The sequence below is a fragment of the Myceligenerans pegani genome (assembly GCF_014892515.1).
In the GTDB taxonomy this organism is placed as follows: domain Bacteria; phylum Actinomycetota; class Actinomycetes; order Actinomycetales; family Cellulomonadaceae; genus Myceligenerans; species Myceligenerans pegani.
Window position 1 is genome coordinate 1 of the sequence record NZ_JADBGR010000066.1, and the last position, 57,265, is coordinate 57,265.

At 72.3% G+C, this 57,265-nt stretch carries 50 protein-coding genes (1 of these 50 cut by a window edge); 25 read left to right on the forward strand and 25 right to left on the reverse strand.

All coding sequences use genetic code 11. The features are described 5' to 3' along the window. Positions 1–33 precede the first annotated feature (33 nt). Entirely contained in the window at positions 34–2,256 is a 2,223-nt protein-coding gene (locus tag IIE03_RS07935; protein WP_192862212.1) for a discoidin domain-containing protein, read from the reverse strand. A gap of 251 nt (positions 2,257–2,507) precedes the next feature. Here IIE03_RS07935 and IIE03_RS07940 point away from each other — a divergent pair, with 251 nt between their 5' ends. From IIE03_RS07940 to rhaS, 4 genes are read left to right on the forward strand one after another with little or no spacing between them, the layout of a single operon-like run. Further along, positions 2,508–4,025, forward strand: a complete 1,518-nt coding sequence (locus IIE03_RS07940) for a sugar ABC transporter ATP-binding protein (RefSeq protein WP_192862213.1) — start codon at positions 2,508–2,510, stop codon at positions 4,023–4,025. Further along, the gene (locus IIE03_RS07945; RefSeq protein WP_192862214.1) at positions 4,022–5,092 is read left to right on the forward strand and encodes an ABC transporter permease; all 1,071 of its coding nucleotides are present in this window, start codon (positions 4,022–4,024) and stop codon (positions 5,090–5,092) included. The genes IIE03_RS07940 and IIE03_RS07945 overlap by 4 nt, the downstream gene beginning before the upstream one ends. Next, on the forward strand, positions 5,089–6,216 hold the full coding sequence (locus tag IIE03_RS07950) for an ABC transporter permease (RefSeq protein WP_192862215.1): 1,128 nt from the start codon (positions 5,089–5,091) through the stop codon (positions 6,214–6,216). Before IIE03_RS07945 ends, IIE03_RS07950 begins: the two co-directional genes overlap by 4 nt. A 55-nt stretch (positions 6,217–6,271) precedes the next feature. Continuing rightward, positions 6,272–7,291, forward strand: a complete 1,020-nt coding sequence (rhaS, locus tag IIE03_RS07955; protein WP_192862216.1) for a rhamnose ABC transporter substrate-binding protein — start codon at positions 6,272–6,274, stop codon at positions 7,289–7,291. Positions 7,292–7,376: 85 nt separating this feature from the next. Here the strand turns inward: rhaS and IIE03_RS07960 are convergent, their stop codons facing one another. Then, positions 7,377–8,093, reverse strand: a complete 717-nt coding sequence (locus IIE03_RS07960) for a DUF4386 domain-containing protein (protein ID WP_192862217.1) — start codon at positions 8,091–8,093, stop codon at positions 7,377–7,379. 130 nt (positions 8,094–8,223) lie between these two features. On the opposite strand from IIE03_RS07960, the gene IIE03_RS07965 reads away from it, so the two are divergent. Beyond that, on the forward strand, positions 8,224–8,898 hold the full coding sequence (locus tag IIE03_RS07965) for a TetR/AcrR family transcriptional regulator (protein ID WP_192862218.1): 675 nt from the start codon (positions 8,224–8,226) through the stop codon (positions 8,896–8,898). Positions 8,899–8,977: 79 nt separating this feature from the next. Here the strand turns inward: IIE03_RS07965 and IIE03_RS07970 are convergent, their stop codons facing one another. Next, positions 8,978–9,679 (reverse strand): TetR/AcrR family transcriptional regulator C-terminal domain-containing protein, encoded by a 702-nt coding sequence (locus IIE03_RS07970; protein WP_318842869.1) that lies wholly within the window; start codon positions 9,677–9,679, stop codon positions 8,978–8,980. 106 nt (positions 9,680–9,785) lie between these two features. On the opposite strand from IIE03_RS07970, the gene IIE03_RS07975 reads away from it, so the two are divergent. From IIE03_RS07975 to IIE03_RS07990, 4 genes are all read left to right on the forward strand, one after another. Further along, positions 9,786–10,472, forward strand: coding sequence for a DUF4386 domain-containing protein (locus IIE03_RS07975; protein WP_192862220.1), 687 nt, complete (start codon positions 9,786–9,788; stop codon positions 10,470–10,472). Further along, positions 10,469–10,960, forward strand: a complete 492-nt coding sequence (locus IIE03_RS07980; RefSeq protein WP_192862221.1) for a PNPOx family protein — start codon at positions 10,469–10,471, stop codon at positions 10,958–10,960. The genes IIE03_RS07975 and IIE03_RS07980 overlap by 4 nt, the downstream gene beginning before the upstream one ends. A gap of 66 nt (positions 10,961–11,026) precedes the next feature. Then, on the forward strand, positions 11,027–12,241 hold the full coding sequence (locus IIE03_RS07985) for a cation:proton antiporter (RefSeq protein ID WP_225997449.1): 1,215 nt from the start codon (positions 11,027–11,029) through the stop codon (positions 12,239–12,241). A gap of 29 nt (positions 12,242–12,270) precedes the next feature. Further along, entirely contained in the window at positions 12,271–14,817 is a 2,547-nt protein-coding gene (locus IIE03_RS07990) for a bifunctional FO biosynthesis protein CofGH (RefSeq protein ID WP_192862223.1), read from the forward strand. Positions 14,818–14,914: 97 nt separating this feature from the next. Here the strand turns inward: IIE03_RS07990 and IIE03_RS07995 are convergent, their stop codons facing one another. Together IIE03_RS07995 and IIE03_RS08000 are read right to left on the reverse strand one after the other, a co-directional pair. After that, positions 14,915–15,679, reverse strand: coding sequence for a DUF427 domain-containing protein (locus tag IIE03_RS07995; protein WP_192862224.1), 765 nt, complete (start codon positions 15,677–15,679; stop codon positions 14,915–14,917). 137 nt (positions 15,680–15,816) lie between these two features. Next, the gene (locus tag IIE03_RS08000) at positions 15,817–16,284 is read right to left on the reverse strand and encodes a MarR family winged helix-turn-helix transcriptional regulator (protein WP_192862225.1); all 468 of its coding nucleotides are present in this window, start codon (positions 16,282–16,284) and stop codon (positions 15,817–15,819) included. A gap of 132 nt (positions 16,285–16,416) precedes the next feature. On the opposite strand from IIE03_RS08000, the gene IIE03_RS08005 reads away from it, so the two are divergent. Next, positions 16,417–17,367: an NmrA/HSCARG family protein gene (locus IIE03_RS08005; RefSeq protein WP_192862226.1), complete on the forward strand. Its 951-nt coding sequence runs from the start codon at positions 16,417–16,419 to the stop codon at positions 17,365–17,367. Between the two features lie 99 nt (positions 17,368–17,466). On the opposite strand, the gene IIE03_RS08010 is transcribed toward IIE03_RS08005, so the two are convergent. From IIE03_RS08010 to IIE03_RS08020, 3 genes are read right to left on the reverse strand one after another with little or no spacing between them, the layout of a single operon-like run. Continuing rightward, complete coding sequence (locus IIE03_RS08010) at positions 17,467–18,318, reverse strand: MBL fold metallo-hydrolase (RefSeq protein WP_192862227.1); 852 nt, start codon at positions 18,316–18,318, stop codon at positions 17,467–17,469. Positions 18,319–18,358: 40 nt separating this feature from the next. Then, positions 18,359–19,936, reverse strand: a complete 1,578-nt coding sequence (locus tag IIE03_RS08015; RefSeq protein ID WP_192862228.1) for an ABC transporter permease — start codon at positions 19,934–19,936, stop codon at positions 18,359–18,361. Further along, positions 19,929–20,624, reverse strand: coding sequence for a TetR/AcrR family transcriptional regulator (locus IIE03_RS08020; RefSeq protein ID WP_192862229.1), 696 nt, complete (start codon positions 20,622–20,624; stop codon positions 19,929–19,931). The genes IIE03_RS08015 and IIE03_RS08020 overlap by 8 nt, the downstream gene beginning before the upstream one ends. Positions 20,625–20,700: 76 nt before the next feature. Between IIE03_RS08020 and IIE03_RS08025 the strand changes: the two genes are divergently transcribed. From IIE03_RS08025 to IIE03_RS08045, 5 genes are all read left to right on the forward strand, one after another. Then, on the forward strand, positions 20,701–21,600 hold the full coding sequence (locus IIE03_RS08025; RefSeq protein WP_192862230.1) for a ketopantoate reductase family protein: 900 nt from the start codon (positions 20,701–20,703) through the stop codon (positions 21,598–21,600). 98 nt (positions 21,601–21,698) lie between these two features. Then, a complete protein-coding gene (locus tag IIE03_RS08030; protein ID WP_192862231.1) occupies positions 21,699–22,235 on the forward strand; it encodes a hypothetical protein in 537 nt (178 codons plus the stop codon). A gap of 115 nt (positions 22,236–22,350) precedes the next feature. Continuing rightward, positions 22,351–23,094, forward strand: a complete 744-nt coding sequence (locus tag IIE03_RS08035; protein WP_192862232.1) for a YcnI family copper-binding membrane protein — start codon at positions 22,351–22,353, stop codon at positions 23,092–23,094. A 7-nt stretch (positions 23,095–23,101) separates the two neighbouring features. Then, positions 23,102–24,811 carry a copper resistance CopC/CopD family protein gene (locus IIE03_RS08040; RefSeq protein ID WP_192862233.1) on the forward strand — a complete coding sequence of 570 codons (1,710 nt, stop codon included), beginning with the start codon at positions 23,102–23,104 and terminating at the stop codon, positions 24,809–24,811. Next, positions 24,808–25,452, forward strand: a complete 645-nt coding sequence (locus IIE03_RS08045) for a DUF1775 domain-containing protein (RefSeq protein ID WP_192862234.1) — start codon at positions 24,808–24,810, stop codon at positions 25,450–25,452. Before IIE03_RS08040 ends, IIE03_RS08045 begins: the two co-directional genes overlap by 4 nt. Positions 25,453–25,477: 25 nt before the next feature. On the opposite strand, the gene IIE03_RS08050 is transcribed toward IIE03_RS08045, so the two are convergent. Continuing rightward, entirely contained in the window at positions 25,478–25,960 is a 483-nt protein-coding gene (locus tag IIE03_RS08050) for a CGNR zinc finger domain-containing protein (protein WP_318842870.1), read from the reverse strand. A gap of 84 nt (positions 25,961–26,044) precedes the next feature. Here IIE03_RS08050 and IIE03_RS08055 point away from each other — a divergent pair, with 84 nt between their 5' ends. From IIE03_RS08055 to IIE03_RS08065, 3 genes are all read left to right on the forward strand, one after another. Next, on the forward strand, positions 26,045–26,953 hold the full coding sequence (locus IIE03_RS08055) for an alpha/beta fold hydrolase (RefSeq protein WP_192862235.1): 909 nt from the start codon (positions 26,045–26,047) through the stop codon (positions 26,951–26,953). 125 nt (positions 26,954–27,078) lie between these two features. Continuing rightward, positions 27,079–27,774 (forward strand): ABC transporter ATP-binding protein, encoded by a 696-nt coding sequence (locus IIE03_RS08060; protein WP_318842871.1) that lies wholly within the window; start codon positions 27,079–27,081, stop codon positions 27,772–27,774. Then, entirely contained in the window at positions 27,771–29,054 is a 1,284-nt protein-coding gene (locus IIE03_RS08065) for an ABC transporter permease (RefSeq protein ID WP_192862236.1), read from the forward strand. Before IIE03_RS08060 ends, IIE03_RS08065 begins: the two co-directional genes overlap by 4 nt. Before the next feature lie 42 nt (positions 29,055–29,096). Here the strand turns inward: IIE03_RS08065 and IIE03_RS08070 are convergent, their stop codons facing one another. Continuing rightward, entirely contained in the window at positions 29,097–30,581 is a 1,485-nt protein-coding gene (locus IIE03_RS08070) for a GntP family permease (RefSeq protein WP_192862237.1), read from the reverse strand. Between the two features lie 339 nt (positions 30,582–30,920). Here IIE03_RS08070 and IIE03_RS08075 point away from each other — a divergent pair, with 339 nt between their 5' ends. Together IIE03_RS08075 and IIE03_RS08080 are read left to right on the forward strand one after the other, a co-directional pair. Further along, a complete protein-coding gene (locus IIE03_RS08075) occupies positions 30,921–32,477 on the forward strand; it encodes a SulP family inorganic anion transporter (RefSeq protein WP_408632837.1) in 1,557 nt (518 codons plus the stop codon). A 116-nt stretch (positions 32,478–32,593) separates the two neighbouring features. Further along, positions 32,594–32,800, forward strand: a complete 207-nt coding sequence (locus IIE03_RS08080; protein WP_192862239.1) for a hypothetical protein — start codon at positions 32,594–32,596, stop codon at positions 32,798–32,800. Positions 32,801–32,849: 49 nt separating this feature from the next. Here the strand turns inward: IIE03_RS08080 and dgoD are convergent, their stop codons facing one another. From dgoD to IIE03_RS26355, 11 genes are all read right to left on the reverse strand, one after another. Then, complete coding sequence (dgoD, locus tag IIE03_RS08085) at positions 32,850–33,998, reverse strand: galactonate dehydratase (RefSeq protein WP_192862240.1); 1,149 nt, start codon at positions 33,996–33,998, stop codon at positions 32,850–32,852. Positions 33,999–34,016: 18 nt separating this feature from the next. Further along, complete coding sequence (locus IIE03_RS08090) at positions 34,017–34,631, reverse strand: 2-dehydro-3-deoxy-6-phosphogalactonate aldolase (RefSeq protein ID WP_192862241.1); 615 nt, start codon at positions 34,629–34,631, stop codon at positions 34,017–34,019. Continuing rightward, on the reverse strand, positions 34,628–35,623 hold the full coding sequence (locus IIE03_RS08095) for a 2-dehydro-3-deoxygalactonokinase (RefSeq protein ID WP_192862242.1): 996 nt from the start codon (positions 35,621–35,623) through the stop codon (positions 34,628–34,630). The genes IIE03_RS08090 and IIE03_RS08095 overlap by 4 nt, the downstream gene beginning before the upstream one ends. Before the next feature lie 34 nt (positions 35,624–35,657). After that, positions 35,658–36,926 (reverse strand): glucuronoarabinoxylan endo-1,4-beta-xylanase XynC, encoded by a 1,269-nt coding sequence (gene xynC, locus IIE03_RS08100; protein ID WP_192862243.1) that lies wholly within the window; start codon positions 36,924–36,926, stop codon positions 35,658–35,660. A 95-nt stretch (positions 36,927–37,021) separates the two neighbouring features. Beyond that, complete coding sequence (locus IIE03_RS08105) at positions 37,022–37,702, reverse strand: response regulator (protein WP_192862260.1); 681 nt, start codon at positions 37,700–37,702, stop codon at positions 37,022–37,024. Between the two features lie 77 nt (positions 37,703–37,779). Beyond that, entirely contained in the window at positions 37,780–40,455 is a 2,676-nt protein-coding gene (locus IIE03_RS08110; RefSeq protein WP_192862244.1) for a DUF4118 domain-containing protein, read from the reverse strand. 4 nt (positions 40,456–40,459) lie between these two features. After that, complete coding sequence (gene kdpC / locus IIE03_RS08115; protein ID WP_192862245.1) at positions 40,460–41,227, reverse strand: potassium-transporting ATPase subunit KdpC; 768 nt, start codon at positions 41,225–41,227, stop codon at positions 40,460–40,462. 29 nt (positions 41,228–41,256) lie between these two features. Then, positions 41,257–43,512, reverse strand: a complete 2,256-nt coding sequence (gene kdpB / locus IIE03_RS08120; RefSeq protein WP_192862246.1) for a potassium-transporting ATPase subunit KdpB — start codon at positions 43,510–43,512, stop codon at positions 41,257–41,259. Then, on the reverse strand, positions 43,509–45,182 hold the full coding sequence (kdpA, locus tag IIE03_RS08125) for a potassium-transporting ATPase subunit KdpA (protein ID WP_192862247.1): 1,674 nt from the start codon (positions 45,180–45,182) through the stop codon (positions 43,509–43,511). The genes kdpB and kdpA overlap by 4 nt, the downstream gene beginning before the upstream one ends. A gap of 7 nt (positions 45,183–45,189) precedes the next feature. Further along, on the reverse strand, positions 45,190–45,282 hold the full coding sequence (locus tag IIE03_RS08130) for a potassium-transporting ATPase subunit F (RefSeq protein WP_192862248.1): 93 nt from the start codon (positions 45,280–45,282) through the stop codon (positions 45,190–45,192). Next, positions 45,279–45,401 (reverse strand): hypothetical protein, encoded by a 123-nt coding sequence (locus tag IIE03_RS26355; protein WP_264158574.1) that lies wholly within the window; start codon positions 45,399–45,401, stop codon positions 45,279–45,281. The genes IIE03_RS08130 and IIE03_RS26355 overlap by 4 nt, the downstream gene beginning before the upstream one ends. A gap of 217 nt (positions 45,402–45,618) precedes the next feature. Between IIE03_RS26355 and IIE03_RS08135 the strand changes: the two genes are divergently transcribed. Further along, positions 45,619–47,025, forward strand: a complete 1,407-nt coding sequence (locus IIE03_RS08135; protein WP_318842872.1) for a TrkH family potassium uptake protein — start codon at positions 45,619–45,621, stop codon at positions 47,023–47,025. Here the strand turns inward: IIE03_RS08135 and IIE03_RS08140 are convergent. Continuing rightward, on the reverse strand, positions 47,015–47,479 hold the full coding sequence (locus IIE03_RS08140) for a hypothetical protein (RefSeq protein WP_192862249.1): 465 nt from the start codon (positions 47,477–47,479) through the stop codon (positions 47,015–47,017). The two genes, IIE03_RS08135 and IIE03_RS08140, sit on opposite strands and share 11 nt — an antisense overlap. A 274-nt stretch (positions 47,480–47,753) precedes the next feature. Here IIE03_RS08140 and IIE03_RS08145 point away from each other — a divergent pair, with 274 nt between their 5' ends. Together IIE03_RS08145 and IIE03_RS25725 are read left to right on the forward strand one after the other, a co-directional pair. Then, positions 47,754–51,539, forward strand: coding sequence for an nSTAND1 domain-containing NTPase (locus IIE03_RS08145; protein WP_192862250.1), 3,786 nt, complete (start codon positions 47,754–47,756; stop codon positions 51,537–51,539). A 70-nt stretch (positions 51,540–51,609) separates the two neighbouring features. After that, on the forward strand, positions 51,610–53,058 hold the full coding sequence (locus IIE03_RS25725) for a polysaccharide deacetylase family protein (protein ID WP_225997450.1): 1,449 nt from the start codon (positions 51,610–51,612) through the stop codon (positions 53,056–53,058). Positions 53,059–53,204: 146 nt separating this feature from the next. Here IIE03_RS25725 and IIE03_RS08155 read toward each other — a convergent pair whose 3' ends face one another. After that, on the reverse strand, positions 53,205–54,047 hold the full coding sequence (locus tag IIE03_RS08155) for an alpha/beta fold hydrolase (protein WP_192862251.1): 843 nt from the start codon (positions 54,045–54,047) through the stop codon (positions 53,205–53,207). Between the two features lie 134 nt (positions 54,048–54,181). Here IIE03_RS08155 and IIE03_RS08160 point away from each other — a divergent pair, with 134 nt between their 5' ends. Next, positions 54,182–54,742, forward strand: coding sequence for a TetR/AcrR family transcriptional regulator (locus tag IIE03_RS08160; RefSeq protein WP_192862252.1), 561 nt, complete (start codon positions 54,182–54,184; stop codon positions 54,740–54,742). A 151-nt stretch (positions 54,743–54,893) separates the two neighbouring features. Here the strand turns inward: IIE03_RS08160 and IIE03_RS08165 are convergent, their stop codons facing one another. Next, positions 54,894–55,775 carry an LLM class flavin-dependent oxidoreductase gene (locus IIE03_RS08165; protein ID WP_192862253.1) on the reverse strand — a complete coding sequence of 294 codons (882 nt, stop codon included), beginning with the start codon at positions 55,773–55,775 and terminating at the stop codon, positions 54,894–54,896. A 201-nt stretch (positions 55,776–55,976) separates the two neighbouring features. Here IIE03_RS08165 and IIE03_RS08170 point away from each other — a divergent pair, with 201 nt between their 5' ends. Beyond that, positions 55,977–56,324, forward strand: coding sequence for a hypothetical protein (locus IIE03_RS08170; protein ID WP_192862254.1), 348 nt, complete (start codon positions 55,977–55,979; stop codon positions 56,322–56,324). A gap of 144 nt (positions 56,325–56,468) precedes the next feature. Here the strand turns inward: IIE03_RS08170 and IIE03_RS08175 are convergent, their stop codons facing one another. Beyond that, on the reverse strand, positions 56,469–57,265 hold the 3' portion of the coding sequence (locus IIE03_RS08175) for a hypothetical protein (RefSeq protein ID WP_192862255.1). It continues 352 nt past the right edge of the window; 797 of the gene's 1,149 nt are visible here — the last part of the coding sequence; its start codon lies beyond the right edge, outside the window; it ends in the stop codon at positions 56,469–56,471.

Below are 57,265 nucleotides of genomic sequence, written 5' to 3' on the forward strand. Positions count from 1 at the left end.
ACAGGCGCCCGGCACCGGGCGTTCAGCGTTCGGTCACGGGAACTCGACCACCTTCGAGGGGATCGTGTCCGTGCCCGACGTCGGGGCGCCGGTGTCGTTGATGACGTGCGCGTACTGCCCCATGCCGCCGAGCGAGATCACCTGGACGTGGTGGAACCTCACGTCCGGGTGCACGGGCGTCTGGAACCCGTGGTCCTGCACGATCGTCGGGTCGGACGTGTAGTTGCAGTAGGAGCCCAGCGCCCATGCCTCGTGCGAGGTGACGTGGTCGGCGACCTTGTAGGCCGCGTAGCCGACGATCCCGTCGTGGGTGATCGCCTCCTCGTTCGGGGCGTCGTACGCCTTCTCGTTCTGCAGGAAGATCGTCCGGCCGCCGTTCCCGTTCCAGAGCACGTCGTACTTGTTGAAGTGCTCGACGAACAGGCCGGTCGCCAGGACGTCGTCGCCGTTCACGACGAAGCCGTAGTCGGACCGGTTGGTCTCCCAGCCGACGCCGGCGCCGTGGTCCGCGCGCCAGATCCAGGTGTGGTCCACGAGCACGTCGTCGCTGTTCACGACGACGGCGTGGGTGGCCAGCCCGGGGCCGGCCCCGCCGACGCGGGCGAACACGTCCTGCACCGTGGTGCGGTCGTCGCTGTGGTCCGCGGACGCCCCCGGCTCGCCGATACGCAGCAGGTTCTCGGAGTTCTGCGGCCCGGCGTCGATGAGGAAGCTCGCCAGCCGCACGCCGTCGACGTCGGCCACGTGCATCGCGTCGACCCCGCCCACGGGGATGATCGTCGCGTAGCCGAGGCCGAGCACGATCGTTCCCGGTCTGGTCACCTCGATGGTCTGGTCGACGTGGTGGATGCCGGGCGTGAGCAGCAGGTGCAGACCCTGGTCGAGGGCGGTGTTGATGTCCGCGGCCGTGTGTTCCTCCCGCACCACGAAGAACTCGCTGAGCGGGATCGACTCGCCCCCGGCGTTCGCGGGCCAGCTCACGCCCCGGCTGTTCGTGCGCTCCGCGGGGTTCCACACGGCGTACTCGTCGCCGTCCAGGTAGAGGAACGGCTTCTCCCGTGAGATCGGCGTGGTGTCGAGCGTGGTGTACGGCCCGTCGGCGAAGTTGGTCGCCGGGGCGCCCTCGACGCCGGTGAACGTCATGTTCCAGACGCCGTTGACCCAGCCGCCGACGGCAGAGTCCCGCGTGAACCACTGCTGCTGCGAGTACGGCCCGACGGCGCCGTCGACCCTGCTGTCCGCGATGTAGCCGCCGGACGCCCAGCCGTAGCCGTTGGGTGCCAGGTTCAGGCCGCCGAGCACGTGGATGCGCCGGAACGGCGCCGCCTGGGCGACGGCCCAGCGGTTCGTGCCGCTCACCGGGTTGATCGAGAGGTTCTCGGCCGAGCGCCAGAAGTTCTGGGTCGCGTTGCCGTCGAACCAGCCGGCGTCGACGGTGAGGTCGCCGTTGATCCGCACGTCGTCCGGGTTCAGGCCGAGCCCGGACACCGACGTGTAGAACCCGAGCTGGGCGTTGATGCCGTGGTAGGTGCCCGGCTCGAGCAGGAACTGGTACCGCCCGGTGCCGAACTGGTCGGACTCCATCTCCGCGAACGCCTCGTCGAACTGGGCCTGGATGTCCCCCATGGACGGGTCGAGGACGTGGACGTTCGGCCCGAGGTCGCCGCCGCCCTGCACCGGCGGATCCTCGCCGTCGTCGGTGACGTGCACGGCGACCTCCCAGAGGGACACGCCCCACACGGTGGCGCGCTGCTCACCCACGACGCGCACGTAGCGGCCCGCGCCCGACACGGCGTGCGAGACGTCACCGCCCGTGGAATCCTCGACGCGTTCGAGGGTGCGCCACGCGGCGCCGTCGTCGGACACCTGGACCTCGTAGACGCTCGCGTACGCGGCCTCCCAGCGCAGGTCGACGCCGCAGAGTTCCCGGACCGACCCGAGGTCCACCTGGATCCACTGCCCGTCCGCGAAGGACGACGACCAGCGGGTGCCGGGATCGCCGTCGACGGCGGCGGACGCCGGGAACGCGGCGCCTTCCACGGACGACGCCTCGGCGGGCCGTCCCTCCGCCGCGTTCGTCGTGGCGCAGGCCGCCGTCGCGCCGACGGCGGCGGCGTCCCGGGAGTCGAGCGGTGCCGTGCCCGGCGCCGGCCCGGCGGCCGGAGGGCCGGCGGCGGCCACCGGGGTCAGGAGAGCGGGTGCGGAGACGAGCGCGGCCGCCAGGGCCAGCGCGATCCCCCGTGATCTGTACCTCATGGCAACTCCTCAGGCCCGCGACACTGCGAGCCAATAGGTTACTTACCTGTCAGTTTGTTAACTGTAGCGGACCCTTTCCGCGGACAACACCCCTGGTCGGCACAGCCGTGTCGGACCCGGCCGCGCGACGATCCGACAACAGTCCGGCGGCGACTATTGACCGTGGGCCCACGGGTTCCTAGAGTTACCTCGTTCTTGAAACGATTCACGGGTCGTTCCCGGCCCGCTCACCTCGACGAGGAGGTACCCGCGTGCAGACGGACGACCCGTCGGCGCCTCCGGCGCTGGAGCTGTCAGGGGTCACGAAATCGTTCGGTCCCGTCACCGCCCTGCGGTCCGCGAACCTGCGCGTCGAGACCGGCTCGATCCACGCGCTCGTCGGCGAGAACGGCGCGGGCAAGTCGACCCTCGTGAAGATCGTCGCGGGCCTCTACCGCCGCGACGGCGGCGCGCTCGCACTCGACGGCGCGCCCGTCGACTTCCACAGCACCGCGGAGTCCAAGGCCGCCGGGATCGCGGTCATCTACCAGGAGCCCACCCTCTTCCCCGACCTGTCGGTCACCGAGAACATCTTCATGGGCCGTCAGCCCACCGGACGGTTCGGGCGCATCGACCGGCGGGCGATGCGCCAGGAGGCGCAGGCCATCTTCGCCCGGCTCGGTGTACGGCTCGACCCCGACCGGCCCACCGACGGCCTCTCGATCGCGGACCAGCAGATCATCGAGATCGCCAAGGCGATCTCCCTGGACGCCCGAGTCCTCGTCATGGACGAGCCGACGGCGGCGCTCAGCGGCATCGAGGTGGACCGCCTCTTCGCCGTCGCCCGCGGCCTGCGCGACGAGGGCCGGGCGCTCGTGTTCATCTCGCACCGGTTCGACGAGGTCTTCGACCTGTGCGACACGGTCACCGTCATGCGCGACGGCGCGTACGTCGACACCCTGCCCGTCGCCGGCACGACGGTCGACGAGCTGGTGCGGATGATGGTCGGCCGCGACGTCGCCGAGCTCTTCCCCAAGCTCCCCGCCGAGGTCGGCGACGACGTGCTGGTCGTCGAGGGGCTCACCCAGCCGGGAGTGTTCCACGACGTGTCGTTCACGGTCCGGGCCGGGGAGATCGTGGGCCTCGCCGGCCTCGTCGGTGCGGGACGCAGCGAGGTCGCCCGCGCGGTGTTCGGCGTCGACCCCTACGAGTCCGGTTCGGTCCGGGTCGACGGCGAGCCGCTGCCCCGGGGCAACCCGCGCGCCTCGATCGCCCGCGGGCTCGCCCTCGTCCCCGAGGACCGGCGCCGGCAGGGCCTCGTGCTCGACCAGACCGTCGCGCGCAACGTCACCCTCGCGATCCGCGAGCGCCTGGCCCGCTGGGGACTGGTGTGGGACGGCCTGGAGAACGCGGCGGCGCGCACGTGGGCGAGCCGGCTCGAGGTGAAGACGGCCGCGCTGGACGCCGAGACCGGGACCCTCAGCGGCGGCAACCAGCAGAAGGTCGTTCTCGGCAAGTGGCTGGCGTCCGATCCCCGGGTGCTGATCGTGGACGAGCCCACCCGCGGTATCGACGTGGGAACGAAGGCCGAGGTGCACCGGCTGCTGTCGCGGCTCGCGCAGCAGGGGGTGGCGATCCTCATGATCTCGTCGGAGCTGCCCGAGGTGCTGGGCATGGCCGACCGGGTGCTCGTCATGCGCGAGGGCCGCCTGACGGGCGAGCTGGACCGCGCGGACGCCACGCCGGAGGCCGTCATGCGTGCCGCGACCACCGAGGAGGCCGTCCGATGACCGCGATCACCACTGCCCCTGCGCTCCTGGCCGGCGCCGGGCGGCTGCTCCGGGCGCGCGAGACGGGGATCGGGATCGCGCTGGTGCTCGTCGTCGTGGCGGCGACGGCGCTCAATCCGGCCTTCGTGTTCTCGGCCGATGGTTTCCGGGACCTGCTGCTCACGCCGTCGATCCTCATGGTGGTCGCCGTGGGGCAGGCGGTCGTGATCGTCACCCGGAACGTCGACCTGTCGGTCGGGTCCGTGGTCGGGCTGGTCGCCTACCTCACGGGAACGCTGCTGCGTGACGTACCGGGGATCCCGATCGTCGTCGTGGTCCTGGCGGGCGTCGGGTTCGGGGCGGCGCTCGGGCTGGTCAACGGGGCACTCGTGGCCTACGCCAGGGTGCCGGCGCTCGTCATCACGCTCGGCACGATGTACGTCTACCGGGGCGTCAACGTCGCCTGGACGGGCTCGGACCGGATCAACGCCTCGGACCTTCCAAGTGCCTTCCGGGCGCTCGGCACGGGAAAGCTGCTCGGCATACCGATCCTGACGCTGCTCGCCGTCGTGGTGCTGGTCGCGGCCGCGTGGTACCTGCGCAACCTGCGCAGCGGACGTGAGCTGTACGCGATCGGCTCGGATCCCGCGGCCGCGCAGCTGTACGGCCTGCGGGTGACGCGGCGGGTGCTCGCGGCGTTCGTCGCGTGCGGCGCGCTCGCCGGGCTGGCGGGCGTGCTGTTCGCGGCGCGGTACGGGACGGTCAGCTCGAACGCCGGGTTCGGGTGGGAGCTGCAGGCGATCGGCGCCGCGGTCATCGGCGGGGTCGCGATCTCGGGCGGTGTGGGCACCGTGTGGGGCGCGGCGCTGGGGGCGTACCTGCTGCTGACGATCAACCGCGCGCTGCCGATCATCGGCGTGGACGACTTCTGGCAGCGCGCCGTGGTGGGCGTGCTGATCATCGGCGCCATCGTGCTGGACCGCGTCCTGGCGGTGCGGCAGCACCGCCGGCTCGTCGGGCAGCGCGAGGAGCAACGTGAGGAGCAGCGCGGGGAACAACGGGAGGACCAGCGGGAGGGGACGCCATGAGCGAGGTCTCGACGGGGTCGGCCGACGGGGTCGGGACGGTCCCGTCCGGCGGGGCGGACTCGGCGGCCGGCCGTGCCGTCGCCGCGGGCCCGAACGGCGGGCGGGTGTACGCGGCGCACGCCCGGCCGCTGTGGCGCCGGGTTCTGGTGACCCGGGAGGCGTCGATCATCGGGCTGCTGCTCGCGGTCGTCGCGGTCGCGACGGTCGCCGTGCCCAACTTCGACAGCCCGCTGACGACGACGTTCCTGCTGCGGGAGATCACGCCGATCCTGCTGGTCGCCCTCCCGATGACGCTGATCATCGTCACGGAGGAGATCGACCTCTCCGTCGCGAGCGTCATCGGCCTGTCCAGCGTGGTGGTCGGCCTGGGGGTGCAGGCGGGGTGGCCGTTCCCGGTCGCGGTGGGGCTCGCCGTCGTCGTCGGGGCGGTCGCGGGGGCGGTCAACGGCGCGCTGGTGACGTTCGTCGGGCTCCCCTCGCTCGCGGTCACGATCGGCACGCTCGCCCTGTTCCGCGGCGTCGCGGTGGGGCTGCTGGGGACGACGGCGATCAGCGACCTGCCCGAGTTCTGGACGGGCCTGACCCGCGAGAACATCCCCGGGACGCCGATCCCGCTCGTCATGATCGTGTTCGCGGCGCTGGCGCTCGTGTTCGCGGTGGTGCTGCACTTCACGCCGGTGGGGCGGTCGCTGTACGCGATCGGGCTCAACAAGGAGGCGGCGGCCTTCTCGGGGATCGACGTCGGGCTGACGAAGTTCTGGCTCTTCGTCACCTCGGGGGCGGTCGCGGGGTTCGCGGGCGTCTACTTCACCCTGCTCTACAGCAACGCCCGGGGCGACAACGCCATCGGGATGGAGTTGCAGGTGATCGCGGCCGTCCTGCTCGGCGGCGTGTCCATCTTCGGCGGGCGCGGCGCCCTGCACGGCGTGATCGCGGGCGTGCTGCTCATCGGCGTGCTGGGCAGCGCCCTACGGCTGTCGGGCGTGACGAGCGACATCATCACGGTCGTGACCGGCCTGCTGCTCATCGGCTCGGTCACCTCCGCGCGGGTCCTGGCCCTGGCACATCAACGGCGGGCGCGGCCGGGACGACGCGGCGGGATCGCGCAGGTCCCGCCGGGCTGACCGCCGTCGTCGGCCGAATCCCCTGGGAACGGAAGCACTACGAGAGGAAACGACGATGTTCTCCACGAGAAGGAACACCCTCGGCGCGGTGGCGACGGCGGCGGCCGCCGTCCTGCTCCTGGCCGCCTGCGGTGGTGGCGACGGCGGCGGCACGGCCGACGACGGCGACGTGTCGGTCACCTTCCTGCCCAAGAACCTGGGCAACCCGTACTTCGACACGTCGAACGCGGGCGGGGCCGCGGCGGTCGAGGAGTTCGGCGGCACGTTCGCCGAGGTCGGGCCGACGGAGGCGAGCCCGACGTCGCAGGTCAGCTTCATCGAGACGGCCGCCCAGCAGGCCGTCGACGCGCTCGTCGTCTCCGCCAACGACCCGGAGGCGATCTGCGACGCGCTGGACGAGGCCTCCGGCGTCGGCGTCAAGATCGTCACGTTCGACTCCGACACCAACCCCGACTGCCGCGACGTGTTCGTCAACCAGGCCACGGCCGAGGGCATCGCCTCCGCGCAGGTCGACCTCATCACCGAGCAGATCGGCGACGAGGGGCAGATCGCCATCCTGTCGGCGTCGGCCAACGCGACCAACCAGAACGCCTGGATCGAGCTCATGGAAGCCGACCTCGAGGCGAACCACCCGGACGTCGAACTGGTCGAGATCGCGTACGGGGACGACGACGACCAGACGTCGTTCGACAAGACCGCCGCGCTGCTGCAGACGTACCCCGACCTCAAGGGGATCGTCTCGCCGACCACCGTCGGCATCGCGGCGGCGGCCCGCTACCTCTCGACCTCGGAGTACCAGGGCGAGGTGGCGCTCACGGGCCTGGGCACCCCCAACCAGATGCGCGAGTACGTCAAGGACGGCACCGTCGAGGCGTTCGCGCTGTGGAACCCGGAGGACCTCGGCTACCTCGCCGCCCACACCGCCAACGCACTGGTGACCGGAGAGGCGTCGGGCCCCGGCGACTCGTTCGAGGCCGGCGAGCTGGGCACCTTCGAGATCGACGACGACGGCGTGGTCCTGCTGGGCGACCCGTTCGTGTTCGACGCCGACAACATCGACGACTTCGACTTCTGACGTCGCCGATGAGGTCGAGCCGGGCCCCGCAAGGAGCGATCCTCGCGGGGCCCGGCCATTTCGGCCACTCGGCACACGACCGACGTCAGGCCGCCGCCCGCGAGCGCGGCCCCTCGTACGCCTCGGGGTCGAACCCCCTGACGAGCAGCCAGACCGCCAGGCCGATCTCGAAGAGGGCCCCCGGGATCAGCAGCACGAGGCTGATGTGGACGCCGAAGAGCTCCGCCGCGGACCCGGCCGCGTGGAGGACGTAGCCCGCCAGGCCGAGACCGGCCAGCCAGCGCGGCACCAGGCGTGTCCGGTACAGCAGCACGACCAGGACGAAGGCGCCCACCGACAACGCCAGCTGCCCCGCCTGGTAGCCGAGTTCGTTGGCGTCGAGGGCCAGGTTCGCGAGAGGGGTAGCCCAGCCGCCGGCCTCTGGCCCGGCCTCCGCGCTCTCGCGCGCCAAGGGGACGAGCATCAGCACGGCGAGCGCTCCGGTGGCCATGAGGACGACCTGAAGGATCATCGCCGCGAGGTAGGTCAGCGCCGTCTTCCTGCCGTACTGGTCCACCACCGGGAAGAACAGGACCGCCTTGCCGATGTCCGCCGCGGTGTTGGTCAGCATGAGGAAGGCGCCGAGGGCGAGCAGCGTCGCATGCGCGGGGACCGAGGCGAGGAGGTCCTGGCCGTCGGCGACGGAGGTCACCAGGGCGTTGCCCGTTCCGTACAGGAGGAACCCGGCGAGGAACAGGATCCCGATCAGCCGGGAGGTGAGCATGCGCGCGTCCAGGCGCGAGGGCGTGGTCAGGGTGGTCATGGATGAGTTCCTTCTCTGGGGTGAACGGACGCGCGCGCCGTCGTCGTACCGACCGCGCGGCGGTTCGTACTTAGTACGACTGCTACCGTACACAGTACGAAGCCCTGCGTGAAGCCCTGAGAGCGGCCAGATGACCGACACCCCGAAACCCACGACGGCGGCGCCCGCCCGGCAGCGGCTGAGCCGCGAACGCGTCCTGGCCGCGGCCCTGGCGATCGCCGACCGTGGCGGGCTGCCCCGGCTCACCATCCGCTCCCTCGCGAGCGAGCTGGGCGCCCGGCCGATGTCCGTGTACCACTACGTCTCCGGCAAGGAGGAACTCCTGGACGCCCTCGTCGACGCCGTCTTCGAGGCGATCGACTCGCCGGACCCGGACGGCGACTGGCGCGAGGAGATCAGCAGGAGTGCTCGCTCGGCGCGCGCCGTCCTCCGGGAGCACAGCTGGGCGATCGGCCTCCTGGAGTCCCGCACCTCTCCCGGGCCCGCGACGCTGCGGCATCATGACCGGGTCCTCGCGTGCCTGCTGCGCTCCGGCTTCTCCCCCGAGCTGACCGCGCACGCCTATGCGCTCGTCGACAGCTACGTCTACGGCTTCGCGCTGCAGGAGGCATCGCTCCCGTTCGACGGCCCGGACACCGTCGGCGGCGTCGCCGAGCCGATCATGGAGCGCATGGGCGCCGGCGAGTACCCCGCGATGGTCGAGATGGCCACCACGCACTACCTCCGGCCCGGATACGACTGGGCGGACGAGTTCGACTTCGGGCTCGAGCTCATCCTCGACGGCCTGGAACGACGGCGGAGCTGACGGACCGGCCGTCGAGTCCGGCCGGGCGGCGGGGCGGGCGGGGGCACCCGGCCCGGGCAGCCGGTCCGGGCGACCTGAGTCAGGAGTTCAGCCGCTTCTCCAGGCCGTCCAGCATGACGTCGAGCCCGAACTCGAACTCGGCCTGGTCGTCGCACCAGCCCAGCGTGGTGGACGCCTCGTGGGAGAGGTGCTGCGCCATCCGCGCGAGGAAAGGCATCTCCTCGGCCAGCGCCGCCATGTCCGCGAGCGCCGCCTGCTCGTCCAGGTCGGTCTCCGTCACCGCGGGCGCCTCGAGCTCGAAGAGTTCCGGGGCGAAGCCGAGGGCGCGCGGGCCGAAGGCGTGCAAGGCGTGGTGGATGGTGTCGAGCGAGAACCCGCCGGCGGCCAGGGTCGCGCCGAACTCGTCGAAGTAGCGCATCAGCTCGGGCCCCATCGTGCCGTGGGTGCTGATCAGGGCGGGGGCCCAGCGGTGCACGAGCAGGGTGGACCGGGCGGTGAGGATGCGGCGGCGCAGGTTGGTGCGCCAGTCGGCCGGGTCCTCGGGAGCCGGGAGGGCGTCGCAGGCGGTGTTGATCTCGCCGATGACCACCTCGACGAGGGAGTCGAGCAGGTCGTTCTTGCCGGAGACGTGCCGGTACAGCGCCATCGCCTCGACCCCGAGGAGGTCGGCGACGGACCGCATGGTGATGCCCTTCAGGCCGTCCCGGTCGGCGACCTGGACCGCGGCCGCCTGGACGCGGCCGCGGTTCAGGGGACGACGGCGGTGCTGTGTCTCGGTCACCATCGCATTCTCTCCCGGGAGTTCACCCCGCGGGGTCTTGCGTCGTCGACCCTGTTTACGTTGTAATCTTGTTTACAAGATAAACAACCTCGAAGGGATCGGTCCCGTGACCAGTACCGCTCCACCCGGCACCCTCACCCATCCGCGCGACGCGGCGGTCGCCGCGGGCGTCGCGACGCTCGGCATGGCCGTGGCGGGCCCTTTCGCCAACATGACGGTCCTGGGCCTCGCCGGCCCGGGCCCCGACGGGGCGGCCGAGCGGATCGCCGCGGGCCAGGCGCTTCTCGGCCTGGCCATCACGGCGTTCCTGCTCGTCGCGATCCTCGACGTCGTCCTCGCCTGGGCCGTCTGGCGGTTCTTCGGCAGCGGCCACCGCGAGCTACCCGCCCTGGCCGCCTGGCTCCGCGTCACCTACGCCGCGGTGCTCGCGACCGCCGTCGGGCATCTCTCCACGGCGCTCGGCATCGCCACCGGCCCCGCCCCCGACGACGCCGCGGCCCGCGCGGCGCTCGATCAGTTCACGGCGACCTGGCAGCTCGGCCTGGTCGTGTTCGCCGCCCACCTCGCCGTGCTCGGCGTGATCGTGCTCCGTGACCACGTCACCCCGTCGCTGCTGGGCGTCGTCCTGCTCGTGGCGGGCTTCGGCTACGCGGCCGACGGCGTCGCCCGCCTCTTCCTGCCCGACGACGCCGTCCTCCTGACCGTCCTCACCGGGCTCCTCGTGGCCAGCTCCCTGCTGGGCGAGGTCGCGCTCGGCATCTGGTTCCTCGTGCGCGGGGGGCGGTCGCGATGAGCACGGTCCTCACGGTGCTCGGCGTGATCGCGGGGGCGGTCGTCCTCGTGCCGGCCCTGGCACTGGTCGTCCTCCTGATCGGCTTCCGCACCCAGAACGCGCGGATCCTGGGGACGATGCGCCGCTTCAACCGGGCCGTCACCAACCGCGCCCAGCGCGCCGCGGGCACGGAGGGCAACCCGACGGGGCTGCTGCACCACCGGGGACGCACGAGCGGCCGCGAGTACGTCACGCCGATCGGGCCGAGTCCCGAAGCGGGCGGGTTCGTCGTCGCCCTCCCCTACGGGCCCGGCACGGACTGGCTGCGCAACCTCCAGGCGGCCGGGTCCGGCGTCCTCGAGTTCGACGGCAGGACGTACCGCGTGGACCACCCGGAGGTGGTGCCGATCGGGGAGACGGTTCTCGCCGAGCGGGAGGCCAGAACGATCCGCGCCTTCAACCTCGAGCACGCGCTGCGGCTCCGGGCCACCGAACAGGCGGGCCCCTGAGCCCTGCGATGGCAGCGTCGTGGCGCGGCCAGCATGCTGGGGGCAGGCGGACGGGAGGGGGAGGCGTTGGACGAGCAGAGCCTGATGATGCTGGCGCTGATCACGCTCGCCGCGGTCGTCGCGCCGTTCCTCGCCGACCGGGTCGAGCCGCGGCTGAAGGTGCCGTCGGTGGTGTTCGAGATCCTGCTGGGCGTGCTGCTCGGGCCGGCGCTGCTCGGCCTGGTGGAGAAGACCGACGTCGTCGACGCGCTGAGCGATCTCGGGCTGGCGTTCCTCATGTTCCTGGCCGGGTACGAGATCGAGGTGGGGCGCGTCGTCGGCGGGCCGCTGCGGCGGGCGACGTGGAGCTGGCTGGTCTCGCTCGTCATCGGGCTGGGCGTCGGGCTCGCCGTGGGCGGGACGGACGCGGGCCTGGTGGTGGGGCTCGCGCTGACCACCACGGCGCTCGGCGTGGTGCTCCCCCTCGTCCGGGACGCCGGCCTCAGCGGTACGCGCTTCGGCGACGGCGTGCTGGCGGTGGGGACGATCGGTGAGTTCGGGCCGATCCTGGCCATCGCGTTCGTCCTCAGCGGCCAGCGGCCTGCTCATACGCTCGCCGTGCTGGGCGTGTTCGCCGCGCTCGCCCTCACCGGGGCGTGGCTCGCCCGCAAGCCCCGTCATCCCCGGCTTGGCCGCCTCGTCGCGGCCACGCTGGGCACGAGCGCGCAGGTCGGGCTCCGGTTCTGCGTCTTCCTGGTGATCGTGCTGTTCGCGATCACCGAGTGGCTGGGCCTCGACCCGGTGCTCGGCGCGTTCACGGCGGGCCTGCTCGTGCACCTCTTCCTCGAGTCGGGCGACCCCGCCGAGGCGCGGATCGTCGGGTCGCGGCTCGAGGGCATCGGGTTCGGGTTCCTCATCCCGATCTTCTACGTCGTCACCGGGGTCGGCCTGGACGTCGGGTCGCTGTTCTCCGACCCGGCAGTGCTCCTGAGCGTGCCGGTCTTCCTCGTCCTGCTCCTGGTGGTGCGCGGCGTCCCGACCTTCCTCCTCCACCGCCGTGACCTCCCGCGGCGCGAGGCACTGGCCCTGTCCACGATGGCCTCGACCGCGCTGCCCCTCATCGTGGTGATCACGACGGCGGGCGTGTCGAGCGGTGCGCTCGACGAGGCGCAGGCCGCGGCGCTGGTCTTCTCGGGAGTGCTGTCGGTGCTGCTGTTCCCGGCCCTGGCGGAACGGATCGGCGCCATCCACGCCCCGGAGGCCCCGGACGCCCGCGCGGAGGAACGGGACGACCGCCTCTGAGCACCAACCGACCGCATAGGGTTCTCACCATGGACGACGAGACCGTGGCACAGGTCCCCGCAGCTCCCGCAGCCCCGACACCGCGACAGACCAGCCGCGCTCTCGCCCGTGCCGAGCGCGGCGCCGCGCTGGACGTCGAGGAGGCCGCCGCGCTCCTCGCCGCCACCGGCGAGGAGCTGGACCGGCTGTGCGCGGTCGCGGCGCGCGTCCGTGACGCGGGCCTGGTGGAGGCAGGACGCCCCGGCACCACGACGTACTCCCCCAAGGTCTTCATCCCCGTCACCCGCCTGTGCCGCGACCGCTGCCACTACTGCACCTTCGTCGAGACGCCCGGCCAGGCCGCGCGTGAGGGTCGCGAGCCGTACCTGTCACCGGACGAGATCCTCGCCATCGCCGCCGAGGGTGCCGAGCTGGGCTGCCTCGAGGCGCTCTTCACGCTCGGCGACCGCCCCGAGGACCGCTGGCCCGAGGCCCGGCAGTGGCTCGACGAGCGGGGGTACGACTCCACGCTCGCCTACGTGCGGGCGATGGCGATCCGCGTCCTGGAGGAGACGGGCCTCCTCCCCCACCTCAACCCGGGCGTCATGAGCTGGGAGGAGCTGAACCGGCTCAAGCCCGTGGCCCCGTCCATGGGCATGATGCTGGAGACCACGTCCCGGCGGCTGCACGAGACCAAGGGCCTGGCGCACTACGGCTCGCCCGACAAGGATCCCGAGGTGCGGCTCCGCGTGCTCGAGGACGCCGGGCGCCTCTCGATCCCGTTCACGTCCGGCCTGCTGGTCGGTATCGGCGAGACCCTCACCGAGCGCGCCGAGACGATCTTCGCCCTCCGCGCGAACCTCCGGCGCTACGGCGCGCTCCAGGAGATCATCGTCCAGAACTTCCGCGCCAAGCCCGACACCGCGATGCGCCACCGCGACGACCTCCCCCTCGACGAGTACCGCGCCGCCATCGCGGTCACCCGCGTCGTGCTCGGCCCGAAGGCACGCGTCCAGGCCCCGCCGAACCTCGTCGACCTCGCCGAGTGCACCGCCCTGCTCGACGCCGGAATCGACGACTGGGGCGGGATCTCGCCCCTCACACCGGACCACGTGAACCCGGAGCGCCCGTGGCCGGAGATCGGCCGGCTCCGCGAGACCGTCGAGGCCCGCGGCTTCACGCTGCGCCCGCGGCTCACGGTCCACCCGCGGTACGTCCTGCAGGGCGAGCCGTGGCTCGACCCGCGCGTCAGCGCCCACGTCGCCGCCCTCGCCGACGACGACGGCCTGGCGCGGCCGGGCGTCAAGCCGTCCGGCCTCCCGTGGCAGGAGCCCGACGGCGGCTTCGTCGCGGCGGGCCGCACGGACCTCCACGAGACGGTCGACACGACAGGCCGGACGGCCGACCGCCGCACGGACTTCGACGACGTCTACGGCGACTGGCAGGGCATCCGCGACGAGGTGGCCCACCGGGATCGCCTGGCCCCGGCGCCGTCGTCGGGCATCAGCTCCGAGGGGAAGGCCGCGCTGGCCGCGGCCGAACGGGATCCCGCCGGGCTCACCGACGAGCAGGCGCTCACGCTGATGACCGCCGACGGCGAGCTGCTGGACCGGGTCGCTGAACTTGCCGACCACCTGCGGCGCGACGTCGTGGGCGACGACGTCACCTACGTGGTGAACCGGAACATCAACTTCACCAACGTCTGCTACGTGGGCTGCCGGTTCTGCGCGTTCGCGCAGCGCCGCACCGACGCCGACGCCTACTCGCTGTCGCTGGACCAGGTCGCCGACCGCGCGGAGGAGGCCTGGGGGCTCGGCGCCACAGAGGTGTGCATGCAGGGCGGCATCGACCCGCAGCTTCCGGCGACCGGCTACTTCGACCTGGCGAGCGCGATCAAGAAGCGCGTGCCGGGCATGCACGTGCACGCGTTCAGCCCGATGGAGATCGTCAACGGCGCCTCGCGCACCGGGCTGAGCTTCGAGGACTTCCTTCTCCAGGCGCGCGAGTCGGGCCTCGACACCATCCCCGGCACGGCGGCCGAGATCCTGGACGACGACGTGCGCTGGATCCTCACGAAGGGAAAGCTGCCGACGAGCACGTGGATCGACGTCGTCACGACGGCACACCGGATCGGCCTCCGGTCCAGCTCTACGATGATGTACGGGCACGTCGACCACCCGCGGCACTGGGTGAAGCACCTGCGCGTGATCTCCCGCATCCAGGACGAGACCGGCGGGTTCACCGAGTTCGTGCCGCTGCCGTTCGTGCACAACAGCTCGCCGATCTACCTCGCCGGCGTCGCTCGCCCCGGGCCGACCGCGCGCGACAACCTCGCCGTCCACGCGATGGCCCGGATCATGCTGCACGGCCGCATCGACAACATCCAGACGAGCTGGGTGAAGCTCGGGGTGGACGGGACGCGCCGCATGCTGCGGGCCGGGGTGAACGACCTGGGCGGCACGCTGATGGAGGAGACGATCTCCCGGATGGCGGGCTCGGAGCACGGCTCGGCCAAGACGGTCGCGGAACTGGAGGAGATCGCGGCGGGCATCGGCCGCCCGGTCCGTCAGCGGACGACGACGTACGGGCGGGTCTGACGCCGGTGCTCGCCGGGCCGCCGGGGCCGGAAGCCTACGGAGAGACGCTTGGCGGTTCGTCGAGCGTCTCAGCGGCTCGGGCGCGGACCCGCGAGTCCTACGGCCGCCCGACCCGTTCGCCGTCCACGTAGAGCTCCAGGTCGGCGGTCTTCTCCGGCCAGAAGCAGACCAGGCCGGCGAGCCGCGTCGACTCCGGCAGCGGGGTGTCGTACCCCCAGACGACGTCGGCGAGCTGCTTGCCCCCGGCGTCGAGGGTCCAGTACGACGCCTCCCCCTTGTAGGGGCAGTGGCTCGTGGTGTCGGTCGGCGTCAGCAGATCCATCCGCACGTCGACGCGCGGCAGGTAGTAGCGGGGCTGCAGCCCGGTCTCGGTGAGGACCACGGGCCGGTGCGACTCCGCGACGACCTCCCCGCCCACCACGACACGGACGTGGCGGCTGGACGGGAGAGCGTCGATCCGGACGTACGGGTTGCGCGCGTGGGTGTGCAGGACCTCGTCCTCCTCGAGCCAGGTGTCGAAGGCCGACCAGGTCAGGGCGTACGCGCCGCGCATGGCCTCGACCGGGGCCTCGGGGTAGCGCTGCGCGACCCCGGGCAGCGTCCGGTCACCGACGACGACGTCGAACCGCTCGCCGGGACCGAGCGCCTTGGAGCGCGGGCCACGGCCGGAGGCCGGGCGCACCTCCACCTCCAGGTCCTCGGGCGCGAAGAAGTACTGCGGGAAGTACGGGTGCTCCCAGACGAGCAGCGGGGTGACGGCGTCGGCGACGAGTTCGCCCTCGCTGTAGGCGCGGATCCTGGTCCGGCCCCGCTGCACCGTTCCCGGTTCGATCACGAACGGGTTCTCGACGATCTCGGACATCTCTGTCACCTCTCGCTGCGTGCCGGTCCTGGGCGGGCGCCTCGCAGTGCGGGACGCCTCTCCTCTCGCAACCCGGTGCACCATCGGGATTGTTCCGTCGTGCGGCAGCGACTCGTCGACGTCACCTCGGCTCGGCGTCACCTCGGCTCTGCGTCGATCCGTTCGAGGACGCGACTCGAGATGCGCCCAAGGGCGGCGAGGTCCTCGGGGTCGAGGGCGTCGATGACCAGCCGGCGAACCACGACCAGATGCCTGGGCGCGGCGGCCTCGATGGCCTCGCGGCCCTGCGGGGTGATCACCACGAACGCACCACGGCCGTCCTCGGCGCACTCCTCGCGAGCCACCAGACCGCGCTTGATCATCCTGGACACCTGATGCGACAGGCGACTCCGTTCCCAGTCGATCGCCCCGGCCAGGTCCTGGAACCGCAGACGACCCTCGGGGACGTCGGTGAGCGCGACGAGGATCTGGAAATCGGCGCCGGACAGACCCGAGTGCGTCTCCAGGTCCGCGCCCAGGCGCCGGAAGAGCTTCTGGTGCAGCCGGACGAAGGCGCGCCAGGACCGATCTTCCTCCGCGTTCAGCCACGGTACGTCGTTGGTCATGGCGTCCAGTCTAGCTGTAGTTGATACATCAACTATCTATGCTACTGTCGGTGACGACCAGTTGACACGTCACCTACCTAGGTCCATTTAGATGACGCGTCACCTAAATCCGCTGGATGAACGGAAGCGACCATGACAGAGCAGAAGAAGATCATCGCCGTCGTCGGCGCCACCGGGGCTCAGGGCGGCGGGCTCGCCCACGCGATCCTCGCCGACGCCGACTCCGAGTTCGCCGTTCGCGCACTCACCCGCAACCCCGACTCCGAGAAGGCCCAGGAACTGGCCCGCCTCGGCGCCGAGGTGGTCGTCGCCGATCTCGACGACGAAGCGAGTGTCGCCCAGGCCCTCGACGGCGCCTACGGCGCGTACTTCGTCACCAACTTCTGGGAGCACTTCTCGCCCGAGCGCGAGTACGCCCAGGCCCGCAACCTCGCCCTGGCCGCCAGGACGGCGGGTGTCGAGCACGTGGTCTGGTCGACGCTGGAGGACACCCGCGATTCCGTGCCGCTCGACGACGACCGGATGCCCACCCTCATGGGCAAGTACAAGGTGCCGCACTTCGACGTCAAGGGCGAGGCCAACGCCCTGTTCATCGAGGCCGGCGTCCCGACCACGTTCCTGCAGACGACGTACTACTGGGACGGCTTCCTCACCAACTTCGCGCCCACGCGCCAGGAGGACGGCAGCCTGGTCCTCGCCCTGGCGATGGCCGACAGCAAGCTCGCCGGGATCGCCTCCGAGGACATCGGCCGCACCGCCTACGGGATCTTCCAGCGCGGCAAGGAGCTCGTCGGCGAGACGGTGAGCATCGCGGGCGAGCACCTGACGGGCGCCGAGTACGCCGCGGCCTTCGCCGAGCTCCTCGGAGAGCCCGTTCACTACTTCCCGGTCCCGTTCGAGGGCCTCCGCTCGGCCGGATTCCCCGCCGCCGAGGAGGTCGGGAACATGTTCCAGTACTACGCCGAGTTCGCGGACGAGTTCACCGGCCGCCGCGACCTCGCCACGGTCCGCGAGCTCAACCCGCGGCTCAAGACCTTCGCCGAGTGGCTCGGCGAGCGCAAGGACGCCTTCGCCGCCCTCTGAACGACACGCTGACAGGTCGCGACCTCTCGGCGTCGACCCGGCGGAACGATGCGGGTCGGGTGGCGGAAGGAGCTCCGCCGCCCGACCCGGGCACGCCCGTCAGCGAAGGGCCGGGATCGGCAGCAGAGCCGGGTCGTGGGCGCAGACGATGTCGACCGTGTCGCGGTGGTTCCGGGCGAGCGCGGCCAGCCTGGCGTGCTGGGTGCGGGCCTGGGCGGCGTCGGCCGTGATGAAGCGCTGGTGGAAGCGGAACAGCGGCGGGACGGGGCTCCCGGTGAGGTAGCCGTGGTGGTTGAAGGCGTCGCCGGCGTGCAGGACCCAGCGGTCCCCGGCGCGGGCCGCCGCACCATCCGTCACCGCACCATCCGTCGTCGCACTGCCCGTCGTCGGACCGCCCGTGACGACGCCGTCCGTCGTCGCGTCGACCGCGACGCCCGCGTGTCCGCGCGTGTGCCCCGGGAGGGGAACGAGCAGCACGCCGGGCACGATCTCGGACACACCGCGGAATCCCCGCCACTCGAGGGAGCCGGGAGCGTGCGCGACGAGGTCGGGGCCGTGCGCCCACTGCGCGGCCAGGTACCGCCGTCGTTCGATCCAGGCCGGCCGCCGCAGGGCATCCGCCTCCGCCGCGGTGACGTGCACGCGGGCGCGCGGGAAGTCGGAGATGCCGCCCGCGTGGTCGAGGTCGGCGTGGGTCAGGACCACGTGCCGGACGTCGTCGGCCGTGAAGCCGAGGGCCTCGATCTGGCGCAGCGCGGTCCGGGCCTCGTCGAGCACCGGTCGCATCACGAGCCGCACTGGTCCCAGCCGTGCCGGCTCCCGGACGTCCGCCAGCCCGAAGCCGGAGTCCACGAGGACGAGCCCGTCGTCGGACTCGCACACCAGCACGTGCGAGATGATCGGCGCCCCAGGAACACGCATCGTGCCTGCGTCGATGTGGTGGACCCGCATGACGGGACAGTACCCCTCGGCCGGTCCTCGGCCGGACTCCTCAGCTGGTCACGAGATCACGCCGTCGCAGCCCCACGAGACCCGCGGCCGTCAGCCCGGCGGCGAGCAGCATCAACGCCAGCACCGTGCCTGCCGACGGCGGGCCGTAGAACGGCATCACGTGTGAGAACGGCGAGGTGACCAGGAAGGTCCAGCGGGGCCAGCCGAGGTGCTGGCCCAGTTCTCCGGTCAGCGCCACCGCGAACACCAGCCAGGGCAGCACCGCCGCGAGGCGTGGCACGAGACCGAACGCCGCCACTGCGACGCCGACCATCACCCACACGGCCGGGACCAGCACCATCGTGGTACGCAGCATGGTTCCGAGCTGCCCCGACCCGATACCGAATCCCAGGCCGATCACCAGCTCCAGCACCACCGGGACCGACGCCGCGACGAGCAGGTGCCCGCCCGCCCAGGCCAGCCGGGTCGTCGGCCGGGCGAGAACCGTCTCCGCCAGTCCCGACCGCTCCTCACCCACCACGCGCAGCGCGGTGGCCATCGCGTAGATCGTCACGGGAAAGACCATCGTGAACACGATGTAGGCGAAGAAGGCGTCGGCCGGATCCCCCGTACCCATGGCGGCCGCCCACTCGGCCATGAGGTCGCTGGTGGCGTAGGACTCCATCGCCGCGGTGCCGCCGAATCCGGACGGGATCGTGACGGCCGACAGCGCCGCCACCCACACCAGCAAAGCCGTGCGATGCTGCCGCCACGCCATGGCGATCGGGCCGCGCACCCACTCCTCGGCGCCGTCCGGTCCCGGCCGCGGCGCGACCACCGCCGCGGCGAGATCGCGCCGCGCCGACAGCCGGAACGCCACCACCACGAGCACCACGACCAGGACCAGCACCAGGCCGAACGGCCACCAGCGCTCGTCGGCGAACGGGCGGGTGCGCTGCAGCCAGGCGTTGGGCACCGCCCAGACCGCCCGTGCCGCGGACCCTCCCGCCAGGTCGCCGATGCCACGGACGAAGTGCAGCGCGAAGAAGAGCAGGAACGCGCCCCAGGCCGCCAGGCGCGGGTTGGCCGTGACCTGCGCGGCCACGGCCGCGAGTCCGGCGCCGATCGCCGCGGCGGCGCCGAGCACCAGGCCGAACACGACCGATCCGGTCACCGGCAGGCCCGCAGCCGCCATGGTCGCGGCCACCAGCACCGCCAGCAGCACGGCGGCGCCCAGCACCTCCGTCAGCGCCGCCGCGAGATGCGCGTGCCGGCCGACGACACCCGCGCGCGCGAGCTCGGTCCGCCCCGCCTGCTCCTCGGCGCGCGTGTGCCGCACCACGAGGAGACAGGCCCACAACGCGGCCAGCAGGGTCCCGCCCGCGACGCTCTCCTGCGCCACCAGTGCGGCGGCCGAGTCGCCGTAGGCAGGGCCCTGGAACAGCTTGAACATCGGGACGTCGGACATCACGGCGTCGTACCGGAGCCGACGTGCCGCCTCGTCCGGGTAGACCGTCGCGATCGACAGGGCTCGGCTCGTCGCCAGCGTCCACGTCCCCAGCAACCAGAGCGGCAGCACCCAGCGGTCGCGGTGCAGGATGTGCCGGAGAACCTGCCAGGTCCCGGCGAGATCAGCCATCGCCGTCCTCCTTCCCGGCCGCCGTGTCGACGGCGGCGCGCACGCCCGCACCCTCGGCGGACGCCACGAACTCGCCCATGGCGCCGTAGAGGTCGAACATCGCGCGCGGAATCCGGCCCGCCCCGTCCGGCCCGAGCGTGTCCACGCCCATGCGCTCGGACAGCAGGCGGTACATGACGATCGTGGACAGATGCATGGCGGCCATCACGGCGGCGGCGTCCCGAGTGCGCGAAGCGCCGGGCACGAAGCGGTCCGGCCAGTGCGCGGCAAGCCACTCCTCGCCGATGCCCGCCCCCCGCTCGAACAGAGCGCGCGCGATCGGCTCGCCCTCCGCCATCGCGCGCGCGACGTACGGCAGCACCGCGCGGCCGTGGTTCATGAGCCCTGCCATGAAGTCCGGGTCCGTGAACTCGCCGTGCACCGCGCCGAGGGAGTCGAGATCGCCGAGCGTCCGCAGCACGTACGCGTCGCACGCCTGCCTGAGGTCGTCCTTGGAACCGAAGTGGTGCTGCAGCAACCCGTGCGAGACCCCGGCGGCCTCGGCGATCTGTTTGACCGTTGCCCCTTTGAACCCGCGCTCGGCGAAGAGTGCGAGCGCGGCGTTGCGGATTCGGGCGCGGGCCGTCAGATCCGCCGGATCCACCTCGGACTCGCGGGCCGGAGACGACGAACGCTCGACTGGATGCATGTCCAGTATGCTATATGAACATCCAGTCGGAGGGCAAGGGCGCCGCGCGGCTCCTCCGGCTCCCTACGATGGGCCCATGGCTGACACCCCCATCGCCGTCATCGGTCCCGGAGCGATCGGCGGCCTCGTCGCCGCCATGCTCCAGCAGGCCGGGCACGACGTCGTCGTGATCGCCCGCGACCGGACCGCCGCACAGATCGCGGAGCACGGCCTCGAGATCGAGACCGACCGATTCGGGACCTGGCACGCCCCGCTCCCCGCGACGACGGACGTCCCGCCCGGGGCGCGCGTCGTCGTGGCGGTCAAGGCGGAGGGAGTCGACGCCGCCGCGGAGCTGCTCGCCGACGCTCGCCCGATCGAGGTGCTCTCCCTGCTCAACGGCCTGGACCACCTCGACGTGCTGCGCTCCGCCCTGCCGGGCGCGCGCCTCGTCGGCGCCACCATCGCGGGCGAGACGCTCCGCACGGGCGCGGGAGAGGCCGGCCCGCCGCGGGTGCGGCACCGGGGCGACCTGCTGCGGGTGGTCGTGCCCGACGACGCCGTCGCGCTCGGCGTCGTCACCGCGCTGCGCGACACGCCCATCGAGGTGGTCACCGGCGGGACGGACACCGAGGTGCTGTGGAAGAAGCTGCGCTTCCTCGCGCCGCTGGCCCTGCTGACCTCCGCCTGGGCGACGAGCATCGGGGACGCCCTGACGCACGACCCCGTGCTGACATCCGGTCTGCTCGCCGAGATCGCGGCCACCGCCACCGCGGAGGGCGTGCCCACCACCGGGGAGGAGCTGCGCGGCATCCTGGCCGGCTTCCCGGCGACGATGCGATCCTCGCTGCAGGCCGACATCGAGGCCGGCCGGGAGGGCGAGCTCGACGCCATCGGCGGCGCGGTCCGGCGCCGGGCCGCGGCCCACGGCATCGAGACCCCCGTCCTGGAGGACGTCATCGCCAGGATCGGCGTGCGGGTCCGCGACGTCGGCTGAGTCGCGAGAGGATCGCGGCCCCGCCCGAAACGTTTGGCGTCGTCGCGGATACCACACGAGCCGTCGTTATGGGGGTTTTCGCGCGCTAGTGTTCAGCCGTGACGTCACCGGGAAGAGGAGCACTCCACGCGCTGCGGGCATTCCTGCTCGCCGGCGCGGTGGTCGGGCTCTCCCTGGTCTCTCACGTCCTGGCGGGCGGGGCGCACCCCGGCGCCGTGCCGCTGGTCGTCCTGACGGCGCTGACCGTCGTCGCGCTCCGGCCGCTCGCCCGGCGCGAGCTGGCGATGCCGGCCCTGCTCGGATCGCTCGGCGCCGGGCAGGTCGTGCTGCACGTCGCGTTCGAGCGCTGCGCCGTCCTCGCCGCGGGCCCGGGGCAGGCGCACCACCAGGACGCGCTGCCGACTCCCGGGATGGTCGTGGCCCACGCGACGGCGACGCTCGCGATCGCCGTCGTCCTGCGGCACGGCGAGGCGCTGCTGTGGCGGCTGTGGGCGTGGCTCACGGGCCGCGGTGTTCCCGGCCAACCGCGCGTCGTGGTCGCCATCGCACCTCCGCCACGGGCAGAGCTTCCCGAGGCGCGCCCGATGTTCGTGGACCCGCTGGTCAGGGAGCGCGCGCCGCCTCTCGCGGCCTGACACCTCGACCACCCGACCGGACGTCGTCCGCGACGCCCGGCCCGGGACGTGCCGCGTGCCGCCGAACGCGCCGCGAGACGCCCCGGACACCTCTTCCACGAACAGGACCATCACCATGCGTAAGACCCTGCGCGCCCTCGGCGCGACCACCCTCGCCGCCGGGCTCGTCGTCGCCGGTACGACCACGGCCTCGGCCCACGTCGGCGTGACTCCCAGCACGACCGCCGCGGGCGCCTACTCCCTGCTCACCTTCGGCGTCCCGCACGGGTGCGACGGCTCGGCCACCGAGACGGTCTCCATCCAGATGCCCGAGCAGATCATCACCGTGACGCCCAGCGTGAACCCGAACTGGGACGTCGAGAAGGTCATGGAGGAGCTCGACGAGCCGATCGACGACGGCCACGGCGGCGAGTACACCGAGCGGGTCGCGGAGGTCGTCTACACGGCGAAGACCCCGCTGCCCGACGACCTGCGCGATGCCTTCGAGCTGTCGCTCAAGCTCCCGGAGGCGGTGGGCGAGACGCTCGTCTTCCCCGCCGTCCAGGAGTGCGAGGAGGGCGAGACCGCGTGGGTGCAGGTACCCGAGGAGGGTGAGAGCGCCGACGGGCTCGACTACCCCGCGCCGTCGTTCGTGCTCACGGCCGCCGAGGGCGACGGCCACGGCGACGCGACGTCCGACGACATGTCCGAGGACGAGGCCGGGGCCGAGAACGTCGCCGCCTCCTCCGAGGCCGGCACGTCCGGTGCCTCCGGCGCCGCGGCCGGCACGCCCGCCCTCACCTGGGTCGCCCTCGTGCTCGGCGCCGGCGGCCTGGTGCTCGGCCTGCTGGCGTTCCTGCGGTCCCGCGCCCAGAGCTGAGGCCACGATGCCCCGCCCCAGGTCCTGGTGCCGGGCGCCGGCGGCTCTCGTCGGCACCGTGGCCGGGCTGCTCGCGATCCTCGCGGGCGGCCCGGCCGCGGCCCACGCCGTGCTCGTCGGTACGGACCCGCAGGACGGCGCGGTCCTGGACGTCCCGCCCGACGAGGTGACGATCACCTTCAACGAACCCGTCCAGGTGGTCGCCGAGAGCACCACCGTGCTCGCCGCGGACGGCTCGCCCGTCGCCGCGACGGCCACCGCCGTCGACCACACCGTCGTGATCACCCCCGACGTGCCGCTGGACGCCGGCACCTATGTCGTGAGCTGGCGCGTCATCTCCCTCGACACCCACCCCGTGGCCGGCGCCTTCTCGTTCTCCGTCGGCGCGCCCAGCGACACGAGCGTCGACGTCCAGGTCCCCGAGCCGACGACGGCGCTCGTCGCCGCCCGGGCGATCGACCAGGCCGCCGTGTACGCCGGGACGTTCCTGGTCGCCGGACTCGTCGTGTTCGAGCTGCTCGTGCTGCACGTGACGCCCGGCGCCGCCCCGGTGCTCCGCCGCCGGATCCAGCGGGTCCGCGGATCCGCGCTGGCGGTCGCGGGAGTGGCTCTCGCCGCGGCGGTGCCCCTCACCGCGGCCTGGCAGGCCGGGGGTGGGCTCGACGCCGTCGCCGATCCCGCGACCTGGGTCGCGGGCATCACGTCCGACACCGCCGTCGCCGGCGCGCTCGGCCTGGCCGGCCTGATCGTCGCGACGCTCGCCGCACCCCGGGCCGGGCGGGAGACCCGCGCCGCGTGGCCCGCGGGCCTCGCCCTCGGCGCGTCGGTCCTCGCGCTCGGAGCGCTCCTGCTGGTCGGGCACACCCGGACCTTCGGTCCCACCTGGCTCGTCCTGACCTCCGACGTCCTGCACGTCTCGGCGGGCGCGGCGTGGCTCGGCGGCGTCGTCGGGCTCGCGCTCGTCCTCGCGCCGTCGGCCGGCCTGGAACCACGCCGCGCCGCGGTGACCGTCGCGCGGTTCTCCGCGCTCGGCGCGTGGCTCGTCCTGGCGCTGGCGCTGACCGGGGTGACGCTCGGCTGGCGCATCCTCGGCACGGTCGACGCCCTGGTGAACACGTCCTACGGGCAGACCTTGCTGGTCAAGGCCGGGCTCGCGCTGTGCGTCGTCGCGATCGCCGCGTGGAACAGGTACCGGCTCGTGCCGGCGGCCGCCGTCGCCGAGCGGGGGCCTGCCGCCGCGGGTTCACCCGGCGGGGTGGCGCGGCGCCGGCTCGGCCGCACCGTGGCCGCCGAGGCGGCGATACTCGGACTCGTCCTGGCCGCCACGGGTGTCCTGGTCTCGAACAGCCCCGTCACCGCGGCCTCCGCGGGCGCCGAGGACGCGGCACCGGAGGCGGTCGACGTGACGGAGGAACTCGGCGAGGGCACGCTCCAGGCGCGCGTCACTCCCGGGAGGGTCGGCGTCAACTCCCTGGAGGTCGTGCTCCTGAACCCGGACGGCGCGCCGGTCGAGCCCGTCGCGCCTCCCGAGCTGACCACCACGCTCGCCGATCCGGCCATCGGACCGTTCACCCATCCGCTCACCGAGACCGGGCCCGGCACGTACGAGGCCACCCTCGACCTGACGATGCCCGGGAGCTGGACCGTCACGCTGAGCGTGCGGACCTCGAAGTACGAGAACCCGATCGTGGACATCCCTGTCGAGGTGACATCGTGAGAACTGCCCCCGCCAGCCGCCGCACCCGCTCCGGCCCGCCGCGGGTCGGAGCCCGGGGCCTGCTGTCCGTGCTCGCCGCCGGAGTCCTGTGCCTGCTGCCCGCCGCACCCGCCGCGGCGCACGTCCTGATCGAGACCGTCGAGCCGAACGGCGACGGCACCACGACCCTCACGTTCACGTTCGACCACGGCTGCGAGGGGGAGCCCACGCACATGCTGCACGTCACCATGCCCGACGGCGTCGAGGCCCTCGCGGCCGATCAGCCCGGCGGCTGGACCGCCGACGTCGGACCCGGATACGTGCACTGGCAGGGCGATCCGGTGCCCGACGGCGACCGGGCCGAGTTCACGCTCGACGTGCGGGTGACGGGCACGGTGGGCCAGTCGTTCTCCTTCCCGACCGAGCAGGGGTGCCCGTCGGGCGCCGCCTACGAGTGGACCGACACCGACCCCACGGCCGCCCACCCGGCGCCGACCTTCGTCGCGACCGCGGCGACGCTCGCCGACACCCCGGCCCCCGCCGCGACCGACCCCGCCGGCACCTCTCAGGTCGGCACGCTCCCGCTGATCGCCGGCATCGTCGCCACCGCCGTGGCGGCCGGGGCAGGCGGCGGCTGGGCCGCCCGCCGCCGGATCTCCTGACGCCGCGGCCGGTCACGCACCCCACTCAGCTCCCCCGGGTGCGTTCGTAGTGGCGGCGGGCCTTCATGCGGTTGCCGCAGAGTGCCATTGAGCACCATCGCGCCCGGTTCGGCCTGCTGTGGTCGAGCAGGAACCGGGCGCACTCGTCGTTGGCGCACGGGCGGAGGCGGCCGGGGCTGTGCCGCCGCACCTCGTCCCAGGCCAGCACGGCGCGGACCGCCGGGCGCCGCGCGTCCTCCACCTCGACCGCCCATTCCACCCCGTCGCCGGCGACGGCGGGCCGCCGGCGGACCCCGTCGAGCAAGGGCGCCAGCGTGTCGACCGGGGCCTCGCCACGCACGAGGGCCTGCAGGACGCCGCGCGCCTCGCGGGTGGCGCGGAGCTCCGCGCCGGAGCCCGTGCCGTCGTGGGCCCGCAGCCACGCGACGGTCAGCAGGTCCTGCCGGGTGCCGTTCACGACGGGGGTGCTGTTGAGCAGGTCGAGCAGGAACTCTTCGTCGGCCACCACGTTCTAACCCCCAAACTCCGCTTGACAGGTTACACCCTCGACTGATTCCGTTCTAACCGGTACAACTAGTCAAGGGAGTTAGAAATGAGCCTCGTCCACCACCGCTACGCCACCGTCCAGGGCCACCGGCTCTTCTACCGGGAGGCCGGCCCGGCGGACGCGCCGGTCGTCCTGCTGCTGCACGGATTCCCGACCAGCTCGTTCATGTTCCGCGAGCTGATCCCGCGGCTCGCCGGGCGGTACCGCGTCGTCGCCCCGGACCATCTCGGGTTCGGCCTGTCCGACGCGCCCTCGGTCCGCGAGTTCGGCTACACGTTCGACGCACTCGCCGACCTCACCCAGGGCCTGCTCGCGGAGCTCGGCGTCTCCCGGTTCGCCGTCTACGTCCAGGACTACGGCGCCCCGGTCGGCTGGCGGCTCGCCCTGCGCGACCCGGGCGCCGTGACCGCGATCGTCACCCAGAACGGCAACGGCTACGAGGAGGGTTTCGTCGAGGAGTTCTGGCGCCCGGTGCGGGCGCACTGGCGGGAGCGGACGGCCGAGACCGAGGCCGAGGTCCGCGGCGCGCTGACCCTGGACGCCATCCGCTGGCAGTACCTGCACGGCGTGCCGGACGAGACGCTGGTCAGCCCCGACACCTGGCACCACGACCACGCGCTGGTGTCCCGCCCGGGCAACAACGAGGTCCAGGTCGCGCTGTTCGGTGACTACGCCACCAACCCGCCGCTCTACCCGCGCCTGCACGAGTACCTGCGCGACAGCCGCGTACCGGTCCTGGCGGTGTGGGGCCGCCACGACGAGATCTTCGGGCCGGCCGGCGCGGAGGCGTTCGCGCGGGACGCCGACGACGCGGAGATCCACCTGCTCGACGGCGGCCACTTCCTGCTGGAGACCGCCGTGGACGAGGTCGCGGGACTGATGCGGGACTTCCTCGACCGCAGGCTGGGCGTCCCGGCCGGGGCGGCGCGACAGGGAGCGTCCGCGACCGGGTGACGCCGCGGCCCCGGGCGTGGTACCAGCGGGGTACGCAGGTGTCATCGCCAGGACGATTCGCGAGGGCGCCTCCTCGGTGAGAGTGGATCACCCAAGGATCTTCGGCTCACGAGAGAGGCGCCCCCGTGGCATCCCCACTGATCTCCGTCAGAAACCTGCGCAAGACCTACGGTTCCGGCCCGAGCGCCTTCGAGGCGCTCAAAGGGCTGGACCTGGACATCTCCGAGGGCGAGGCGGTCGCGATCGTCGGCAGGAGCGGATCGGGCAAGTCGACCCTGATGCACCTGCTCGCGCTGCTCGACCGGCCGACCGTGGGGACGATCACCCTGGACGGGACCGACACGTCCCGGCTGTCGGCTCGGCAGCTCAACCGGACCCGCAACAGCACCTTCGGCTTCGTCTTCCAGCAGTTCTTCCTCAACGCCCAGGCCACCGTGCTGGACAACGTGACCCTCCCGCTGAAGATCGCCGGGGCGTCCCGGCGCGAGCGCACCGCGCGCGGGATGGCCGCACTCGCCCAGCTCGAGCTCGACGACAAGGCCGGCAACAGGGCCAACGACCTGTCCGGCGGGCAGAAGCAGCGCGTGGTCATCGCCAGGGCGCTGATCAACCGGCCGCGCGTGATCTTCGCCGACGAGCCGACCGGGAACCTGGACACGGCGACCGGCGGCGTCGTGGAGGACATCCTCTTCGACCTCAACCGGCGCGAGGGCATCAACCTGGTCGTCGTCACGCACGACGACGACCTCGCGGCGCGGTGCGACCGCGGCGTCCATCTCCGCGACGGCCTGGTGGCCGCGCGCGAGGAGGTGGCGGCGTGAGGGCCGTCGACATCGTCGGGACAGCGTTCCGCAACGCCTTCCGGGCCAAGTTGCGCACCAGCCTGACCGTGCTGGCGATCTTCATCGGCGCGTTCACCCTGTCCGTCACCAACGGCCTGGGCACGGGCATCAACCGGTACATCGACGACACCGTGGCCTCGGTCGGCGTCGACGACGTCATGACGGTCACCAAGGCGAGCGACGACGAGGCCGCGGGCGACGGCCCGGCCGAGTACGACCCCGACCGGATCGAGGCGGACGGGCCGCCCGGGACGACGGCGGTCGCCCTGACCGACGACGACATCGACACGATCGCCGACGTCGCCGGCGTGCTGGAGATCGAGCCGGTCAAGGACGTCGCCGTCGACTACGTCCGGCACGACGGCGGGGACCGGTACACGCTCGCCGTCTCCCAGTTCGTACCGGGCATGGAGGTCGAGCTGACGGCGGGCGACCAGGTCGACCTCGACGCCGACGACCCGCAGCTCGTCCTGCCGGAGGACTACCTGGAACCGCTGGAGCTCGGCGGCGCCGGCGACGCGCTGGGGCGGACGGTCGAGCTGGCGGTGACCGACGGCACGGGCACCCAGGTGACGACCGAGGCGACGGTCGTGGGCGTGGCTGAGCCCGGTGTGATCGCCATGGCCGGGGCGATCCCGAACGACGCGCTCACCGAGGCCCTCTACGACCTGCAGAGCACCGGGGCGCCCGAATCGGAGACCACCCGCTACGGGGAGGCCTCCGTCTGGTTCGACGCCGGCGCCGGGGAGGAGGCGACCCAGGCCCTGCAGGACCGCCTGGCCGACGCCGGGTACACCGCCGTCACCCTGGAGGAGCAGCTCGGCACGATCACGGCGGTCATCGACGCGATCGTGCTGGTCCTGAACGGCTTCGCGGTGATCGCGCTGATCGCCGCGGGTATCGGGATCGTCAACACGCTCTTCATGGCCGTGCAGGAGCGAACGCGCGAGGTCGGGCTGATGAAGGCGATGGGCCTGTCGAACGGCCGCGTCTTCTCCCTGTTCAGCATCGAGGCGGTGGTCATCGGCCTGGTCGGCAGCGCGCTGGGGGCGCTCGTGGCGATCGGCGTCGGGCAGCTCGTCGGCGGCGTGTCCGGCGAGCTCCTGCCGGACCTGCCCGGGCTCACGCTGCTCGCCTTCGAACCCGTCACGGTGGCGGCGGTCGTGCTGGGCGTCATGGCAATCGCGTTCCTCGCCGGCAACCTGCCGGCGCTGCGGGCATCGCGGCAGGACCCGATCTCGTCGCTGCGGTACGAGTGACGGACCGGACCGGCCGGCCGCGGCTCGCGGCCGGCCGGGCGGCTATCCGGTCGATGGCCAGAGCAGCCCGGTCAGTGGCCAGAGCAGCGCGGCAAGCAGGAAGATCGCGAGCCCGAGGGTGGTCTCCAGCACGGTCCACGTCTTCAGCGTCGTCTTGACGTCCATACCGAAGAACCTGCTCACGAGCCAGAAGCCGGAATCGTTGACGTGGGACAGCACGGTGGCGCCGGCGGCGACCGCGAAGACCAGCAGCGCGATCCGTACGTCGCTGAGGCCCTCCGCCGCCACCTGCGCGGAGATCAGCCCGGCCGTCGTCGTCAGGGCGACGGTCGCGGAGCCCTGCGCCACCCGCAGTACCGTCGCGATGACGAACGCCTGCAGGATCAGCGGCAGGCCCATGCCCGACAGCGCGTCCGTCAGTGCCGTGCCGATTCCGCTGGCGCGCAGCACCCCGCCGAACATCCCGCCCGCGCCGGTGATGAGGATGATCGAGCAGATCGGGCCGAGCGCGTCGTCCAGGATGCGGGTCGCCTGCCCCGTCGAGAACCGGCCCGGTGACAGGGCCAGCAGCGCGACCAGCACGGTGATGAGCAGGGCGACGGGCGTCTGGCCGATGAGCGTCAGGGTGCTGGCCCAGACCGCGTCCTCGGCGACGGCGCCGGTCGTGATCAGCGTGCTGACCACGGTGTTGAGCGAGATCAGCACGAGCGGCAGGAGCAGGATCAGCAGGACGGTGCCGAATCGCGGCGGAGCCTGGGTCGCGGTGGCCGTCGTCGTCCCGCCGGTTCCGGCATCGCCCGATCCCTCCTCGCCCGATCCCTCCTCGTCCGGCCCGGCGTCGTCGCGGCCGCCGTCCATCCGGCCGAACACCGCGTCCGGGATGTCGACGACGTATCGCGCGCTCAGGTAGCGGGACACGTGGTGGACGCCGAGGAACCACGCGGCGACCGCGATCGGCACGCCCAGGAGGAGCGTGACACCGACGCTCCCGTCCATCAGGTCGGCGGCGGCGACGGGCCCGGGGTGGGGCGGCACCACCGCGTGCATGACGGCGAACGCCCCGGCGGTGGGCAGCCCGTACCGCAGGATGCCGCCCCCGAAGCGCCGGGCGACGGTGAAGATGATGGGCAGGAACACCACGAGGCCGGCGTCGAAGAAGATGGGGAAGCCGAAGATGAGCGCGGCGACGCCGAGCGCGAGCGGCGCGTGTCTCTCCCCGAAGCGGGCGATGAGCGTGTCGGCCAGGACCTGCGCGCCGCCGGTGGTCTCCAGCAGCCGGCCGACCATGACACCGAACCCCACGAGCAGGGCCACCGCGCCCAGCGTGCCGCTGAACCCGGACAGCAGCGCCTGGGGGACGTCCGCGACCGGGATCCCGGCGGCCACCGCGGTGAGCACGCTGACCAGCACGAGCGCGACGAAAGCGTGCAGCTTGACCCGGATGATGAGGAACAGGAGAACCGCGACCGCCGCGGCGGCGATCAGGAGCAGGGTGCCCGCTCCGTAGACAGGCTCGATCTCGGGCATAACCGCCTCCTCGCGGTCAGGCGTTACTGTTCATGATCTTCCCGACCCTAGCAGGGTGAAACAGAAAAGTCGGGTGTGCGGAACGACACGTCCCGAGCCCGGGGACGGCAACACTCCCCTTACGTTAGGGTAGGGTCGCCGTCGAGCGGCGCCGCCTCCCGTGTCCATCTTCCGTGAGGCGACGCCCGCCTCTACTTCTGGGCCGCCCCACCCATGGCGCCCACCCTCGATGTCCATCGCGCGCGACGCTGCGTGCCCTGAGTCCTGACCATGACCGGACCGGGCCCGCGGCCCGTTCCTGGCGCGCTCGCGCGCGCCACCGACCGAACGGAGACCTGCGTGTCCCAGGAGACCCGCGCGAGCCTGCGCGATCCCGCCCCCGAACCCACTCCCGCGACGGGCGCCCCGGAGGCGGACGGCAGCCTGCGGGCCGTACTGGCCGCCCTGCGTTCCCCGCGTGTCCTGCGCACGGAGGTGCTCGCCGGCCTCGTGGTGGCGCTGGCGCTGATCCCGGAGGCGATCGCGTTCTCGATCATCGCGGGGGTGGACCCGCGGCTGGGACTGTTCGCGTCGTTCACGATGGCGGTCACGATCGCGTTCGTGGGTGGGCGCCCGGCCATGATCTCGGCCGCCACGGGCGCGATCGCTCTGGTCATCGCGCCCGTGGCCCGCGAGTACGGCATCGACTACTTCATCGCCACCGTCATCCTCGCCGGGATCATCCAGGTGGTCTTCGGTGTGCTGGGGGTGGCCAAGCTGATGCGGTTCATCCCCCGCTCGGTGATGGTCGGCTTCGTCAACGCCCTGGCCATCCTGATCTTCCTGTCGCAGGTACCCCACCTGACCGGCGTGCCGTGGGCGGTCTACCCGCTGGTGGCCGCCGGCATCGCGATCATGGTGTTCTTCCCCCGGCTCACCAAGGTGGTCCCCGCGCCGCTGGTGGCGATCGCGCTGCTGACCGTCGTCGTGATCGCCGCCGGGATCGCCGTGCCGACCGTGGGCGACGAGGGCGCGCTGCCCGAGTCCCTGCCGGCGCTCTTCTTCCCCGACGTGCCGCTCACGTTCGAGACCCTGCGCGTCATCGCGCCGTACGCGGTCGCGATGGCGCTGGTCGGCATCCTGGAGTCCCTGCTGACGGCCAAGCTGGTCGACGACGTCACCGACACCCACTCCAACAAGACCCGCGAGGCCTGGGGCCAGGGCGTCGCCAACATCGTCACCGGCTTCTTCGGCGGCATGGGCGGCTGCGCCATGATCGGCCAGACCATGATCAACGTGAAGGCCTCCGGCGCCCGCACCCGGATCTCCACCTTCCTGGCCGGCGTCTTCCTCCTGGGATTGGTCGTCGGCCTGGGCGACGTCGTCGCGGCCATCCCCATGGCGGCGCTCGTGGCGGTCATGATCATGGTCTCGGTCGGCACGTTCGACTGGCACTCCGTCCGGCTCGACACCCTGGCCCGCATGCCCAAGTCGGAGACCTCGGTCATGCTCGTCACCGTCGTGGTGACCGTCGCCACCCACAACCTGGCCTACGGCGTCATTGCCGGCGTCCTGGTCGCCATGGTCATGTTCGCCCGCCGCGTCGCCCACTTCACCACCGTCACCCGCCTGGACGCCTCCGACGCCGACGACCGGCGCGTGTACGCGGTCCAGGGCGAGCTGTTCTTCGCCTCCTCCAACGACCTGGTCTACCAGTTCGACTACACCGGCGACCCCACCGACATCGTCGTCGACCTGTCCCAGGCGCACGTGTGGGACGCCTCCAGCGTCGCCGCCCTGGACGCCGTACGCACCAAGTACGAGCGCAGGGGCAAGAACGTCACCTTCATCGGCATGAACGCCGACACCACCACTCGCTTCGACCGGCTGTCGGGACGGCTGGGCGCCGCCCACTGAGCTCTCCCGGCCCGGCTTCCCCGCCCCGCCTTCCCGGCGACCGCCGGGAAGGCGGGGTACCGCAATGAGCTGCTGTGATATGCGCGTCCGGCGGCCGCTCGCTTAGATCCGAAAGCATGGTTCGATACGCGCGCTCCCTCGCGGCGGTGGCCACGCTCGGCGTGGCCGCACTCATCGTCGCCCCGTCCGCCACGGCCCACGGCTGTCACCACCAGACCTTCACCCTGGACCAGGCCGCGAAGCTCGCCGGGGAACTCGGTCTGACCCTCTGCAAGGGCATCCTGCGAACCTCGAAGATCCCGGCCGCGTCCCCGCGCCGGTGAGCGGACGGCGGATGCGGTCGGCCCACCGATCCACTCGACGACCCGCTCGTCACCACTCGGCGAACGAGCCGTCCGCGTGCCGCCAGACCGGGTTGCGCCAGCGATGCCCCTCCGCGGCGCGCTCGCGTACGTAGTCCTCGTTCACCTCGATCCCGAGGCCCGGGCCTCGCGGGATCGCCACGGTGCCGCCGGAGTACGCGAAGACGGAGGGGTCGGCGAGGTAGTCGAGCAGATCGTTGGACGTGTTGTAGTGGATGCCGAGGCTCTGCTCCTGGATCACGGCGTTGTAGGCGACGGCGTCGAGCTGCAGGCAGGCGGCCAGCGCGACCGGCCCGAGCGGGCAGTGCGGGGCCACGGCGATGTCGTAGGCCTCGGCCATCGCGGCGATCTTGCGGACCTCGGTGATGCCGCCGGCGTGGGACAGGTCGGGCTGGACGACGTCGACGACGCCCGAGGTGATGACGTCCTTGAAGTCCCACCGCGAGTAGAGCCGCTCCCCCAGTGCGATCGGCGTGGCCGAGGCCCGTAGCACGTCCGCGAGACCGTCCACGTGCTCGGACAGCACCGGCTCCTCGACGAACATCAGGTGGTAGGGCGCCAGAGCGTCCAGCAGCACGCGCGCCATGGGTCGGTGCACGCGGCCGTGGAAGTCGACGCCGATGCCGACGTCGGGCCCGACGGCCTCCCGGACGGCGGCCACGTTGGCGATCACCTTCTCGACCTTGTCGCGCGAGTCGAGGTACTGCAGCTCCTCCGGGCCGTTCATCTTGACGGCGGTGAATCCCCGCCCGACGGCGTCCTTCGCCTGGGCCGCCGTCTCGGCCGGGCGGTCGCCGCCGATCCAGGAGTAGACCTTGATGCGGTCGCGCACGCGGCCGCCGAGCAGGTCGTGCACCGGTGCGCCGAGCGCCTTTCCCGTGATGTCCCAGAGCGCCTGGTCGATCCCGGCCAGCGCACTCATGTGGAGGCCGCCGCCGCGGTAGAACCCCGAGCGGTACAGGACCGTCCAGTGCTCCTCGATCCGGCGCGGGTCCTTCCCGATGAGGTAGTCGGACAGTTCCTCGACGACGGCGGCCACGCTCGCGGCGCGCCCCTCCAGGACGGGCTCACCCCAGCCGACGACACCCGTGTCGGTCTCGATCTTGAGGAAGAGCCACCGGGGTGGCAGGAGGAAGGTCTCCATCGATGTGATCTTCACGGGTCGCCTTTCGCTTCGTCAGGACGTGGCCTCCGCCCAGATCCGGGCGTATCGAGCGGCGCGTGCGCCGGCCGCCTCCGGGGTGTCGCCGGGGCGGTAGAGGGAGGTCCCGACGCCGGCGCCGGCGGCGCCCGCCCGGGCCCAGTCTGCGAGGTTCCCGGCGTCGACGCCGCCGACGGGGACCAGCTCGGTGCCGGGTGGCAGGACGGCCGCCCAGGCACGCATCCCTGGGATCCCGATCGTCGAGCCCGGGAAGAGTTTGACGGCCCGCGCGCCCGCGTCGAGCGCGGCGAAGGCCTCGGTGGGCGTCGCGGCCCCGGGGTAGCTCGCCAGCCCGAGTCGCACGGTCTCGGCGACGACGTCGGCCCGCGTGTTGGGCGAGACGATGAGGGAGGCTCCGGCGTCGGCGGCGCGGCGCACGTCGTCGGGCGTGAGCACGGTGCCGGCGCCGACGCGTCGGTCGGGCAGGCCGGCCGCCCGGATCCGGCGGATGGACTCCAGCGGATCCGGTGAGTTGTACGGGACCTCGACCGCGTCGAAGCCGGCCGCGAAGATCGCGTCGGCCACGGCGACGGCGTCGGCGGGGGTGATTCCGCGCAGGATGGCGATGAGGCCGGTGGGGCGGGGTGTCATCGGGGGTGGTCCTCCGTTCTCGGATCCGAGACGGCCGGGACCAGTCCGGCGTCCTGGGCGATGCGCCACAGCCCGAGTGCGGCGACGTCCTCCTCGACGGTGCGGACGGACACGCCGGCGCGTTCCAGGGCGTGACGGTATCGCGGCGCGGTCGAGGGCGAACCGCACACCGTGACCACGCCGGCCGAGGCCCCCTGCAGCGCGTGCCGCACCTCGTCACCGACCAGCAGGCCCGAGACGTAGTCGGCCACCTCGCCGGACTCGAGGCGGCCGGCCAGCGCGAGGGTCCTCGCGGTGAAGAGCAGTGCCCCGAGCCCGCGCTCGTCCCCCTGCCGCTCCGCGGCCTCGAGGCCGCGGGTGAAGGCCGTCGTGATCTCGGGCCCGGCACGCCGCGCAGCGAGCCGGGACAGGGTGCTGTCCCGCAGCAGCAGGCCGTAGAGCTCTCCGGTCATGGCCGTGGTGAAGCCCGTGACACAGCCGCCGTCCAGGCGCACCCACTTGGTGTGTGTCCCGGGGAGCACGACCGTTGCGGAGTGGTCCGTGGTGGCGGCGAGAACGCCTCTGAGCTGGACCTCCTCACCCCGCATGACGTCCGGGTCGGGTCCTGTGACCCGCAGGCCGGGCACGAGGTGCACCACGGACTCCCCCGCCGGCACGACCGTCAGGCGGCCCGCGAGCTCACGGAGGTCCGCCGGGACGTCGAGATATCCGGCCCCGGCCCAGCCGTGATCCGACCCGACCATCCCGGCCGCGAGCACCGGCACACCCGGATTCGCCGTGAGCCAGGGGCCGCACCGGCCCACGAACGCGTCGCGGAAGACCTCGGCGCGTTCCGACGGCGAATCGGCCCGCTCCGAGACCCGCAGGCTACCGTCGGCGCTCGTCACGCGGTCGGTGACGGCACCGCTGTCATCGAGGAGCCAGGCCCGGAACGCCGTCGTCCCCCAGTCCACGGCGAGCAGGGCCGCGTTCCGTTCGGGCGCGTCGCTCATGGGTGCGACGCTACCGGCTGGAACACCGGGCCGGTCAGCCCACCACGAAGGTCCGGATGCTCTGGGCCGGCAGCTGGGCGGCGAAGGAGCCGTCCGTCATGGTGAACGTGTTGTAGTGCGCGAGCGTCCGGTTGGCGTCGGTCAGCCAGGTGGAGATCGTCGCCGAGCCGGCGCCCCGGATGACGTACGGGTGGTAGGCGGGTGAGTCGTTCTTGTTGACGACGACGATGACGACCCGGGATCCGTTCTTGAACGCGGTGACGAAGACGTTCGGCCGCGGGTTCGCGGTGGCGGTGATCCGTGAATATCCCGGACGGACCCACTTGGAGAAGTGCGCCATGTTGGCGCCGCGCTTGCTGATCCGCCCGTCCTCCCGCATCGGGCCGTAGTAGCGGCGGATGTACCACCACAGGTAGGTCTGGAACCGGCCGTACAGCAGCGCGCGGTGCATGTGCTCGCCGACGTCGAGGGCCTGGGGCCACAGGTCCGCCGAGTCGCTGCTGTTGGGGTGGTACACCTCGGTCATCCACAGTTCCTTGCCCCCTCCCTTCTGCTCGAAGAGCGGGTAGGGGAAGTCGGAGTTCCGGGTGCCGTACAGGTGGGCCCCGATGATGTCCACGTTGGCCAGGGCCTGCGGGTCGTTGAGGATCGGGTCCGACAGATTCTTCCGGTACTGGAACGACTCCGGCGCGATGACCCTCGTGGTGATCGACCCGGCGTTCTCACGGAGGAAGCGCACGATCTCGTTCGGCGTCCACGCCGTCCAGTCGTGCGCGTAGTCCGGCTCGTTCTGCACCGAGATGCCGTACAGGGGCACCCCGTTGTCCCGCATGTACGACACGAAGTCGTTCAGGTGCCGCGCGTAGGCGGCGTACATGTCGTGGCGCAGCCGCTTGCCGCCCGAGAACGTCTCGGTCATGGACGACGGCGGGTTCCACGGGGAGGCGAAGACCTTCGCCCCCAGCTCGCTCGCGCGCCGCGCCGTCGCGACCTCGCGGCTCCAGTTCGCCCGGTCCTCGTGCACCGGAATGCGCAGCACGGTGAAGCCCAGCTGGCCCTCGCCGTTGCCGAACGCCGTCTCACGCTGGGCGGCGGTCAGGTCGTCGATCCAGACCGCGTGGTTCATGCCGCCGAAGCCCTGGATCGTCTGCTGGACCACCGAGGGCTCCACGACCACCGTCGTCTCCGCCGCCGCGGGCCTCGCGATCGCCAGTGCCGGTAGCGCGGCGCCCGCGGCCAGCAGGGCCCGCCGGCTCAACCGCGGCGAGGCCGCCCCCTCGGACCGGTCCGGATGTGCTGCCATGGTCCCTCCCCCGTTGGTGGGTCGACGCCCGTCAGAATAGATGGGGCAATCGGGGCATTGTGGCCGCCTATTCGTTTAGGAGGTCTCGCGGTTCGTCACGGCTCGAAGCGGTAACCCGTTCCGGGGTGGGTGAGGATGTGGCGGGGGTGCGCCGGGTCCCGCTCGAGCTTGCGGCGCAGCTGGGCGGTGTAGACGCGCAGGTAGTTCGTCTCGGAGGAGTACGCGGGCCCCCAGACGTCCTGGAGGAGCTGCTTGCGCCCGACCATCGTGCCGCGATGGCGCACGAGAACCTCGAGCACCGCCCACTCGGTGGGGCTGAGCCTGACGTCCTTCCCGGCGCGCGACACGAGCCGCCGGGCGAGATCGATGCGCAGGTCGCCGGCCTCGACGACGGGTTCCTCGGTGACCGCGGGCTGCGCCCGGCGCACCGCGGCGCGTAGCCGCGCCAGGAGCTCGTTCATGGCGAACGGCTTGGTCACGTAGTCGTCGGCGCCCGCGTCGAGCGCGTCCACCTTGTCCTCGCCGAGCCGGCGGGCGGACAGCACGACGATGGGAACACGACTCCAGCCGCGGATCCCGGCGATCACGTCCAGGCCGGGAAGGTCAGGCAGGCCCAGGTCGAGCAGGATGACGTCGGGGTGGCTCGCGCTCGCGGCATCGAGGGCCGCGGCGCCGGTGGGCGCGGTCGTGACGTCCCAGCCGTGGGTGCGCAGGTTGATGGACAGCGCCCGGGCGAGGCCGGCGTCGTCGTCCACGACGAGGACGCGATTGCCCACGGGCACGCGGTTGTCCGCAGGCACGCGGCCACCTGCGAGCAGGCCGTCGCCCTCGGGCGCACCCTCCTCCTCGGTCCTCACGACGACATCTCATCACGCTCGCCCGGTCCTGCCGCGTCGACGAGGCCGCCGGGGCGTTCCAGCGGCAGGGTGACGATCATGGTGAGCCCGCCGCCCGGGGTGTCCTCCGCGACGAGGCTCGCACCGACCGCCCTCGCGAGCCCTTCCGCGGCGGCCAGGCCGAGGCCGAGACCGGTCCCCCCGCTGTCGCCCAGCCGCTGGAACGGCTCGAACATGGAGACCTTGCGGTCGTCGGGCACGCCCGGACCGGTGTCGACCACGCGAAGCTCCATGTCGTCCCGCGTGCACAGCGCCGTGACCAGGACCTTCTCCCCCGCCGGCTGATGCCGGACGGCGTTGGAGACGATGTTCGCCACCACCCGCTCCAGCAGGCCCGGGTCGGTGCGCACGAGTGGCAGATCCTCCTTGACGTCGAGCACGATCCGGTCCTGCCACGGCTCCACCGCCACCGGCACGACCTCGTCCAGCGACACCGCGCGCAACGCGGGACGGACGGATCCGGTCTGCACCCGGGACAGGTCGAGCAGGTTGTCGATCAGTCGCTCCAGCCGCGCCGTCGACTCGGAGATCGACGCGGTCAGCGCGTCCCGGTCCGCCCGCCCGAGCTCGACGTCCGGGGACGCCAGCCCGTCGACGGAGGCGCGGATCACGGCGAGCGGGGTGCGCAGGTCGTGCGACACCGCCGCGAGCAGCGCCGTCCGCGTCGACTCGGCGCGCTCCAGCACCTCGGCCTGACCGGCCTGTTCCTGCAACCGCCGCCGCTCCAGGACGATGCTCGCCTGGGCGCCGAAGGCCTCGATGACCTGGCGGTCGCTCGCCGGCAGGGTTCGTCCCAGCAGCACCAGTCGATGCCGGTCGTCGGCCTCGACGACCGTGCGCGTGTCGTCGCCCGGCTCGCGTGCGGCGTCCGGCGACGGCGCGCCCCCGATAGGATCCGGCGGTCGCGCATCGGTCCCTCCGGAGCCGGTGCCCGGCGCGCCTCCGTCGTCCGCTCCCCGGACCGTCGTCGCCACGACCGACCACGGCGTGCTCCCGTCACGACGCTCCTCCAGCCGCACCTCGTGCAGGCCGAACGTCTGGGCGAGCCGCTGCACGATCGCGCTCGCGGTGTCCTCCCCGGACAGCACGGACCGGGACAGCGCCGCGAGTGCCGACGACTCGGCGCGCGCCCGATAGGCCTGCCCGCTGTGGCGTGCCGCGAGGTCGACCACCGACGCGACGGCGGCGGCCACCAGCACGAAGACCACCAGCGCGAGCACGTCCCCCGGCTCGTCCATGAGGAGCAGACCGGTCGGCTCCGTGAAGAAGAGGTTGAGCACCACGAAGGCGACGACGGCCGACACCAGGGCCGGCCACAGTCCGCCCACCAGGGCCACGGCCACGACACCGGCCAGGTAGATCATGAGGTGGCTGGGGAGGTTGTGCTCGTCCCGGCCGAACCCGACCAGCGTGGCCGTGAGCACCGGCGGAAGCAGTACGCCGGAAGCCCAGCCCGCCGCGCGCCGTCCCGGCGACAGCTTCGAGTACTGCGAGCGCCTCCGCTTCCCGGTGCGGGCCTGCTCGTGCGTCACCAGGTGCACGTCGATCGCACCCGACAAGCGGGCGATCTCCGCGCTGGTGGCCCCGAGGATCGCCTGCCGCCAGACCGGGTGGCGGGACACGCCCACGACGATCATGGTCGCGTTGATCCCGTGCGCGAAGTCCGCTACGGCGGAGGGCACGTCCTCGCCCACGGCGGTCTGGAACGTGCCGCCGAGCGACTCCGTCAGCGCCCGGTAGGCGGCGATCGTGGACGACGACGTGGACGGCAGTCCGTCCGTGGGCAGCACGTGCACGGCGACGAGCTCCGACCCGGCGGCGCGCTGCGCGATCCGCGCGCCGCGGCGCAGCAGGGTCTCGGTCTCGGGTCCGCCGGTCACGGCGACGACGATTCGCTCGCGCGCCGGCCAGGTGCGGGCGATCTTGTGGTCGCTCCGGTAGCGCGTCAGGGCGTCGTCGACCCGGTCCGCCAGCCACAGCAGGGCAAGCTCGCGCAGCGCGGTGAGGTTCCCGACCCGGAAGTAGGACGAGAGGGACGCGTCGATCTGCTCGGCCCGGTAGATGTTGCCGTGCGCCATCCGGCGTCGCAGCTGCTGCGGGGAGAGGTCCACGAGCTGGATCTGGTCGGCGTCGCGCACCACCCGGTCGGGCACGGTCTCGCGCTGGCGCACCCCGGTGATGCGCTCGACGTCGTCGTTCAGCGACTCCAGGTGCTGCACGTTGACCGTGGTGACGACGTCGATCCCCGCGTCGAGCAGGTCGTGCACGTCCTGCCACCGCTGGTGGTGGCCCGATCCGGGCACGTTGGTGTGCGCGAGTTCGTCGACGAGTGCCACCTGGGGCCGGCGTTCCAGCACCGCGGGGGCGTCGAGCTCGGTGAGCGTGGCGCCGCGATGTACCACCGTCCGGCGCGGCACGATCTCGAGACCCTCGAGCTTCGCGACGACCCCGGCCCGGCCGTGGGTCTCGACCAGGCCGACGACCACGTCGGTGCCGCGCGCGGCCCGCCGGTGTGCCTCGTCGAGCATCGCGTACGTCTTGCCGACGCCGGGTGCCGCGCCGAGGTACACGGTCAGGCGTCCCCGGCGCCGCGGCGTAGCCGCACCGCCAGGGGCGTCCTGCGTCTGAGTCATGGTCTCAGTCTGCGTCACGCGCCGGTCCCGGGACGTGCACGACGTCGGCGCCCTCGGTCGTGTCCGCTGCGGGGCCGTCGGCGCCGTCCTCGGCGGCGTCCGCTCCGCCGGCCGCGTCTACGTCATCGACGCCGTCCGCCGCGTCGAGCGCCAGGTTGAGCGTCACCACGTCGACGCGCTCGTCGCCCAGCACGCCGAGCGCCCGGCCGGACGTCGCCTCCGCCACCAGCGCCTCGACGTCGGACCGCGACAGGCCGCGCGCCCGCGCGACGCGGGCCACCTGGATCGCCGCGTACTCGGGGCTGATGTGCGGGTCGAGGCCGGACGACGACGCCGTCGCCGCGTCGGGCGGGACGTCGCTCTCCGCCACGCCCTCCTCCCGGGCGACTGCCGCCTTGCGCTCCTCGATCGCGGCCACCAGGTCCGGGTTCTCCGGGCCGAGGTTGGAGCCGGAGGACGCGAGGGTGTCGTACCCGTCGTCGCCTGCGGCGGAGGGCCGCGTGTGGAAGTACTCCTCGCCGTCGAACGCCTGGCCGATGATCGCGGAGCCGACGACGCCGTCGCCGCGCCGGTCGGCGTGCGAGCCGTCCGAACGCACCAGCGAGCCGTTGGCCTGCCAGGGCAGGAGCGCCTGCCCGAGCCCGGTCACGACCAGCGGGTAGGCGAGGCCGGTGACCAGGGTGAAGGCGATCAGGACGCGGAGGCCGGCCAGCGAGTGCCGGGTGAGCGCCGCGAGGCCGGCTGCCACCGAGGTGGAAGAGGTCGATGCCATGGGATTGTCCTTCCGTCACACCAGGTCCGTCACACCAGGAGCGAGACGACGAGATCGATGAGCTTGATGCCTGCGAACGGGGCGATCAGGCCGCCCAGCCCGTAGATCAGGAGATTGCGGCGCAGCAGCGCGGACGCCGATGCCGGCCGGTACCGCACGCCGTGCAGGGCGAGCGGGACGAGCACGAGGATGATCAGCGCGTTGAAGATCACCGCCGAGAGGATGGCGGACTCCGGGCTCGACAGCCGCATGATGTTCAGTACGTCGAGCTGCGGGAACACGCCGACGAACATGGCCGGGAGGATCGCGAAGTACTTCGCGACGTCGTTGGCCACGGAGAACGTGGTGAGCGCCCCGCGCGTGATGAGCAGCTGCTTACCGATCTCCACGATTTCGATGAGCTTGGTGGGGTCGGAGTCCAGGTCCACCATGTTCCCGGCCTCCTTGGCGGCCGTGGTCCCGGTGTTCATGGCCACGCCGACGTCCGACTGCGCGAGCGCGGGCGCGTCGTTCGTGCCGTCACCGGCCATGGCGACCAGGCGGCCGCCCTCCTGCTCGCGCCGGATGAGGGCGAGCTTGTCCTCGGGCGTGGCCTCGGCGAGGACGTCGTCGACGCCGGCCTCGGCCGCGATGGCGCGAGCGGTCACCGCGTTGTCGCCGGTCACCATGACCGACCGGATGCCCATCGCCCGCAGTTCGTCGAACCGCTCGCGCATGCCGTTCTTGACGACGTCCTTGAGCCGTACGACGCCGAGGATACGGGCAGGCCGGTCACCGGTCTGCTCGGCGACCACCAGCGGTGTGCCGCCCGGGCGGGAGACCGCGTCGATGTGCTCGGTGAGTTCGGCCTTCTCGGCGTCGGACAGGGCGGTGCCCGTGCTGAGCACCCAGCGCTGGATCGCGCTCCCGGCACCCTTGCGGATACGGCGCACCGTGCCCGACGAGGGCTCGTGGTTGCCAGGGATGCCGTCGGCACTCGGGGCGCCGTCGCGCGGGAGGCGCCCCACACCGCCGTCGGCCCCGGACGGCACGGGCAGGTCGACGCCGGACATCCGGGTCTGCGCAGTGAACGGCACCAGCTCGGCACCCGCCAACCGGCCCGCCCCCGCGCCGCCGTCCGGCGCGTACCGGGTGTCGACGAGTTCGACGATGCTGCGCCCCTCGGGCGTCGCGTCCGCGAGGGATGCGAGCCGGGCGGCGTCCGCGAGCTCCCGCGGGCCGATCGAGCCCAGCGGCAGCACTTCGGTGGCGCGCCGGTTGCCGTACGTGATGGTCCCGGTCTTGTCCAGCAGCAGCACATCGACGTCGCCGGCGGCCTCGACCGCGCGGCCCGACATCGCCAGCACGTTGCGCTGCACCAGCCGGTCCATCCCCGCGATGCCGATGGCGCTCAGCAGCGCGCCGATCGTCGTCGGGATGAGGCACACCAGGAGTGCCACGAGCACCAGCAACGACTGGCGGGCGCCCGAGTACACCGCGAAGGGCTGCAGTGTGGCCACCGCGAGCAGGAACACGATCGTCAGTGAGGTGAGCAGGATATTCAGCGCGATCTCGTTGGGAGTGCGCTGCCGCTCACTGCCCTCGACCAGGGCGATCATGCGGTCCACGAACGTCTGCCCGGCCGGGGCCGTGATCCGCACGACGATCCGGTCCGACAGGACCCGCGTACCACCCGTGACCGCCGATCGGTCACCACCCGACTCGCGGATCACCGGCGCGGACTCGCCCGTGATCGCGGACTCGTCCACCGACGCGACCCCGTCGATCACGTCGCCGTCACCGGGAATCGCCTGCCCGGCGGTCACCACCACGACATCGCCCACGCGCAGCGTCGCGGACGGCACCTCGACGGTTTCCACGCCGTCGAACGTGGCGGCGCTCTCCGGAGTCATCGGCGACGCGACGATCCGGTGCGCCGTCGTCTGCTGCTGTGTCGCGCGCAGCGTGGAGGCCTGCGCCTTGCCGCGTGACTCCGCGATCGCCTCCGCCAGCGTGGCGAACACGACGGTGGCCCACAGCCACCCGGCGATCCACCAGGCGAAGACGGCGGGCTGGACGATCGCGAGGACCGTTGTGACCAGCGCCCCGACCTCGACCACGAACATCACGGGCGAGTGCCACAGGTCCCGTGGGTCGAGCTTGCGCAGGGCGGCAGGCACTGCCTCGCGCACCTGCGACCAGGTGAGGGCGCGGGCCGGGCGGGTGTGCCGGTGCGGGAAGTGCTCGGGCCCGGGAACCTCGGGCCGCGCCGCGATCGTGCTTTCGTTCTGGGTGGGGGTGCTCATGACAGGGACTCCACGACGGGGCCGAGGGAAAGGACGGGAATGAAGGTGAGGCCGACGACGATGAGCGTCACGCCCGCCAGCAGGCCCGCGAACAGCGGACGGTGCGTGGGGAGGGTGCCGGCGGAGGCCGGGATCTTCGTCTGGCTCGCGAGGCGGCCCGCGAGCGCCAGGACCAGCGCGATCGGCACGAACCGGCCGAACAGCATCGCCAGGCCCTGCAGCCACTCGTACCACGGGGTACCGGTCGACAGGCCGGCGAACGCCGACCCGTTGTTGTTGGCCGCCGACGCGAACCCGTACAGCGCCTCGGACAGGCCGTGCGCACCCGGGTCCTGAATACCCGCCAGACCAGGACCGGTCACCACCGAAACGGCTGTACCGATCAGCACCAGGGCGGGCACGGTGAGCACGTACAGCGCCACCAGGGTCATCTCGTGCCGGCCGATCTTCTTTCCGAGGTACTCGGGCGTGCGGCCCACCATGAGGCCCGCGATGAACACGGCGACGACGGCGAGTACGAGCATGCCGTACAGGCCCGCGCCCACGCCGCCCGGCGCGACCTCTCCCAGCAGGATGTTGAACAGCAGCATCCCCCCGCCGGGCGCGGTGAACGAGTCGTGCATCGAGTTGACCGACCCGGTCGACGTCGCCGTCGTCGACACGGCGAAGAGGGCGCTCGCGGGCAGACCGAAGCGGACCTCCTTGCCTTCCATGGCGGCGCCGGCGGCCTCGGGGGCGGAGCCGGGTCCGGCGAGCTCGGCCCAGGTGGTCAGCGCGAGGGAGGCGGCCCAGAGGCCGGCCATGACGGCGAGGACGGTCCAGCCCTGGCGCTTGTCCCCGACCATGATGCCGAAGGTGCGCGGCAGCGTGAACGGGATGACGAGCAGCAGGAAGATCTCGATGAGGTTGGTGATCGGGTTCGGGTTCTCGAACGGGTGGGACGAGTTGGCGTTGAAGAATCCGCCGCCGTTGGTGCCCAGGTCCTTGATAGCTTCCTGGGAGGCGACGGGGCCGCCGAGCAGGTGCTGGGTGGCGCCCTCGATCGTCGTGATCGCGGTGTGCGGGTCCAGGTTCTGGATCACGCCGCCGGCCATGAGGGCGAACGCGGCCACGAAGGAGATGGGCAGCAAGATGCGGACGACGCCGCGAGTGAGGTCCGTCCAGAAGTTGCCGATCCGCGCGTCGGTGCCGGACCGGGCGAACCCGCGCACCAGGGCGATGGCCACGGCCATACCGACCGATGCGGACACGAAGTTCTGCACGGCGAAGCCGGCCATCTGCGTCAGGTGGCTCGCGGTGGCCTCGCCGGAGTACCACTGCCAGTTGGTGTTGGTGGTGAAGCTGACCGCGGTGCTCCAGGCGCCGGCCGGGTCGATGCCGGCGAGGCCCAGGTTCCACGGCAGGGCACCCTGCAGGCGCTCCAGCGCGTAGAGGAACAACACGGACACGAGCGAGAAGCCGAGCAGGGACAGCAGGTAGGACATCCAGCGCTGCTCGGCGTCGGGGTCCACGCGCACGGCGCGGTAGAAGGCGCGCTCCACGCGCAGGTGGGCGGGCGAGGTGTACACGCGCGCCATGTACGCGCCGAAAGGCACGTGCACGAGGGCGAGCAGCAGGACGAGGATGCCGATCTGCGCCACGGCGGGCCAGATCTCGACGGCCGGGCTCATCGCGTGATCACCGGGTCCTGTCGCTGCGCAGCAGCGCGACGAAGAGGTAGGCGAGACCGGCCAGGGTCAGCACGATGCCGACGCCGTCAAGTGCGTTCACCTCCGCCTCCCCAAGGGGTTGAGCGACGAATCCGTGGTGTCCGCGCGCCGCGCGACCACGGCGATCGCGGCGAAACACACCACGGTCAGGGCCGGGAAGACCAGATCGAGAATGTTCACGACACTCGTTCTACGCCGCGCGATACCCGACCCGAGGCCGCTTGACGGAACATTGACACCGGAGCCCCGGACCTTTGCGGATCACTGACACCCCGCCGCCGGAACCGCGCCAAGCGGCCTTCGGGCGCTCCGGGCAGAAACTCATACGGATCCTTAACACCCCCGAGGGCTGTGCCGACGGCACACCGCGGGAACGACGGAGGCATGATCGGTACTCGTGCGTTTCTCCCTGCCGAACCCCCGGGCGTCTGAGGTCGGTGGTTCTCATTCCCCGGCCAGCCTGCGACGGCGGCCCGCGCAGGTCGTGACGGCGGGCTTCCTGGCCGCGATCCTGACCGGGACCGTCCTGCTGTCCCTGCCCGTGGCCGCGGCCGATCGGAACGCGACCCTGGTGGAGGCGCTGTTCACGGCGACATCGGCGGTGTGCGTGACCGGGCTGGTGGTCGTCGATACCGAGACCTTCTGGACACCGTTCGGGCAGGGGGTGATCGTCGTATTGATCCAGGTGGGCGGGTTCGGCGTGATGACCGTGGCGTCGCTGCTCGGCCTGCTGCTGTCCCGTCGTCTCGGGCTGGGCACGCGCCTGGTCGCGGCCGAGTCGACGCACACGGTCAGCCTGGGCGACGTCCGGCACGTGATGCTCGGCGCGCTGCGGTTCACGCTCGCCGCCGAGGCGGTGGTCGCCGTCGTGCTGACGCTCCGGCTGATGACCGCCTACGGGGAGAGTCCCGGGCACGCGGCGTGGTCCGGCGTCTTCCACGCGATCTCCGCGTTCAACAACGCCGGCTTCTCCCTCTACTCCGACTCCCTGATCCGGTTCGTCGCCGACCCGTGGGTCTGCCTGCCGATCTGCGCGGCCGTCATCGTGGGCGGAATCGGGTTCCCCGTGCTGCTGGAGCTGTGGCGACTCGGCCGGGCGGGACGCGGGCGCGTGTTCCAGCTACGGCGGTGGAGCATCCACTCCCGCCTCACGGTCGGGACCACAGCGGTGCTGCTGGTGGTCGCCACCGTGGTGTTCCTGCTGGCCGAGTGGAGCAACCCGGCGACGTTCGGCCCGCTGGACGTCCCCGGCAAGATCCTGGCCGCCTTCACCCAGGGAGTCATGCCCCGCACCGCGGGCTTCAACTCGGTCCCCACCGACGCGCTGAACAACGGCACCTGGTTCTTCACCGACATGCTCATGTTCATCGGCGCCGGCTCGGCCGGTACGGGCGGCGGCATCAAGGTCGGTACGTTCATCGTGCTGGCGTTCGTCATCTGGTCCGAGCTCCGCGGCGACTCCGACGTCACCGTGTTCGACCGGCGCATCGCCCGTACGACCCAGCGTCAGGCCGTCACCGTCGCGCTGCTGGGGGTGGCGGCGGTCGCCGTACCGACATTTGTCATGACCGTCACGACGACAATCTTCTCCCTGGACTCGATCCTGTTCGAGGTGATCTCCGCGTTCGCCACCACCGGCCTGTCCACGGGAATCACCGCGGATCTGCCCTGGTGGCACCAGCTGATCCTGGTCGTGCTGATGTTCCTGGGGCGCCTCGGGCCGATCACGCTCGGCGCGTCCGTGGCGCTGCGCGGGCAGCAGCGCCTGTTCCGCAAGCCGGAGTCGGCGATGGTCATCGGCTGACGCCGGAGCGCAGGGCGCTGTTGGCTGGTGCTCCGCCAGACGGTGCTCCGCCGGCCGGCGCCCCGTTGGGCGACGCCGCGTCCCAGGCGCGCGCGATTCCCAGGCGCCGCAGGTGTGCGTCGGTCACGGTGGCCCCATCGGGCCCGATCCAGTGCTCGGGGCCGAAGCGGCCATCGGTACGGGCATCCCAGCGACGCATGAAGGGCGTGCCGTTGTCGGCGATGACGACCGACCCGTACGTCGCGGGAAGCGGGTCGGCGGGCAGATGGATCAGAGTGAAGACGCCCGCGATGTCCGACGGCGTCACCGAGGCCACGCTGTACCAGTTGCCGTCCACGTCACGCTGGATCGCGTACCCGCTGGCGTCCACAGCCACGCTGAGATACGGCAGGTCCGCGTCGAGGAGTTCCTGGTTGCTCTGGTAGACGGTACCGACCTGGGCTGTCTGGGTCATCGCGAGAACTCCTCGGCGTCGAATCGGTGGTATCCACCCATCAAAGCGGATTCGTCGCGATTCGTAGCCAGATCTGGATGAGGAGACGCGGGTCAGCGCGCGCTCCGGAACACTATGGAGACGGGCCGGTCCGGACAACAGGTTTCAGCTGTGGCCGAATGGTTCGGCCGCGCCCGCCCGAGCCAGGCCTCCGGACACCGACCGGCGCGAGCCCGACCGTCGGCATCAACCCGCAGTGAGCACGTCGAGCGTGCACGTCGAAAGGTGAACTGGAGTGGGACGACGCGAGAAGCCCGTGGACCCCGATGCCGGTCCCGTCCAGCGGCTCGCGCACGACCTGCGCACCCTCCGCGAGCAGGCCGGCAGGCCGACCTACCGGGAGATGGCCCGGCACACGGGCTACTCGCCGAGCGCGCTGTCCCAGGCAGCGGCCGGCGAGTCGCTTCCGTCCCTGGCCGTGGTCCTGGCGTACGCGTCGGCGCTGGACGGGGTCCCCGCGGAGTGGGAGCAGCGGTGGCGAGACGCCGACCGCGCCGCCCGGGAGTCCGCCGCACGGGACGACGACACGGCACCGCCGTACCGGGGACTGGCCCGGTTCGAACCGGGCGACCGGGAGCTGTTCTTCGGCCGGGACGCCGTGGTCGGCGAGCTGGTGGAACTGGCGCGAGAGCACCGGTTCGCCGCGGTGTTCGGTCCGTCGGGCAGCGGCAAGTCCTCGCTGCTGCGTGCAGGGCTCATCCCCGCACTGGGCAAGCGCCCGGCCGCCGACCGGCCAGGGCTGATCCGCATCCTCACGCCGGGTGAACGGCCCGCGCACACCCATGCCAAGGCGCTGGTCCCGCAGGACGGCGAGCGGGACACCTGGGTGATCGTCGACCAGTTCGAGGAACTGTTCACCCTGTGCCGCGACAGCGCGGAACGGAACCGCTTCCTCGACGCCCTGCTCACGGCCCGCGAGCCCACCAGCCGGCTGCGGGTGGTCATCGCGGTCCGCGGGGACTTCTACGGCCACTGCGCCGCCCACCGCGACCTGGCCGACGCGGTGCGCCGGGCCAACCTCCTGGTCGGGCCGATGAGCCCCGCCGAGTTGCGCGAGGTGATCACCGGTCCGGCGGCCGCCGTCGGCCTCAACGTGGAACGCGCGCTCACCGCCCGCCTCATCGACGAGGTCACCGACCGGCCCGGCGCGCTGCCCATGCTGTCCCACACCCTGCTCGAGACCTGGCGTCGCCGGCGCGGCCGCACGCTGACCCTCGACGCGTACGAGGCGACGGGCGGTGTCGAGGGCGCCATCGCCGCCACCGCCGAACGGCTGTACGCCGACCTGTCGCCGGACCAGACACGCGCCGCCCGCCGCGTCCTGCTCCGCCTGATCGCCCCCGGCGACGGCACCGCCGACACCCGCCGTCCCGCGGAACGGACCGAGCTGGACGCGGGCGCGGGGACGAGCCCCAGGGCGTCGGACGCGCCCGTCCACGACGTCGACGTCGTCGTCGAGCGCCTCGCCGCCGCCCGGCTGATCACCATCGACGACGACACCGTCGAACTGGCCCACGAGGCGCTGATCACCGGCTGGCCCCGGCTACGGGACTGGATCGACCAGGACCGGGAGCGCCTGCGCGCGCAACGCCGCCTCGGCGAGGCCGCCCGCGCCTGGGAGGAGCTGGACCGCGACCCTGGGGCCCTGTACCGAGGGACGCGGCTCGACCGCGCGGAGGAGTTGTTCGGCAGTGCGCCGACCCGGTCCGGAGAGGGCGACGACCTGACGCGCCCGGAGCGTGCCTTCCTCACCGCCGCCCTGGCCGCACGTGACGCGGAGCGGGGCGAGGCGATCCGTACGGCGCGACGGTTCCGCGCCCTCACCGCCGCCCTCTCGGCATTCCTCGTGCTCGCGCTCGGCGCCGGTCTCATCGCCTGGCAGGAGAACCGAGCGAGCGAGGAGGAGCACACGAGGACCACGGCCCGCCGGATCGCGGCCGTGGCGAACGGCCTGCGCGCGGCCGATCCCCGAGCAGCGGCGCTGCTCGGGGTCGCGGCATGGCAGATCGCGCCGCTCACCGAGTCCCGCGCCGCGCTGCTCGGCTCCTTGGCCCAGCCGGAGGTGGATGCGTTCACCGACCGGCAGGCCGACACGGACACGCGGCGCTTCCTCGCCGAGGAGGGCCGGACCCTGTTCAGTTCCGCGGACCGGCGGGTACGCGTCTGGGACGTCGTCCGCGGCGAGCAGACCGACGGATTCCAGCTCCCCGAGGGCACGACGCTCGACGGCGTCAGCCCGGACGCCCGCACCCTCTACGTCTCCGGGCCGGACGGCACGGAGCTGTGGGACGTGGCGACACGGAGACCCGTCGCCGAGCACGCGGCACCGGACACGGCTCTGGCCGGCTTCGCGGCCGACGGTCGCAGCTATCTCGTCAGCTCGCTGCCCGACGGGCGCGGAGCGGGGCTTGTCCAGCAGCGCCGGACCGCGAACGGGAAGGTCCTCTTCGAGAGGTCCGTCCCGGGCGACGTGTCCCAGGCCGGGATCGGCGCGGACGGCCGGCTGCTCGCACTCTGCCCCGTCGGCGGCACCCTCCAGATATGGGACGGCGTCAGCGGCGAGCGCCGGTCCGGCGCCTGGGAGACGAAGGAAGTCTGCAGCAACGCGTCCGGCTCCGTACGGTTCAGCCGCGACGGCACGCGGCTCGCCCTGGCGTCCGCCGCCGAGGTCCGGGTCTGGGATCTGCCGAGTGGACGCCTCGTCGCCGAGCTCCCGGGCAGCGGCGACGGCTTCCTCCCCCGGGTCGAGTTCTCGCCGGACGGGGCGTTCCTGGCCTTGGCGGACGACACCGCCCTCACGGTCTGGCGCCTGCGGGACACCGGCGTCCTGGTCTTCGAGCGGGCCCTCGACGGCGAGGTGGCCGGAGACCTCGCCTGGACACCCGGCGAGCGCCCGGTACTGCGCTTCCTCGCCGGGTCCACGGTCCGCGCGTACGACCTCGCCGCGCGCCTCGCGCCCTGGCAGGCCACGCCCACCGACACGGCGGTGCTCAGTCCCGACGGCACCGTCCTCGCCACCGCGACCCGCTCCGGGAGGAGCGACCGCTACCGTTTCGAGCTGCGCTCCGCCGGCGCCGGCGACGTCCTCGCCCGTGCGGAGCTCGGCCCGCTGCAGGGAGCCGACGGCGACGTCCCCGTGCTGGCCTTCAGTCCGGACGGCGGGGCGCTCGCCGTCGCCGACACCACGACGTCCCGGGGTTCCGTACGACAGCGGTTCACCGTGTGGGACGTACGGCGACACGAGGAGCGGACGTCGTTCGAGACCCCTTGGACCGGCGAGCGTCTCCTCTCCGGAATCACCCTCGGGCCGGGTGGCCGGACGCTGCTGGTCTCGCGCCTCGCCGACGCCGCCGTCGTCGACGTCTGGGACACCGGAACGGACGGCGGCGAGGAGGCACCGCGGATGACGAGCTCTCTGCCCGTCTCCGTCGGCGTCCCCTCGGCCGTGCGGCCCGACGGGCGGCTGCTCGCCGACGCCGCGGACCAGGTCACGAAGCTCCCCTCGGGGACGGTCGCCGGCCGCGCGCTCGCGCGGGGCAGGGAGGTCACCGCGCTGGCATTCAGCCCCGCCGGCACGGTTCTCGCGGTCGGTGACTCGGCGGGCCGGGTGCACCTGTGGGACGGCGACGTCCGGCAGTTGGCGGGCTTTCTGGCGGGGCTCTCCGGAACCGGGGAGGTCGGAGACCGGGAGGCCGTGTCCGCGATCGCGTTCTCGGCCGACGGCCGCACGCTCGCTCTGGGCGGCACCGGTGGCGGGCTCCAGCTCTGGGACACCGCGTCCCAGCAGCTCCTCGCCGCGGAGCTGCCGACCGCAGGCGAGGAGATCCGGTCCCTCGCGTTCAGCCGGGACGTCGGCACCGTCTATGCCGCGAGCCCGCACGCCCCGCTCCAGGCCTACTCCATCGCCCCGGATCATGCCGTCGCCGCCGTCTGCGACCGCACGGGTGCCGGACTGTCGAGGGACCAGTGGCGGGCCTACGTGCCGGACGCGCCGTACCGCCGGGTCTGCGAACGTGATTGATCAGTACGTGATTGATCAGAGTGACGGCGGGGGTCGCTGATCAACGTAAGCGCCGCTCACGATGGGCGGCATGCGCAAGAACACGCTTGTCCCCGTACTCCTCCTGCTCGGGGCCCTGTCCCTGACAGCCGCCTGTTCCCCGGTCCGGGGCACACCACCGGCGGGTTCCGCCGACACCGGCGCGAGCCCGTCCGCCCCGAGCGACGTCGTCCGAACCGTCGACCCGACGAAGATCCAGGGCCTCGACATCGTGAACGACAGCGGCAACGACCCGTCCTGCCCCTGGACGACCAGCTATCCGGCCGTGCCCGGCGCCGAATCGATGACCGCTGTGATGAAGGGCGAGGTCGAGCGGCGCCTCCACGCGTACGTCGACAACGGCTGCGGTGCAGGGAACGAGCTCGACCTCAACATCGGCTTCGACTTCCTGGTCGCCTCCGGTGACGTCGTCGGCGTGCGGCTGACGACCCAGGACCCGGGCGCGGCCGGCGACGGGACGGAGACGAGGACGTACTGGTACGACGGCGAGGACGCTCAGCGGCGCGAGGCGCTCGACCTCATCGCGGAGGCGTCTCGCCCGGACTTCGTCGCCACGGTGCGGGCGCAGCTCGAGGGCCGCGCGGGCATTGACCCCGCCACCCTCGGCAACGCCTTCTCCGGGCCCCAGGCGCGGCGCGCCGTGCTCGACGACATGTCCTTCACCCGCGAGGGCGCGCTGCGGATCGACTTCGACCGCAGCACGGTCGGCGTCCCCCCGGGCGGCCGTTACCAGGTGATCCTGCCGGGCGCGACAGTCGCACCCTGGTTGTCCGGCTTCGGCGAGCGCGTCCAGGAGCAGGCGGTGTCGCCGAGCGGCAGGCTCGACCTCGGGGCGCCCGCGCCCACCGCCACGCCGTCCGCGGCCGCAGCGCCCACGCCCGAGGCGAGCGCGCCCGGCGCCGACACCACGGACTGCTCGAAGGTGAGGTGCATCGCCCTGACGTTCGACGACGGCCCGGCGGTACCGGAGACGGCCACGCTGCTCGAGTACCTGGCCGAGTACGAGGCCCGCGCCACCTTCTTCGTCGTCGGCCAGAACGCCGCCGCCCACCCCGAGGCCCTGCGCGCGGAGGCCGCGGCCGGGCACGAGATCGGCAACCACTCGTGGAACCATCCCGACCTCACCCAGCTCACCGCGGCCGAGGTCGCCTCCCAGCTGCAGCGCACCAGCGCGGCCATCAAGGCGGCGACGGGCGAGGAACCGACGCTGTTCCGGCCCCCGTACGGCGCGATCGACGACGCGGTGCGGTCGGCGACCGATCTCTCGCCCGTCCTCTGGGACGTGGATCCGGAGGACTGGAGGTACCGCGACTCCGCCAGGGTGGCGCAGACGGTGATCGCCCAGGCCGGGCCCAACGAGGTCATCCTGCTGCACGACATCCACCCGACGTCGGTGGCCGCCGTCCCGGAGATCCTGCGCACCCTCAGCGCGCAGGGCTACCACTTCGTGACGGTCAGCCACCTGAGGGCCACCCTCTGACGCACTGCGGCCGGGCCGGGCGAGGCGCCGGGTCACCCCGGCGCGCCCCATGGACCGCGCCAGGCATCCCCGACTGGTCGCTCCGCTGCCCCGTCCCGCTTCCGCCGCGGCCGAGAGGCCGGGCGGAAGCGGGCGGGGTCGGTCCCTCAGGCGCGGACGAAGCGCAGGAGAGCCTCGTTGACCTCGGTGGCGTGGGTCCACAGCAGGCCGTGCGGGGCGCCCTCGATCTCGACGTACTCGGCCTCGGGGAGCGCCTCGTGGAAGGGGCGGCCGGTGGCGTCGATCGGGAGGATGTTGTCCTTGGTGCCGTGCAGGATCAGGGCGGGCTTGCCCGAGGCACGCACGGCCGCGACGTCGTCCCGGAAGTCCTCGACCCAGGTGGGGACCACCGCGTAGGCGGCCACCGGCGCGCTGCGCGTGGCGGTGTTCCAGCTGGCGGTGACCGCCTCCTGGCTGATCCGCGAGCCGAGCGTCTCGTCGAGGTTGTAGAAGTCGCTGAAGAACTGGGTGTACCAGGCGTACCGGTCGGCCCGGGCCGCCGCGGCGATGCCGTCGAAGACGGACTGCGGCACGCCGGTCGGGTTGTCGTCGGCCGCCAGGAGGAACGGCTCCAGCGAGGCGAGGAACGCCAGCTTCGCGACGCGCTCGTGGCCGTGGTTCTTCACGTACCGCGCCAGTTCGCCGGTACCCATGGAGAAGCCGACGAGAATCACGTCGCGCAGGTCGAGCGCCTCCAGCAGGGCGTCGAGGTCGGCCGCGAACGTGTCGTAGTCGTACCCGGCGCCGACCTTGCTCGACTGCCCGAACCCGCGGCGGTCGTAGGTGATGACGCGGTAGCCGGCGGCGATCAGCTCGCGCGACTGCAGCTCCCAGCTGTTCCCGTCCAGCGGGTAGCCGTGGATGAGGACGACCGGCTGCCCGGCGCCGTGGTCCTCGTAGTAGATCTCGGTGGTGGTGCTGTTCTCGGTGCCGACGTTGACGTATCCCATGATCCGATTCCCTTCGGGATTCCTGAGCCGAGGAGAACGATCGTTCTCCGCGTACCTGCTATCGTAGAGAACGATCGTTCTCCGCGCAAGGGGCGTGGAGCCAGGGCCGCAGGAGCCGCGAGGGGAGAGGCGAGATGATCGACGACGCGAGTGCTCGCGAGCGCGTGGTGCGAGCCGCGGACGAGCTGTTCTACACGCGAGGCGTGCAGGCGGTGGGCATGGATGCGGTGCGGACCGCCGCGGGGGTGTCGCTCAAGCGGATCTACTCGCTGTTCGCGTCGAAGGACGAGCTGATCGTCGCCGTGCTGCGACACCGTACCGAGATCTGGGACGCCGGCCTGGCCTCGGCCTCCGAACGGGCGACGACGGCGCGTGAGCGCATCCTGGCGATCTTCGACTTCCTGGACGCCTGGTTCCGGGAGCCGGACTTCCGGGGGTGCGCCTTCATCAACACGCACGGCGAGCTGGGCGCGAGCTCATCGGCCGTGGCCGACGCCGTCCGCGAGCAGAAAGCCTCCTTCCAGGCCTACGTCGCGCGCCTCGTCGACGAGCTGCCGGCCCCGCCCGAGCTCGCGCCGCAACTCGCGATCCTCGCCGAAGGAGCCCAGACCACCGCGGCGATCGCCGGCACCCCCGATGCAGCGCGCCAGGCCCGTGCCGCCGCGGAGACGCTGCTCGACGCGGCGGCACGCTGACCGGCTACGGCCGAGGCCGGATTCTCGACCGCGCCGTCCCTACCGCCGTCCCTACCGCGCCGCCCCTACCGCGCCGCCCCTTCCGGGCGACACAGGCTCCCGGACGCCCCGGCGACCACGGCCCGGCACGATCAGGCCGCGAGAGCGATCCTCACGGTGAGGACAGGGTCGGCAGGACATCCGTGGCCACGGTGTCGAGGATCGCCTCGTCACCGGCGAACGGACCCTCGCGCCGCGGCCACGGTGCCAGGACGTCGGTGAAGCCCAGCTCCGCGGCGCGGCCCAGGAAGTCGCGGTAGACCTCGACGCTCGACAGGCTGAACACCGGCGCCGCGTCGGTCTGGAGGAAGCGACGGACCGTGGCTGGGTCCCGGTCCTCGGCGGCCAGGGCCTCGTCGAACCGGGACGACAGCTCGGCCAGCGATCTCCACCACCCGTCCAGGCTGTCGTGGACCGTGCCCGTGGTGATCCAGCCCTGACCGTGCCGGGCGGTCAGTGCCAACGCCTTCGGACCGTTCGCGGCCAGCACGAACGGGGTGCGAGGACGCTGGACGCAGCCGGGGGCGTTGCGGGCGCCCGCGGCCGTGTAGTACTCGCCGGAGTAGTCGAGCCCGTCCCTGGTCAGCAGGCCGTCCAGCAGCTCGACGAACTCCCTGTACCGCCTCGACGGGCTCGCGGCCCTCGTGGTGCCGCCGAAGACGTCCACGTCGTAGCCGTCCACCCCGCCGGCACCCAGGCCCACGGTCAGCCTGCCACCCGACAGGTCGTCCAGCGCCGTGATGTCCCTCGCGAACGGCACCGGGTGGCGGAAGTTCGGCGACGCCACCGCGAAGCCCAACTCGATCCGCGACGTCACGAGTGCCGCCGCGCTCAACGTCGGCACCGAGCCGAACCACGGGTCACCGACCAGCGGACCCCAGCCCAGGTGGTCGAACGTCCACGCGTGCGCGAAGCCGTACGTCTCCGCCGCCTGCCACCTCGGCTTCGCCTCGGCCCAGCGGTACTCCGGAAGGATCGTGATCCCCGCCCTCATCGCACTCCTCCTACGGATCGATTCCACGCGCACTCGGCCGCCATCGGGCTGTTCGGCATGTGCAGGACCGTAGCTGAGCGCCGCGCCCGGCTCCGAGGGGATTTCCGAGCGGATCCGGGCAGCCGCCCTCTGCCACGTACGCGACCCACTGAGGCGGAGCGCCGCCGGCGGACCGGAGCCCAGGCGTTCACCCAGCCCGCCGTGAGGAATTCCACGAAACGAAAGCAGGCATTTCGGCTCGGCGCCATAGCGGCCGCCGCGACGATCTTCGGCTACCCCGCCAACCTGGACGACGGCGACCGGATGCAGCGCTGTCGCACCCTGGTCCGCAAGAAGGACCGCCCCAACAGTTCGATCGCTCGCGGCTGCCGGTACGGGAAGGGTTCCTCGGGCGGCCGGTGGGTCTGGCAGTACCGGACGGGAACGGGGCTCGGGTTCGCCCGGGGTGTCACCTCCTACGGGCCGAGCAGGGGCGTCGCCGACATCGGGTCGCCGCACTTCGACCGGGCGGTGCGTGACCTGGCCAGGGCGGCGAACAGGGCCTTCTGACCGGTACCGACCAGCCTGACCTCGCCTCCGTGGACGGCGGCGGCTGTCCCCCGTGATGCGGACGGGAAAGGCGCCTCTCGCCGGAGATGGCTCGTGCCCGCGAACCTCGAACGCCGAGAGCCGCCTTTCCTTGTGCGCCGCCTGTCAGTCGTAGTTCCACTCGTCGAGGCGGAGGCGTGGGTCGTCGGCGTCGATCGGTTCCATGGAGCGGGCGATCTCCTTCATCGTCTCCAGGTCCGCGTCGGAGTCCGAGATGCTGTACTGCACGCCGTCCTCCCTCCAGCTGAAGCTGTTGGCGTTGGGCCCGGTGCCCTCTGTGTACGTCGCGAGCCCGCCGTCGAACTCGACGACCTCACCTCCCTCCAGGTAGCTGTACTCCTCGGGAACCAGAGCGGGCCAGACCGCGGACACGTACGATGACCCGCTCTCCAGTCGGCCGTCCTGGACCGACCCTTGCCACAGCATCCACTGGTACTGCGTCGTGCCGGGTCCGGCCTTCGGAAGCTTCACCCGTTCGTATCCCTCGGGCACCCCGGACACTCGGCCGGATCCGAGCTCCAGGCTCTCCAGCGCCGACACGAGCTCGTCCCGCGTGACTCCGTTGCCCTGGGCGTGCCACCTGTCGCCGCCTTCGGTCCACCAGATGAACTGGTATCCCGCAGGCGACACAAGCTCCTGCGCCGTCGTGCCGCGCAGTTCGACAGGGCTGGCTTCCGCCGGCCCGGTACTGGTTTCCGGGTCGAGTCCGCTCGGGAGCGGCCCTCCGCGCAGAACCGCGAAGGCCTGCTCGTTCTGCCGGTCGACGAAGAAGGCCGTAGCCAGGCCGTCCGGGCAGTTCACCGGGACGGCTTCGAACGTCGGCGGGGCGGTGATCGGCACATCGGGCCGTGTCACGGCATGATCGAGGAGCTCGCCCCACTGCTGCACCGGCACGGGTACCG

Bases quoted from the DNA above. Each gene is read 5' to 3' on its own strand.
- IIE03_RS07935 (WP_192862212.1), bottom strand. From the start codon at position 2,256: ATGAGGTACAGATCACGGGGGATCGCGCTGGCCCTGGCGGCCGCGCTC.
- IIE03_RS07945 (WP_192862214.1), top strand. From the start codon at position 4,022: ATGACCGCGATCACCACTGCCCCTGCGCTCCTGGCCGGCGCCGGGCGG.
- IIE03_RS07950 (WP_192862215.1), top strand. From the start codon at position 5,089: ATGAGCGAGGTCTCGACGGGGTCGGCCGACGGGGTCGGGACGGTCCCG.
- rhaS (WP_192862216.1), top strand. From the start codon at position 6,272: ATGTTCTCCACGAGAAGGAACACCCTCGGCGCGGTGGCGACGGCGGCG.
- IIE03_RS07960 (WP_192862217.1), bottom strand. From the start codon at position 8,093: ATGACCACCCTGACCACGCCCTCGCGCCTGGACGCGCGCATGCTCACC.
- IIE03_RS07965 (WP_192862218.1), top strand. From the start codon at position 8,224: ATGACCGACACCCCGAAACCCACGACGGCGGCGCCCGCCCGGCAGCGG.
- IIE03_RS07980 (WP_192862221.1), top strand. From the start codon at position 10,469: ATGAGCACGGTCCTCACGGTGCTCGGCGTGATCGCGGGGGCGGTCGTC.
- IIE03_RS07990 (WP_192862223.1), top strand. From the start codon at position 12,271: ATGGACGACGAGACCGTGGCACAGGTCCCCGCAGCTCCCGCAGCCCCG.
- IIE03_RS07995 (WP_192862224.1), bottom strand. From the start codon at position 15,679: ATGTCCGAGATCGTCGAGAACCCGTTCGTGATCGAACCGGGAACGGTG.
- IIE03_RS08000 (WP_192862225.1), bottom strand. From the start codon at position 16,284: ATGACCAACGACGTACCGTGGCTGAACGCGGAGGAAGATCGGTCCTGG.
- IIE03_RS08005 (WP_192862226.1), top strand. From the start codon at position 16,417: ATGACAGAGCAGAAGAAGATCATCGCCGTCGTCGGCGCCACCGGGGCT.
- IIE03_RS08010 (WP_192862227.1), bottom strand. From the start codon at position 18,318: ATGCGGGTCCACCACATCGACGCAGGCACGATGCGTGTTCCTGGGGCG.
- IIE03_RS08015 (WP_192862228.1), bottom strand. From the start codon at position 19,936: ATGGCTGATCTCGCCGGGACCTGGCAGGTTCTCCGGCACATCCTGCAC.
- IIE03_RS08020 (WP_192862229.1), bottom strand. From the start codon at position 20,624: ATGCATCCAGTCGAGCGTTCGTCGTCTCCGGCCCGCGAGTCCGAGGTG.
- IIE03_RS08025 (WP_192862230.1), top strand. From the start codon at position 20,701: ATGGCTGACACCCCCATCGCCGTCATCGGTCCCGGAGCGATCGGCGGC.
- IIE03_RS08035 (WP_192862232.1), top strand. From the start codon at position 22,351: ATGCGTAAGACCCTGCGCGCCCTCGGCGCGACCACCCTCGCCGCCGGG.
- IIE03_RS08040 (WP_192862233.1), top strand. From the start codon at position 23,102: ATGCCCCGCCCCAGGTCCTGGTGCCGGGCGCCGGCGGCTCTCGTCGGC.
- IIE03_RS08055 (WP_192862235.1), top strand. From the start codon at position 26,045: ATGAGCCTCGTCCACCACCGCTACGCCACCGTCCAGGGCCACCGGCTC.
- IIE03_RS08070 (WP_192862237.1), bottom strand. From the start codon at position 30,581: ATGCCCGAGATCGAGCCTGTCTACGGAGCGGGCACCCTGCTCCTGATC.
- IIE03_RS08080 (WP_192862239.1), top strand. From the start codon at position 32,594: ATGGTTCGATACGCGCGCTCCCTCGCGGCGGTGGCCACGCTCGGCGTG.
- IIE03_RS08090 (WP_192862241.1), bottom strand. From the start codon at position 34,631: ATGACACCCCGCCCCACCGGCCTCATCGCCATCCTGCGCGGAATCACC.
- IIE03_RS08095 (WP_192862242.1), bottom strand. From the start codon at position 35,623: ATGAGCGACGCGCCCGAACGGAACGCGGCCCTGCTCGCCGTGGACTGG.
- xynC (WP_192862243.1), bottom strand. From the start codon at position 36,926: ATGGCAGCACATCCGGACCGGTCCGAGGGGGCGGCCTCGCCGCGGTTG.
- IIE03_RS08110 (WP_192862244.1), bottom strand. From the start codon at position 40,455: ATGACTCAGACGCAGGACGCCCCTGGCGGTGCGGCTACGCCGCGGCGC.
- kdpC (WP_192862245.1), bottom strand. From the start codon at position 41,227: ATGGCATCGACCTCTTCCACCTCGGTGGCAGCCGGCCTCGCGGCGCTC.
- kdpB (WP_192862246.1), bottom strand. From the start codon at position 43,512: ATGAGCACCCCCACCCAGAACGAAAGCACGATCGCGGCGCGGCCCGAG.
- kdpA (WP_192862247.1), bottom strand. From the start codon at position 45,182: ATGAGCCCGGCCGTCGAGATCTGGCCCGCCGTGGCGCAGATCGGCATC.
- IIE03_RS08140 (WP_192862249.1), bottom strand. From the start codon at position 47,479: ATGACCCAGACAGCCCAGGTCGGTACCGTCTACCAGAGCAACCAGGAA.
- IIE03_RS25725 (WP_225997450.1), top strand. From the start codon at position 51,610: ATGCGCAAGAACACGCTTGTCCCCGTACTCCTCCTGCTCGGGGCCCTG.
- IIE03_RS08155 (WP_192862251.1), bottom strand. From the start codon at position 54,047: ATGGGATACGTCAACGTCGGCACCGAGAACAGCACCACCACCGAGATC.
- IIE03_RS08160 (WP_192862252.1), top strand. From the start codon at position 54,182: ATGATCGACGACGCGAGTGCTCGCGAGCGCGTGGTGCGAGCCGCGGAC.
- IIE03_RS08165 (WP_192862253.1), bottom strand. From the start codon at position 55,775: ATGAGGGCGGGGATCACGATCCTTCCGGAGTACCGCTGGGCCGAGGCG.